Origin of the sequence: Steroidobacter sp. (assembly GCF_016790065.1) — a bacterium.
In the GTDB taxonomy this organism is placed as follows: domain Bacteria; phylum Pseudomonadota; class Gammaproteobacteria; order Steroidobacterales; family Steroidobacteraceae; genus Steroidobacter.
The window spans coordinates 1-45537 of sequence record NZ_JAEUPY010000103.1; the positions used below are offsets into that span (position 1 = coordinate 1).

The 45537-nt window shown below is 61.6% G+C and carries 37 protein-coding genes, 1 tRNA gene and 1 pseudogene; 11 read left to right on the forward strand and 28 right to left on the reverse strand.

What is annotated here, in order from left to right:
* On the forward strand, nt 1-1421 hold a 1421-nt coding region (gene glpD / locus JNL55_RS04240), incomplete at its 5' end, for a glycerol-3-phosphate dehydrogenase (RefSeq protein WP_293849762.1).
* A gap of 51 nt (nt 1422-1472) precedes the next feature.
* Entirely contained in the window at nt 1473-3284 is a 1812-nt protein-coding gene (locus JNL55_RS04245; protein ID WP_293849765.1) for a DUF885 domain-containing protein, read from the forward strand.
* A 41-nt stretch (nt 3285-3325) separates the two neighbouring features.
* On the opposite strand, the gene JNL55_RS04250 is transcribed toward JNL55_RS04245, so the two are convergent.
* On the reverse strand, nt 3326-5962 hold the full coding sequence (locus tag JNL55_RS04250) for a TonB-dependent receptor (RefSeq protein ID WP_293849768.1): 2637 nt from the start codon (nt 5960-5962) through the stop codon (nt 3326-3328).
* 284 nt (nt 5963-6246) lie between these two features.
* Here JNL55_RS04250 and JNL55_RS04255 point away from each other — a divergent pair, with 284 nt between their 5' ends.
* Nucleotides 6247-7437, forward strand: coding sequence for a glycine C-acetyltransferase (locus tag JNL55_RS04255; RefSeq protein WP_293849771.1), 1191 nt, complete (start codon nt 6247-6249; stop codon nt 7435-7437).
* A 30-nt stretch (nt 7438-7467) separates the two neighbouring features.
* Nucleotides 7468-8499 carry an L-threonine 3-dehydrogenase gene (tdh, locus tag JNL55_RS04260; protein WP_293849774.1) on the forward strand — a complete coding sequence of 344 codons (1032 nt, stop codon included), beginning with the start codon at nt 7468-7470 and terminating at the stop codon, nt 8497-8499.
* Between the two features lie 60 nt (nt 8500-8559).
* On the opposite strand, the gene sppA is transcribed toward tdh, so the two are convergent.
* The 7 genes from sppA to ffh all read right to left on the reverse strand — a co-directional run bounded on the left by sppA (nt 8560) and on the right by ffh (nt 15116).
* A complete protein-coding gene (gene sppA / locus JNL55_RS04265; protein WP_293849778.1) occupies nt 8560-10401 on the reverse strand; it encodes a signal peptide peptidase SppA in 1842 nt (613 codons plus the stop codon).
* A 7-nt stretch (nt 10402-10408) separates the two neighbouring features.
* Nucleotides 10409-11533 (reverse strand): PQQ-dependent sugar dehydrogenase, encoded by a 1125-nt coding sequence (locus JNL55_RS04270; protein ID WP_293849781.1) that lies wholly within the window; start codon nt 11531-11533, stop codon nt 10409-10411.
* Between the two features lie 139 nt (nt 11534-11672).
* A complete protein-coding gene (gene rplS, locus JNL55_RS04275) occupies nt 11673-12014 on the reverse strand; it encodes a 50S ribosomal protein L19 (protein ID WP_116808567.1) in 342 nt (113 codons plus the stop codon).
* A 17-nt stretch (nt 12015-12031) separates the two neighbouring features.
* Nucleotides 12032-12796, reverse strand: a complete 765-nt coding sequence (gene trmD / locus JNL55_RS04280) for a tRNA (guanosine(37)-N1)-methyltransferase TrmD (protein WP_293849787.1) — start codon at nt 12794-12796, stop codon at nt 12032-12034.
* Between the two features lie 11 nt (nt 12797-12807).
* Complete coding sequence (gene rimM, locus JNL55_RS04285) at nt 12808-13335, reverse strand: ribosome maturation factor RimM (RefSeq protein ID WP_293849790.1); 528 nt, start codon at nt 13333-13335, stop codon at nt 12808-12810.
* A gap of 55 nt (nt 13336-13390) precedes the next feature.
* A complete protein-coding gene (gene rpsP / locus JNL55_RS04290) occupies nt 13391-13648 on the reverse strand; it encodes a 30S ribosomal protein S16 (protein WP_293849793.1) in 258 nt (85 codons plus the stop codon).
* Between the two features lie 106 nt (nt 13649-13754).
* A complete protein-coding gene (ffh, locus tag JNL55_RS04295; RefSeq protein WP_293849796.1) occupies nt 13755-15116 on the reverse strand; it encodes a signal recognition particle protein in 1362 nt (453 codons plus the stop codon).
* A gap of 96 nt (nt 15117-15212) precedes the next feature.
* Here ffh and JNL55_RS04300 point away from each other — a divergent pair, with 96 nt between their 5' ends.
* Both JNL55_RS04300 and JNL55_RS04305 read left to right on the forward strand, forming a co-directional pair.
* A complete protein-coding gene (locus tag JNL55_RS04300; protein ID WP_293849799.1) occupies nt 15213-16022 on the forward strand; it encodes an inner membrane protein YpjD in 810 nt (269 codons plus the stop codon).
* Nucleotides 16023-16031: 9 nt separating this feature from the next.
* The gene (locus JNL55_RS04305; RefSeq protein ID WP_293849801.1) at nt 16032-16916 is read left to right on the forward strand and encodes a transporter associated domain-containing protein; all 885 of its coding nucleotides are present in this window, start codon (nt 16032-16034) and stop codon (nt 16914-16916) included.
* Here JNL55_RS04305 and radA read toward each other — a convergent pair.
* Nucleotides 16899-18260, reverse strand: a complete 1362-nt coding sequence (radA, locus tag JNL55_RS04310) for a DNA repair protein RadA (protein ID WP_293849804.1) — start codon at nt 18258-18260, stop codon at nt 16899-16901. The two genes, JNL55_RS04305 and radA, sit on opposite strands and share 18 nt — an antisense overlap.
* A gap of 238 nt (nt 18261-18498) precedes the next feature.
* On the opposite strand from radA, the gene JNL55_RS04315 reads away from it, so the two are divergent.
* The 3 genes from JNL55_RS04315 to JNL55_RS04325 are packed head-to-tail and all read left to right on the forward strand — an operon-like array spanning nt 18499 to nt 22825.
* Nucleotides 18499-21135 carry a CHASE2 domain-containing serine/threonine-protein kinase gene (locus tag JNL55_RS04315; RefSeq protein ID WP_293849807.1) on the forward strand — a complete coding sequence of 879 codons (2637 nt, stop codon included), beginning with the start codon at nt 18499-18501 and terminating at the stop codon, nt 21133-21135.
* Nucleotides 21136-21170: 35 nt separating this feature from the next.
* Nucleotides 21171-21989, forward strand: coding sequence for a Stp1/IreP family PP2C-type Ser/Thr phosphatase (locus JNL55_RS04320; protein WP_293849810.1), 819 nt, complete (start codon nt 21171-21173; stop codon nt 21987-21989).
* Nucleotides 21990-22027: 38 nt separating this feature from the next.
* Nucleotides 22028-22825 (forward strand): FHA domain-containing protein, encoded by a 798-nt coding sequence (locus tag JNL55_RS04325; protein ID WP_293849813.1) that lies wholly within the window; start codon nt 22028-22030, stop codon nt 22823-22825.
* 16 nt (nt 22826-22841) lie between these two features.
* On the opposite strand, the gene JNL55_RS04330 is transcribed toward JNL55_RS04325, so the two are convergent.
* The 9 genes from JNL55_RS04330 to rpsF form a co-directional block, all read right to left on the reverse strand.
* A complete protein-coding gene (locus tag JNL55_RS04330) occupies nt 22842-25295 on the reverse strand; it encodes a hypothetical protein (protein ID WP_293849816.1) in 2454 nt (817 codons plus the stop codon).
* A complete protein-coding gene (locus JNL55_RS04335) occupies nt 25285-26361 on the reverse strand; it encodes a hypothetical protein (protein ID WP_293849818.1) in 1077 nt (358 codons plus the stop codon). The genes JNL55_RS04330 and JNL55_RS04335 overlap by 11 nt, the downstream gene beginning before the upstream one ends.
* Entirely contained in the window at nt 26361-27233 is an 873-nt protein-coding gene (locus tag JNL55_RS04340; protein WP_293849820.1) for a hypothetical protein, read from the reverse strand. Before JNL55_RS04340 ends, JNL55_RS04335 begins: the two co-directional genes overlap by 1 nt.
* Before the next feature lie 127 nt (nt 27234-27360).
* Nucleotides 27361-28437, reverse strand: a complete 1077-nt coding sequence (gene alr / locus JNL55_RS04345) for an alanine racemase (RefSeq protein ID WP_293849822.1) — start codon at nt 28435-28437, stop codon at nt 27361-27363.
* Nucleotides 28438-28464: 27 nt separating this feature from the next.
* Complete coding sequence (dnaB, locus tag JNL55_RS04350) at nt 28465-29895, reverse strand: replicative DNA helicase (RefSeq protein WP_293849824.1); 1431 nt, start codon at nt 29893-29895, stop codon at nt 28465-28467.
* 16 nt (nt 29896-29911) lie between these two features.
* Nucleotides 29912-30361 (reverse strand): 50S ribosomal protein L9, encoded by a 450-nt coding sequence (gene rplI, locus JNL55_RS04355; RefSeq protein ID WP_293849827.1) that lies wholly within the window; start codon nt 30359-30361, stop codon nt 29912-29914.
* Nucleotides 30362-30375: 14 nt separating this feature from the next.
* On the reverse strand, nt 30376-31275 hold the full coding sequence (locus JNL55_RS04360; RefSeq protein ID WP_293849830.1) for a hypothetical protein: 900 nt from the start codon (nt 31273-31275) through the stop codon (nt 30376-30378).
* 49 nt (nt 31276-31324) lie between these two features.
* On the reverse strand, nt 31325-31549 hold the full coding sequence (rpsR, locus tag JNL55_RS04365) for a 30S ribosomal protein S18 (protein ID WP_293849833.1): 225 nt from the start codon (nt 31547-31549) through the stop codon (nt 31325-31327).
* A gap of 43 nt (nt 31550-31592) precedes the next feature.
* Nucleotides 31593-31973, reverse strand: coding sequence for a 30S ribosomal protein S6 (gene rpsF, locus JNL55_RS04370; protein WP_293849836.1), 381 nt, complete (start codon nt 31971-31973; stop codon nt 31593-31595).
* A 288-nt stretch (nt 31974-32261) separates the two neighbouring features.
* Here rpsF and JNL55_RS04375 point away from each other — a divergent pair, with 288 nt between their 5' ends.
* Entirely contained in the window at nt 32262-34403 is a 2142-nt protein-coding gene (locus JNL55_RS04375) for an EAL domain-containing protein (RefSeq protein ID WP_415923006.1), read from the forward strand.
* Nucleotides 34404-34406: 3 nt separating this feature from the next.
* On the opposite strand, the gene rlmB is transcribed toward JNL55_RS04375, so the two are convergent.
* On the reverse strand, nt 34407-35147 hold the full coding sequence (rlmB, locus tag JNL55_RS04380; protein WP_293849840.1) for a 23S rRNA (guanosine(2251)-2'-O)-methyltransferase RlmB: 741 nt from the start codon (nt 35145-35147) through the stop codon (nt 34407-34409).
* The gene (gene rnr, locus JNL55_RS04385; protein WP_293849843.1) at nt 35147-37399 is read right to left on the reverse strand and encodes a ribonuclease R; all 2253 of its coding nucleotides are present in this window, start codon (nt 37397-37399) and stop codon (nt 35147-35149) included. Before rnr ends, rlmB begins: the two co-directional genes overlap by 1 nt.
* Before the next feature lie 112 nt (nt 37400-37511).
* On the opposite strand from rnr, the gene JNL55_RS04390 reads away from it, so the two are divergent.
* Nucleotides 37512-37596, forward strand: a tRNA-Leu gene (locus tag JNL55_RS04390).
* Between the two features lie 96 nt (nt 37597-37692).
* Here JNL55_RS04390 and JNL55_RS04395 read toward each other — a convergent pair.
* The 8 genes and pseudogenes from JNL55_RS04395 to JNL55_RS37345 all read right to left on the reverse strand — a co-directional run.
* Nucleotides 37693-39546, reverse strand: a complete 1854-nt coding sequence (locus JNL55_RS04395) for an ABC transporter ATP-binding protein (RefSeq protein ID WP_293849846.1) — start codon at nt 39544-39546, stop codon at nt 37693-37695.
* Nucleotides 39547-39688: 142 nt separating this feature from the next.
* On the reverse strand, nt 39689-40987 hold the full coding sequence (locus JNL55_RS04400) for an adenylosuccinate synthase (protein WP_293849849.1): 1299 nt from the start codon (nt 40985-40987) through the stop codon (nt 39689-39691).
* 28 nt (nt 40988-41015) lie between these two features.
* Entirely contained in the window at nt 41016-41207 is a 192-nt protein-coding gene (locus tag JNL55_RS04405) for a DUF2065 domain-containing protein (protein WP_293849852.1), read from the reverse strand.
* 7 nt (nt 41208-41214) lie between these two features.
* On the reverse strand, nt 41215-42087 hold the full coding sequence (hflC, locus tag JNL55_RS04410; RefSeq protein WP_293849855.1) for a protease modulator HflC: 873 nt from the start codon (nt 42085-42087) through the stop codon (nt 41215-41217).
* Nucleotides 42087-43247: an FtsH protease activity modulator HflK gene (hflK, locus tag JNL55_RS04415; RefSeq protein WP_293849857.1), complete on the reverse strand. Its 1161-nt coding sequence runs from the start codon at nt 43245-43247 to the stop codon at nt 42087-42089. The genes hflC and hflK overlap by 1 nt, the downstream gene beginning before the upstream one ends.
* Nucleotides 43248-43372: 125 nt before the next feature.
* Complete coding sequence (gene hflX / locus JNL55_RS04420; RefSeq protein ID WP_293849859.1) at nt 43373-44665, reverse strand: ribosome rescue GTPase HflX; 1293 nt, start codon at nt 44663-44665, stop codon at nt 43373-43375.
* 33 nt (nt 44666-44698) lie between these two features.
* Nucleotides 44699-44959, reverse strand: coding sequence for an RNA chaperone Hfq (hfq, locus tag JNL55_RS04425; RefSeq protein ID WP_293849862.1), 261 nt, complete (start codon nt 44957-44959; stop codon nt 44699-44701).
* 218 nt (nt 44960-45177) lie between these two features.
* Nucleotides 45178-45537, reverse strand: a pseudogene (locus JNL55_RS37345) (tRNA (adenosine(37)-N6)-dimethylallyltransferase MiaA); the annotation flags it as partial.

Consider the following 45537-nt stretch of genomic DNA (forward strand, 5'->3'; position numbering starts at 1 on the left):
GTCTCAAAGTCATGCTGGTGGAACAGGCCGACCTTGCTTCGGCAACCTCCTCGGCCAGCACCAAATTGATTCACGGCGGGCTGCGTTATCTGGAGTTTTTCGAGTTCCGGCTGGTCCGTGAAGCGCTGATCGAGCGCGAACGCCTGCTGCGCATCGCGCCCCACATCATCCAGCCCATGCAATTCATTCTGCCGCACGTGCCTGAATTACGGCCGCGGTGGCTGATGCGCCTGGGATTGTTTTTTTACGATCATATCGGCGGTCGAAAGATCCTGCCCGCGTCCCGTAGCGTGCGGTTAGCGCACGGTGACTATGGGGCGCTCCGGCCTGGCTTGGATCATGGCTTCGCCTATTCCGATTGCTGGGTGGATGACAGCCGGCTCGTGGTTCTGAACGCGCTCGATGCAGCCGCGCGCGGCGCGTCGATTCGCACCCGGACCCGCTTTGTCTCGGCCGAGGTGGAAGGCTCGCAATGGCTGGCGAAGATACTGGATCTTAAAACCAACGAAACCAGTCAGGTGCGGGCGCGCGCCATCGTCAACGCCGCCGGGCCATGGGTCAAAAATGTACTCAGCGGCTTTCCCGAAATGGAGGTCGGCGCGCAGGTGCGACTCGTCAAGGGCAGTCACATCGTGGTGCCGCGACTCTACACCGGCGAACACGCGTTCATGCTACAGAACCCTGACAGCCGCATCGTGTTCACCATTCCCTATCAAGATCAGTTCACGCTGGTCGGCACCACCGATGTGCCCTTCACCGGCGATGCCTCCAAGGTCGGCATCTCGCCCGATGAAGTTTTGTATCTATGCGCCACCGTCAATAATTACTTTCGTAAACACATCGCGCCGGCCGATGTGAAGTGGAGTTATGCCGGCGTGCGGCCGCTGTCAGATGACGAAGCTTCTAACGCATCCAAAGTCACGCGCGACTATCGACTCGAACTGACCGAGACGACGCGCGACGCGCCGCCGCTGCTCTCGGTGTTCGGCGGTAAGATCACCACCTATCGACGGCTCGCCGAAAGCGCTCTGGAAAAGTTGCAGCCACACTTGAACAGTAGCGAGCGCGACTGGACCGACAAAGCTGCACTGCCGGGCGGCGATTTGCCACGCGCCGACTTCGCCTCGTTCGCGGCGGGCGTACAGAAGCGTTGGTCATTCTTACCGCCTGCGCTGGCACAGCGACTCTCGCATGCGTATGGCACTCGAGTGGAAAAAATTCTCGGCAAGGCACGGGCCATGCTGGATCTCGGCGAACACTACGGCGGCGGACTGACACAAGCCGAGATCGACTATCTGGTCGCCTACGAATGGGCGCGTAGCGGCGACGACGTGCTTTGGCGCCGAACCAAGATCGGCTTGCACTTGAACGCCCAGGAACGGCGTCGCGTCGCGCGGTTGTTCGATTCGCAACAAACTTGAGCAGACCACGCATGGCCAGCGTTACCGTAACTCCGGTAAGCTGGCGCGCGCATGAACCGCCGCACGCTCATCCGCACCGCTGTCGGAGCCGGCCTAGCAGCCTTTAGCGGGCTGCCGGCATTCGCTGCCGATGCCCCTGCCACTGCACTCGCCGCGCTATTGCAACGACTAGCAGAAGACTATCTGCGTCGTAGCCCGGAAGAAGCCACCGGCAATGAATTCGATGTCGGCAAGCATGCGAACTTACGTTCGCAACTCGACGATCGCTCGCTGAGTGCATCGGCCAAAGACCGCGAGTCATCAGCGCGAGCATTGAGCGAGCTGAGCCGCATCGACCGAACCACACTCGATGCAGCCGCCAAGCTCGACTACGACACTGCGGTGTTCGTGTACTCGACGCTGAAGGAATTGACGGCGCGTTACGGCATGGTCGACATCAACCTGCGACCCAGCCCGTATCCGGTCAGCCAGATGAACGGCACCTATTATTGGTTGCCGGAGTTTCTAGGATCGCGTCATCCGCTCGAGTCGGCGCAGGATGTTGACGCGTACTACTCGCGGTTGACGGCGCTGGGTCGCGCGTTGGATCAGGAGACCGAACGCATTCGGCACGACGCCGGCATCGGCGTGATTCCGCCGAGTTTCGTCATCACTCGCACCATCGCGCAGATTCAAACGCTGCGACAGGCCAAACCAACACAGACGGCCATGATCGCGCCGGCCATGGAACGCGCCAAAGCCAAGAAGCTTGGCGACGTTGGTACGCGAGCCGAACAGATATTCCGAGCCAACATTGCGCCAGCCCTTGATCGTCAGATTCAAGCGCTGCAGTCGTTATCGCCAAAGGCTAAGACTGCCGCTGGCGTCTGGGCGCTGCCCGACGGTGACGCCTACTACGCAAGCTCCGTTCGCTCGAACACCACGACCAGCATCGCCCCTGGTGAACTGCATCAGCGCGGTCTGCAACTGGTCGCCGATATCACAGCGCAACTAGACCGCGGCTTGCAGCAGCAAGGACTGAAAACCGGATCAGTCGCTGAGCGCGTCAAAGCACTAGATGCCGATGCTCGCTTCCTGGTGCCGGAGAACGATGCCGGTCGCGAGCAACTGTTGGCCGCGGCGAGCGACATGATCGCTGCGATTCGCGCGCTGCTGCCGAAAGGGTTCCAGACCATCCCCAAGGATGAGTTACTGGTGAAGCGCATTCCGGTGGCCATCGAGAATGGCGCGCCCGGCGCGTTCTACAGCGATGGCGTCGGCGGCCAGCCCGGCACGTTCTCATTGAATCTGAAGTCGCCGGCCGAGCTGCCGTTATGGCGCTTGCCGACGCTGGCACATCACGAAGGCATTCCCGGACATCACTTCCAATTCAGCGTGCTACGCGCGGCTGGAGAGTTGTCGCTGTTCCGCCGGCTGGTGCGTTTCTCTGCGTACACCGAAGGCTGGGCGCTTTATGCCGAGCGTGTGGCTGACGAGCTCGGCATCTATGACAGCAATCCAGCTGGGCGCATCGGACTGCTGCAATCGGAGCTGTTCCGTGCCGCGCGCATCGTCGTCGACACTGGCATTCATCATCATCGCTGGACGCGCGAGCAAGCCGTCAAATGGATGGTTGAGAACGCGGGCGAGCGACAGATGGCCGCCGAACGCGAGATCGATCGTTACTGCGTGTATCCCGGCCAGGCTTGCAGCTTCATGGTAGGCGCAACTGAGATTCGTGCCGCTCGTGAGCGGGCTCGTCAACGGATGGGCTCGCGCTTCGATGTGCGCGCATTTCACGACCTGGTGCTGCGATCCGGCCCCGTGCCCATCGATGTGCTGCACTCAGCGGTGGATCAGTGGAGCCAGACCGCGTCCGCTTGAGCACGGACGCAGCCTGTCTGCCTAGTTCATCTGAATGGGCGCTAGAACCGATACTGCAACTCCATTCCATAGGTTCGCGGATACGTCAGCGACACTGAGCGCCGCGACCCGATGGGCGTCGGCGAACTGCCCGTGGAACTGCCATAACCGATTTCGTCGAGCGCGTTCTTGACGAAACCGATGACGGTGTAGCGATTCTCCGCGTCATTCCATAACAAACGAAAGTCTGCGATCTCGAACGATGGCGCCGTATAGATTGGATTGTTCCAAATGGTCGATTGCTGATCGCCCGTGTCGGTGTACATGCCGCTGACCGTGAACGAGCCCGGCGTGAATCTCCACGTGTAGTTCGCACCTACCGTCCACTTGTTCTTGGGCGACAACGGCAGGCGATTGCCGACCAAGGTCTGCGCCACGTCACCGTTGGGCAACGTGCTAGTGCGACGAGCGCCCGCCGTCAGGCCGGTGGGATCGGCGTTGTCGACGAAACAGCAGCCGTCGGTGATCTTGGCGTCCAGATACGAGTAGCTGGCCATCAGCTGCAATCGATTTATAGGCGACCAACTCGCCTCCACTTCCACGCCTTGCACGCGAGCCTGCAAGTTGAGAAAGCGTGCGGCCGTAATCGTACCGAGCGACACCGTCAGCGGCGTTTGGAACCCGTCGTAGTCGCTATAGAACACCGCGGTATTCACTTGCAGCTGATCCGCGAGCACGGTCTTGATGCCTAGTTCGTATGAGTCGACGTACTCAGGGTCGGCATACGGATTGGGCGTGAGACCGTTGGAGCCCAACCAGCCGCCCGACTTGTAGCCGCGGCTGTAACGCAGATACACATTCGTATCGTCGTTGGGCTCCCACTGCAGACCCGTGGTACCAGTCACCGCATCCCAATTGCCAGCGAGGCTACGCCGCAAGCCGCCACCGGGATTCGCCGTCAGATCCGGCGAACAGGCAGTGGCACCGCAGACCTGGCTCTGTGTTACATCCAACGCCAGCGCCTGCGTTTGCGCCAGCACTGCTGGAGCAATCAGCGGCGCGATGATTGGCACTTGCGTTTGTATGTACGCGAGCGGCGTACCGACAGGAAACAAGCCGATGATGATGCTCTCGAGCGTGCCTTGCGCGTCGGCCGCGGCAATCGCAGTCCCAGGCGTGCGAGCCACGTAACGAGCACTGTCGATGCCAGTCTTTTTATCTTCGGTGTAACGCAAGCCCATGGTTAATGTCCAGGCCTTGGCAAACGACCAATCGACCTGGCCGAAACCAGCGTACGAATCGGTTTCCAAATGGCCGTCGACTGCTAGAAACGCGCCGCTCGGATTCGCCGCCGCGCCCAGCGGATTCATGATGGCGTTGTCGCCGACCACCGCGATGCCCTGCGGCTGGTCCCATTTCTGGCTGTATTGATACAACCCCACGATCCATTGCACAGCGCCGTCGCCGTTCGAGGCAAGATTCAACTCATTCGATTGCCACTGCTGATACTCGCGATAATAAGTCCGTGCATCGGGAGTGACGTTCAATGCGGTGAATGCAGGACGAGCAATGGTCTGGCTAGGCAACGGTCCCGCCGCACCGTCCAGATCGATGGACAACGTTCCGCTCGATGGCACTGGAACGTTGAATGGCGCAGTTCGCGGCGTGTTGTCGCTGTCCGATGACGTGAAATAGGCGTACTGCTGATAACCGGACAACAACTTCAGCGTGGCACCCTCGAAGTCCGCCGTCACATCCAAGTGGACTCGATGCTGATCGTGTAGCGTGCCTTGGGACGGTGAGTTGGTGTTGATGGTGTAGGGATCGGCCACGCTTGGATTCACACCGCCATAGCCAAACACGCTGTTGTAGTACAACGCCGAGCTGCCGGTTCCGGACAACGAAATGTTGTTGAACGCGGAAATGGTGCTGCCGAGCGTGTTGCCCACTCCGTAACTATCCTGCCACTCGAACTTCGAATACCTCAGCCGCGCGACCACTCGCTCACCCAGGTCCGCTTCGAGCTGCGCTTCGACCATCCAGCGATCGCTGTCGGCGGTGTCGCCGCCGGTGCCGATGTTGTTGATGAAGCCTTGCTCGCGTCGATCCTTGGAGCCGCCGATCAAAAAACGTAACGACTCAGTCAACGGGCCGCGCAACAGTGCATCGGTGCGCCAACTGCCGTAGTTGCCGAAAGTACCGCGAACCTCGCCGTTGAATTCCTTGGTCGGTCGTTTGGCAATGACGTTGAGTGTGCCGCCGATGGAATTGCGACCGTACAAAGTGCCCTGCGGGCCGCGCAGGATTTCGGTGCGATCGATGAACAACGACGGCGTCGAAGTGTCCGCCATGGACGTGGAAAAAATGCCATCGGAATACAACGCCACCGAAGGGTCAGTGCCGATGTTATTGGTGAGACGGCCGAAGCCGCGAATCGATAGTCGATCGTTGTTGGTATAGCTCAAGCTGGGCGTGATGCGCGCCACGTCTTCTATTGTGTTGACGCCGATCAGATCTCGGCGGGCGCTGGTGTAGGCGGAAACGGCAACGGGTACTTCCAGTAACGTTTGTTCGCGCTTCTCGGCAGTGACTACGACTTCTTCCAGTGTTCTATTGCTGACTTCCTGTGCGTTCGTCATCCCACTCACGCACAACAGGCCGCCCATGACGGACAGCATCCCTCGCTGTTGCATCTTCATGAGAACCCCCGTCGGACTGCCGCGGCAGCCGATTACTAGTTATATGTGGAACCGATAAATCCCTTTGGGCTGGTCAGTAGCGTGGTCGTCTGTAGCCATACCGAGAATAAAAATTTACCCCTGGCAACGCAATATGTCCGATTAATGCCGCTGCACGGAACTGTACTGGCCCTTCTATGAGCTGTACTCCAAGCTGCGGAACCTAGCTGACCTGCTAGCCGTCATCCGCACAGTGGCACAATCCGCGCCTTCTTCGAGGGGCGCGGCGTAGCGAGGTCTTGATTGTGAAGCGTGATTTTCTGCAACGGCTGACGGCCGAGACTGAACAGCTGCGGACCCAAGGTCTGTTCAAACCAGAACGCATACTTAGCACTCCGCAAAGCGCTTCAGTGCGCGTGGTCGGCGGCAACGAAGTGCTGAATCTTTGCGCCAACAATTATTTAGGCCTGGCGAACCACGCGTCGGTGCGCGAGGCAGCGCGACTGGCGCTGGATCGTTATGGCTATGGCATGGCCTCGGTGCGCTTCATCTGCGGCACCCATCAAATCCATAAGGACCTGGAAGAGCGCCTGAGCCGCTTTCTGGGCACCGACGACACGATTCTGTATTCCTCCTGCTTCGACGCCAACGGCGGCTTGTTCGAAACCTTGCTGGACGAGCAGGACGCAGTGATCAGCGACTCGCTGAATCACGCCAGCATCATCGACGGTATCCGCCTGTGCAAAGCGCAGCGCTTCCGTTATGCCAACAACGATCTGGATGAACTGGAAACGCGACTCAAAGAAGCCGCCAACGCCCGTGTGCGCTTGATCGCCACGGACGGCGTGTTCTCCATGGACGGCGTGATCGCACGCTTGCAGGAAATTTGCGACTTAGCGGATCGATACGACGCACTTGTCATGGTGGACGATTCGCACTCTGTGGGTTTCATCGGCGACAAGGGTCGCGGCACACACGAGTTGCGTGGCGTAATGGATCGCGTGGACATCATCACCGGCACGCTCGGCAAAGCATTGGGCGGCGCTGCTGGCGGCTACACGTCGGGTCGCAAAGAAATCATCGCCTGGCTGCGGCAACGCTCGCGACCTTATTTGTTCTCCAACAGCATTCCGCCATTCATCGCGGCGGCCAGCTTGCGAGTGATCGACCTGCTCGAGGCTGATGACCAGCTACGCGTGAAACTGCGTGAGAATGCAGCTCACTTCCGCAAAGGCATGACGGACGCCGGCTTCAACCTGGTGCCCGGCGAGCACCCCATCATTCCGGTCATGCTCGGCGATGCCAAGGTCGCGTCCGAGTTTGCCCAGCGCCTGCTCGATCATGGCGTTTATGTCATCGGTTTCTCTTTCCCGGTGGTCCCGCACGGCAAGGCGCGCATTCGCACGCAAATGTCCGCGGCGCATACCACCCAGCAGCTGGACAAGGCCGTCGCTGCATTCACCACAGTAGGCAAGGAACTCGGCGTCATTCGATAATTCATTCAACTTCAGAGCAAACGAATAACCATGCGCGCACTAGTCAAAGCCCATGCTGCTGTCGGTATCGAGTTACAGGAGATTCCCAAACCCACGGTGGGACCCAACGATGTGATGATCCGCATCAAGCGGACTGCCATCTGCGGCACCGACATGCACATCTACAACTGGGATGCGTGGGCCCAGAAAACCATTCCCGTGCCGATGGCGGTCGGTCACGAATACAGCGGCGAGATCGTGGAGATCGGCAGCGAAGTATCCGGGTTTGCGATCGGCGATCGCGTCTCTGGCGAAGGTCACATCACTTGCGGCTACTGCCGTAACTGTCGCGCCGGCCGTCGGCATCTTTGCCGTAACACGCTCGGCGTGGGCGTGAATCGTCAGGGTTCGTTCGCCGATTACGTGGTGATTCCTGCGTTCAACGCGTTCAAGCTGCCCGCCGTCATCGACGACGAAATCGCGTCGATCCTGGATCCGCTGGGCAATGCCGTGCACACCGCACTCGCGTTCGACCTGGTCGGCGAAGACGTGCTGATCACCGGTGCCGGTCCGATTGGCATCATGGCCGCAGCCATCGCGCGCTTCGTCGGTGCTCGCAACGTCGTGATTACCGACGTGAACGACTATCGCCTGGAACTGGCTCGCAAGATGGGCGCCACGCTGGCGTTGAACGTACAACGCGACTCGCTGGACGACGCGATGAAACAGCTGGGCATGCAGGAAGGCTTCGACGTCGGCCTGGAAATGTCGGGCAACCCTTCAGCCATCCGCAGCATGCTGCGCACCCTGCATCACGGCGGCAGCATTGCCATGCTGGGCATCCCGTCCAGCGAAGTCGCCATCGATTGGAACGAAGTGGTGTTCAAGGGCCTGACCATCAAAGGCATCTACGGCCGTGAGATGTTCGAGACCTGGTACAAGATGGCGGCCATGCTCCAGAGCGGCTTGAACATCCGCCCCATCATCACCCATCGCCTGCCGATCAAGGACTATCAGCGCGGCTTCGAAATCATGGGCGCGGGTCAGTCGGGCAAGGTGGTACTGGATTGGGAAACTGCCTGATCCAGACAGTCACTAGAGCCCCGCCGTCACGGCGGGGCTCTTTTTATTTCAGAGGCCGATTCAGGGCGCCGAACAGGCGCAGTAGTAATAAACCTGTTTCGGATCGTTGAACTGCGCCATGCGCTTCAGCTCGCTTTCCAGCGGTGCGAGGATGCGACGAGCGTTAGCAAACAACTCATGTTCCGGCACCAGGGCGCGAGTGATGCGAGCAGCCAGTGCTTGCGAGCGCATGGCCAGGGCTTGGCGCCAACCGAGCGGCGGCTCGATGTAATGAACTTTATAGTCCTTACCCAAACCGGCGCGCTCCGCGGCTGAGTCCAACGCATCCTTGTAAGAACCGAGCTTGTCGACCAAGCCATTCTGAGCCGCGTCCACGCCGGCCCAGACGCGACCTTGCGCGACCGCGTCGACGTCTTCGAATGTTTTCTCACGCGCGCTGGCGACGTTGTTCACGAACACGCTGTACGCATGATCGATGGAGTTCTGCAGGATTTCTTTGGCGCCGTCGTTCAAGGTGCGATCCAAGCGCAACGAGCCGGCATACGGCGTCGTGCCCACGCCGTCGATAGTGACGCCGAATTTTTCCAGCGTGCGTTCGATGGTCGGGAACACAGCGAACACACCGATCGAACCGGTGAGCGTCGCAGGACTGGCCCAAATCTCATCGGCATCCATGGCGATGTAGTAACCGCCCGAGGCCGCCATGCTGCTCATCGAAGCGATCACCGGTTTACCTGCCTTGCGTAGCGCATCGATTTCGCGACGAATGACTTCCGAGGCCAGCATGCTGCCGCCGGGGCTGTCGATTCGCAGCACCACGGCTTTGACTTCGTCGTCGTACAGCGCATCGCGCAGCAACCGCGACGTCGAGTCCGAGCCGATGGTGCCCGGAGGTTGCGGGCCGTCCAGAATCTCACCGGCAGCGACCACCACGCCGATGTGATCTCCTTCGATCTCCAGCGCCTGGCCGGAGCGAATCGCGGCGTGATAATCCCAATGCATCACGGCCTTGAAGCTGTGCTCGTCTTTGTCTTCGCCGACCAGCGCCTTGATCTGATCTTCGAACTCGCGACGCGACTTCAATTCAGTGACCAGGTTTTTTTCCAACGCCGCCGCGGCCAGATCGCCGCGATGAGCCTTGGCGATTTCCGCGAACTGGCTCGAGTAGGCCGCAATCACTCCGTCTTCGACGAAGCCACGAGCCTTGGACACGCCGGCCTGATATTGGCCCCACAGCGCATTCAACCAAGCCAGGCTCTCTTGTTCTTCCTGCTCGGACATGTCGCTGCGACTGAACTGATCCGTGAACGACTTGAACTTGCCGGCACGGAACACGTTCACATCCACCTCGAGCTTGTCGATCACACCCTTGAGGAAGGTGCGGTAGTAGCCGAAGCCTTCGATGAGCACCAAGCCGTGCGGATCCAGATAAATCTCATCGGCCTGCGCCGCGAGGTAGTACTGCGCCTGGTCGTAGCTCTCGCCGAATGCGAATACCTTTTTGCCCGCGGCACGGAAGCGCTGAATGGCTTGCGCCAGCTCTTCCATCTTGGCGATGCCGCCGCCGGACATGCCGCCCAGATCCAGCACCATCAATTCGATGCGCTTGTCCTTGGCCGCGGCATCGACGCTGTCGACCAAATCGCGCAGCAATGTTTCGGGACGACTCTGTCCATAAGCTTCCGCGACCGCGCGTTCGAACGGATCGCCGGACAGCTGCTCGACCAGTGCCCCTTGCGGAGCGAGCACCAACGCCGCTTTGCTGGGCACGATGGGGATGCTGGGCGACAAGGCCGCGCCGATCACCATGAACAGGATCAGCAACACGATGAGGTGCAGCACTTTGCGTAACCCATCGAGGCCGCGCCAGATGAAACCGAGAATGCCAGCGATCGCTTTCATGGAAGAATCAAGTCGCAGTGTAGGTCAGACGGTAAATGGCGCCGGCGGTATCGTCGGAGATCAGCATCGAGCCGTCCTCCAGCACCAGCAAGTCGACGGGACGGCCGAACACTTCGTCGCCGCGGTTGAAGCCGGTGGCGAACTGTTCGTAGCTCAAAGCCTTGTGTCCGTTGTTCTGAGTATCCAGACGCACCAGGGTGATGCGATAACCGTTCTTCTGGCTGCGATTCCACGAGCCATGTTCGGCGATCAACACCTGGTTACGATATTTTTCCGGGAACACGCTGCCGGTGTAGAACTTCACGCCCAGCGGCGCCACGTGCGCCCCCAATGTTTGTACCGGCGGCGTCATCTTCGAGCAGTCGCCCAACTTGCCGAACTCGGGATCCTTGGTGTCCTTGCCATGGCAGTAAGGAAAGCCGAAGTCGAGGCCGGCGCGCGGCGCCACGTTCAGTTCGCACGGCGGCGAATCGTCACCGAGATAATCGCGACCGTTATCGGTGAACCACAACTCTTTGCTGGTGGGATGCCAGGTGAAGCCCACCGTGTTACGAATTCCGCGAGCAAACACTTCGTAGCCCGAGCCATCCGCATTCATGCGCGTGATGCTGGCGTACTTCGGTTCGTTACAAACATTGCAGGGCGCGCCGATGGGCACATACAACTTGCCGTCGGGACCGAAGGCGATGTACTTCCACCCGTGATGCCGATCTTTCGGCAAATCGTCGCGCACTACTTTCGGTGCCGGCACATTGGCCAGCGACGACTCGATGCCGTCGTAGCGCAGGATCCGATTGACCTCGGCGACATACAGCGCACCGTCGCGAAAGGCGACGCCGTTCGGCATGTTCAACTTATCGGCCAGCACGCGCACCGTAGGCTTGAGCCCGGTGCCGGGCGTGCCACTGATGGAATAAACGGTGGTGCCGCGCGTACCGACGAACAAGGTGCCTTGAGCGCCCAGCGCCATGGAGCGCGCAGCCGGCACGTTGTCGGCATAGACAGAGAGCTCAAAGCCGCCGGGCAAGCGAACGTTCTGGAGGACCTTGTCGGTCGCGGGGCTCGCGAGCGCAGCCGTCGCGCAACAGGTCGCGAGCAAGCTGAACAGCAGGCGGCGGAGAGGGATGAGCATGGCGTCTCCTCTAGGGAGACACAGTTTAACCAGGCGAGAGACTAAGCCGTTAGCCGCGCGTGATACGCGCAGCCAACTCGGACGGGATCGAAGGCCGGCGTGTAGTTTTGCACCACGCCGGCCGTGCAATCCGGGTCTATTAGACCTTCTCTTCGATGCGCGCTGCCTTACCGGTCAGGTCGCGCAGGTAGTACAGCTTGGCACGACGCACGTTACCGCGACGCTTCACGGTGATGGCGCCGATCGACGGGCTGTAGGTCTGGAACACGCGCTCGACGCCTTCGCCGTGCGAAATCTTGCGCACGGTGAAAGACGAGTTGAAGCCGCGGTTGCGACGGGCAATCACGACGCCTTCATAGGCCTGCGTGCGCTCGCGGTCGCCTTCCTTGACCTTCACTTCCACGACGACAGTGTCGCCGGGGGAGAAGTCAGGAATCTCTTTGCCGATGGCTTCGCTCTCGAGCTTTTCGATGATGTTCATGTCGTACCCATCCGTAATCAAAGCGGCGGCGAAGTCCCCTCGCTAACGAGTCGCTCCGCCAAAAATTCTTTCAATAAGCGCTGCTGCTCAGCCGTCAGCGCCAGTTTCTCGATCAAGTCAGGCCGTCGCAGCCAGGTGCGCCCGAGCGCCTGTTGCTCTCGCCAGCGCCGAATCGCGGCATGATTGCCACCGACCAGCACCGCAGGCACCGCCTGCCCTTCGAACACTTCCGGCCGCGTGTAGTGCGGCCAGTCGAGCAGCCCGGCGACGAACGAGTCTTCCACCGCCGAGGCTTCGTCACCCAGCACGCCCGGTAGCAACCGGACCACTGCGTCGATCAACACCAGCGCCGGCAACTCGCCGCCCGACAACACGTAGTCGCCGATGGACACGCATTCGTCGATCTCCGACTGAATCAGTCGCTCATCGACGCCTTCGTAGCGTCCCGCCAGCAACAGCAGGCCCGGCAACTGCGCCAGCTCCTGCGCCTTCGCGTGACTCAGCGGCGCCCCATCGGCGGCGAGATACACGCTACGGCTGCCAGCCGGCAGTCGCGCCTTCGCGGCTCGAATCGAGGTACGCGTCGGCTCGATCTTCAACACCATCCCCGGCCCGCCCCCGTAAGGACGGTCGTCGACGGTCTTATGCACATCCATCGCAAACTCGCGCGGGGTCGTGGCGTTCACTGCCACCGTGCCGCGCTCGATGGCGCGACCCAAGACACCCACTCGAACTGCCTCGGCCACGAACTCCGGAAACAGCGTCACCACTTCGATGCGCATGATCCGCGGCCTCAGTCGTCCAGCCAGTCCACACCCCAGTCGAACACGATGCGCTTGGCCTCGAGGTCAACTTTGACGATCCGATCCTTCACGAACGGGATCCAGTGCTCCTTGGTGCCCCGGACCACCGCGATATCGCCACCCGGCGTACTGCGGAAGTGATCCACGCGCCCCAGCAATTCACCGCTCGGGGTCAGCGCTTCCAGGCCTTCCAAATCGCTCCAGTAAAACTCTCCGGGCGCCGTCGGCGGCAGCTCACTGCGCAGTACGGCGATCTCCACGCCGACCTGCAACCGAGCCTCTTCCGGAGAGTCGATACCGGCGAGCTTCGCCTGCACGCCTTTGGCGGTCATCCGCCCGTCTTCGACTTCGACCGCTGCCCACTGCCCGGCTTGGCGCAGGTGCCAGCGTTCGTATTCCAAAATATTGTCGGGCGGGTCGGTGTACGAAGTGATTCGCACCCAACCCTGCACGCCGAAGGCGCCGCCGATTTTACCCAGCACCACCCAACGGTCTTCCGTCGCTTGCGCGTCGCCCATAGTCAACTACTAACCCAGTCAACTAAATCGAGAGCGGCGCCCCGCCGAGCCTGAATCAGGCCGCGACAGCCTGCTTGCGATGGTTCTTGACCAGCTCGGCCACGCGCTCGGACGGCTTGGCGCCCTTGCTGACCCAGTAGTCGACGCGATCCAGCTTCAGCTCCAGCCGGCGCTGCTTGCCGGTCGGGATCGGGTTGAAAAACCCGAGCTGTTCCAGGGTAGTACCGCCCTGACGCATACGGCTGTCCGTGACGACGATGTGATAGAAGGGCGTCTTTTTCGCCCCGCGACGGGTGAGCCGGATCGTGACCATGCTGCTAAAGCCTCGAAAACAATACGTATAGCCGGGCATCCGGGCGCAGGGGCCCCGGAAAAGGGCGCGAACTATACTGAAAACAGGTGATTAGTGGAAGGGCTGCCTATTGGGGACGCGGGAAGCCGCCACCGCCGCCGAAGGCACTCATCAGACGCCGCAAGCCGCCCCCCTTGGAGAACGTCTTCATCATCTTCTGCATCTGCAGGTGGTTCTTCAGCAGCTTATTGATCTCCGACACATGCACCCCGGAGCCGCCGGCGATGCGCCGCTTGCGGGACGCGTCGATGGTCTTGGGGTAGCGCCGTTCACCCGGGGTCATGGAGCGGATCATGGCCAGCTGGCGCTTGATCTCCTTCTCGTTGCCCTGGGGCATCTGCGCCGCTTTGCCGGCCAATTGCGCCGGCAGCTTGTCCATGAGCGCGCTCAGGCCGCCCATCTTCTCGACCTGCTGCAGCTGATCGTGCAAGTCCTCCAGGTCGAAGTCCTTGCCCTTCTTCAGCTTGCGGGCCAGCTTCTCGGCCTGCTCGCGATCGACGTTCTGGGTGACTTTCTCGACCAGCGACAACACGTCGCCCATGCCGAGAATGCGCGAGGCGACTCGTTCGGCGTGGAAAGGCTCCAGCGCATCGGTCTTCTCGCCGGTACCCATGAACAGAATGGGGGCACCGGTGATCTGCCGTACCGACAGCGCGGCACCACCGCGCGCGTCGCCGTCAGTCTTGGTGAGCACGACGCCAGTCAGCGTCAGTGCCGCGCCGAACGCCTTGGCCGCGTTTACCGCGTCTTGGCCGGCCATGCTGTCGACGACGAACAGCGTTTCCGTGGGCGAAACGGCGCCGGCGATCTCGCGGATCTCGACCATCATTTCGTCGTCGACATGCAACCGACCGGCGGTGTCGACGATCAGCACGTCATACAGCGACTGCTTGGCCTCGGCGAAGGCTTCTTTCGCCAGAGTGACCGCCGGCTTCTTGGGATCCGACGGATAAAACGCGACCTCCAGCTGCGCGGCCAGCCGCTCCAGCTGCAGGATGGCAGCGGGGCGATAAACGTCGGTACTGGCCAGCAGCACCTTCTTGCGCTCGTTTTCCTTCAACCACTTGGCCAGCTTGCCGGCTGAGGTGGTTTTACCCGCACCTTGCAGGCCCGCGAGCAGGATGACGACCGGCGGCTGCGCGCGCAGGTTCAGTGGCCGTACGCCCGCGCCCATCAGCGCGATCAGCTCATCGTGGATGAGCTTCACCAGCATCTGACCCGGCGTCAGGCTTTTATCGAACTCCTGACCCACCACCTTGCCGCGGATGGCGTCCACGAAGGTTTTCACCACCGGCAAGGCGACGTCCGCCTCCAGCAGCGCCATGCGCACCTGGCGCAGGGTGTCGGCGATGTTCTCCTCGGTGAGGCGCCCGCGACCGCGCAGGCTTTCCATGACGCCTTGCAGGCGTTCAGTCAGTTTGTCGAACATGGTCTCGAGGTCTACCGGTAAATGGGAGTTGTTACGCTCTAGTTTAGGCGATCCGTTATCCTAGGGGCGTCATCCTTATCTGAGCCCCCCACCTCAGTGCTGTCCATCGTCGTTCTCGCTTGCTATTTGGCTTGCGCCGCATGGCTTGCCTCGAGCGTCTACCGTGCCGATGAAAATGCCGCGCGCGGTCGTCGTATCGCCGGGCTGGCACTCGGGGCCATCGCCGTGGCGCTGCATGCATCGCTGCTCTGGAGCAGCGTGTTCGCCAAGCCCGAGCTGGCATTCACGGTGGCCGAGACCGCCTCGCTGATCGGCTGGCCCACGGGCCTGATCGCACTGATCCTGACCTGGGTGCGGCCGCGCTTCGCCGGCATCAGCTCCGTGCTCATGGCCATTGCCGGCGTGGTCGCCGCTACCACGGTCGAAGGCAACTCCAGTTATGCGGTCGAACAGCAGACCTGGGAAATCGCCGCGCACATCGTGCTCTCGACCTTGGCTTATGCATTGCTGACCATCGCCGTGGCATTGGCCATCGCGCTGGCCTTGCTCGACCGCCGGCTGCGCAGTCGCCAGCCGCTCGGCATGCTGACCATCCTGCCGTCGATGGAAGCGCTCGAAGCGGCGACCTTCCAAGCGCTCGGCGCCGGCTTCGCCATCCTGACGCTGGCCCTCTTCAGTGGCTTCATTTTCGTGCGCGACCTGTTCGCGCAGCACTTGATCCACAAGACCGTGCTGTCCTGCCTGGCCTGGATCGTGTTCGCCGTGCTGCTGTTCGGCCGCTGGCGTTTCGGTTGGCGCGGTCGCGTCGCCAGGAACTGGACGCTGAGCGGCTTCGCGCTGCTCGGCTTGGCGTATTTCGGCTCGAAAATCGTGCTCGAGACCATTCTGGGTCGGCACTGGGGTTAGGAACCGGATTTGAATCCGCATGCCGTTGCATGGGTGACCGTCATGGTGCTCGCGGTGTTAGCCGCCGCACTGGTCGGATTCTTCGTGGGTCGCACTTTGGTGCGTGCGCCCGCCAAACCGCGGCGCTCTGATTCCACGCAGTGGACACCCGATAACCCGCGCCGCCGCCTGACCGACAAGTTGCTCGACCTGGACACCATGAAGGTCGACGACATCATGATCCCGCGCAGTGAGATCGCGAGCATCGACATCGCCGATGACTGGGACACAATCAGCGACACCCTGCGCTCCACGCCACACACACGACTGCCGGTGTGCGAGAACAATCTCGACAACATCATCGGCATTCTGCACATGAAAAAGGTCGCGCATGCCTTGGCACGCAGCGACCTGACGCGCGAACGATTGTTACAACTGGCGCGCGAGCGCGAAGGTTATTTCGTTCCGGAAGGCACCACGCTCAGCGTGCAGTTGCTGAACTTTCAACGCGATCGCCGGCGCATCGCGCTGGTCGTCGATGAGTACGGCGACATCCGCGGCCTGGTGACGTTGGAGGATATTCTCGAAGAAGTGGTCGGCGACTTCACCAGCGCGCCGGGTGCACTCCATCAAGACATTCATCGCGAAGCCGACGGCAGTTTCGTCATCAACGGCGCCATCAGTATCCGAGTGTTGAATCGCACCCTGGGCTGGGACTTGCCCACCGATGGCCCGCGCACTTTGAACGGCTTGATCCTGGAATATCTGGAAACCATTCCGCATCCGGGCACCGGCCTGAAGCTGGGCCCGCTGTCGGTCGAAATTCTGTCGACGGCCGAGAACAGCGTGAAGACCGCGCGCGTGCGGCCTATCGGCTTGCAGCTGGAGCAAGCCGCGTCAAAAGGCGCTGCGTAACGCCTCGTCCAGACGCTCGACGCCGATCACCCGCAGCCCCTCGATCTCACGACGGGGTTTGTTTGCTTCCGGCACGACGGCGAGTTCGAAGCCATGCTTCGCAGCTTCGCGTAGCCGCTCCTCGCCATAGGGCACCGGACGTACTTCGCCTGCCAACCCCAGTTCGCCGAAGCACACCAGCCGAGGTGCGAGCGGCTTGTCTCGCACGCTCGAAACAGAGGCCAGCACCGCCGGCAAATCCGCAGCCGTCTCGGTGATGCGTACACCGCCGACGACATTGAGAAACACATCGCGCCCGGCGGTCGACACGCCACCGTGTCGATGTAACACCGCCAACAGCAACGCCAGTCGATTCGCTTCCAGCCCCACAGCGACGCGACGCGGATTCATGCCCTGCGCTTCATCGGTGAGCGATTGCACTTCGATCAACATCGGGCGGCTGCCTTCGCGCGCCACCATCACCGCGCTACCCGCGACCGGCTGCGGATGTTGCGACAAGAAAATCGCCGACGGATTTTTCACTTCGCGCAGACCCTGCTCGGTCATGGCGAACACACCGACTTCGTTGGCCGCACCAAATCGATTCTTCACCGCGCGCACCAAACGGAAGCGACTGCCGGCGTCGCTCTCGAAATACAGCACCGTGTCCACCATGTGCTCGAGGATGCGCGGACCGGCGATCACGCCTTCTTTAGTGACGTGGCCGATGATCAGCACCGACACGCCCGATGACTTAGCAAAGCGCACCAGCGCCGCGGCGGACTCGCGCACCTGGGTCGCCGAACCAGGCGACGAATCCACGTCGGTGGCGAACATGGTTTGAATCGAGTCGATGACCAGCACGCGCGCACCGCTTTGTTGCGCGTGATCGATGATGGTCTCGACGTTGGTCTCGGCCAGCAGCTGCAAGGTGTCGCTCACCACTTCGAGCCGGCGCGCGCGCAAGCTCACTTGGCGCAGCGACTCTTCGCCGGTCACGTACAGCGTCGGCGTAGCACGGCTCAGCGCATCGCCCGCTTGCAACAGCACCGTCGACTTGCCGATACCGGGATCGCCGCCCAACAAGGTCACCGAGCCCAACACCAGTCCGCCGCCCAGCACTCGATCCAGTTCCGACAATCCAGTAGCGATGCGCGGCTCATTGGCCTCGGTGACATCGACCAGCCGCTTCGGTCGGTCAGTGCCTGCCGCCAAGGGCCGCCGCTCGGAGCCGTTGCGCGAGCTACGGCTAATACTCATACGCTTGAGCGTGTCGGCAGCACCGCACGACGGGCACATGCCCTGCCATTGCAGGCTCTCGTTGCCACACTGCTCGCAGACGAAGATTTCCTTGGTTTTGGCCATGCTGTTGGAGGGACCGGAAAGGGGACGACTTGGTATGGATGTGAACCGTTCGGCAGCGCCGAGCCCGAGACTTTGCTTCAGGCCATGCAATGGCCGCTACGGGCGCGCCGCGGGTGTGACGCCGCCGGCAATTTAACCTATCGTCCTTCGCTATACTCGCGCCGCACTTTTCGTCCCGCACCAACAGGATAGTGGCTCGGCTTGGCTTGGGTTCTGAGGCTTTAGGCGGTAAACCTTCGTGGCGGCAAAACTGGCGCGATTCTCGTGGCTTCCCGGCGGGCTGGCAGCAGCTCTGGCGGTAGCCGTGGGTCAGTGGGTCTCCTCCCCCACCGAGTTGCCCCTGGAGCGCACCGTCTACGACCGCATGATGGCCTCGGTCGAGGTCGCACCATCCCGCGAAGTGGCCATCGTCGCCATCGACGACGCCAGCCTGGCGCAGCTGGGCGAGTGGCCCTGGCCGCGCGATGTGCATGCCAGCCTCATCGATAAGCTGAAAGCGGAAGGCGCGCGCGTCGTCGCTTTCACCGTCCCCTTCGACACTGCACGACGCACCAGCGAACGCGAAAAGGTACGCGCTGCGCTGGCGCTGCTCGAGTCCAGCAATCTGGGTAACTCCGATCAGGCCCGACAGCTGCGCAAACTGCTGGGCGAATCGGCCAGCGGCCGCGATCCGGATGCTCACCTGGCCCGGGCCATGGCCTCGCACGGCAATGTAGTGTTGCCGGTCCATATCCGTCTCAATGACAAGGCCTCGACCGACGAGCAAATTCCAGCGCGCTTCGCCCCTGGTGCCGATCCTTCGGTGTTGCGCCGTGCCGCTGGCGCCGAAATTTCCATGTTGCCCGCGCCCGTGTTTCTCGCCGAGGCCAGCGGCATCGGCCACACGCAGATACAACCGGATAGCGATGGCGTGGTGCGTACCGACCTGGCCGCCGTGCGCGTCGGTACCGGTCTCGTACCGTCACTCGCTGCTGTCATTGCAGGTCGCGCCCTTGGCGTCGCGCCAAACGAAATGGCATTCCATTCCAGCAATGCGCTGACCCTGGGAACTCGACGCACGCCGTTGGATTCCACTGAGCACAGTCGGCCACGATATTTCCCCGCGAGCGGCGTGCAGGCATTTCAGCAATATCCCTACTGGCAAGTGTTATCGGGTGGTGTGCCGAAGGGCCAGCTGCGCGACAAAGTGGTGCTGATCGGCTTGATGAACAGCGACACCGTGGACGATGCCCTCGCGACGCCGACGAGCAAAGCCACGCCGCCGGTCATCGCCATGGCCAGCGCCGTGTCCAGTTCGCTCGCCAGCCAGATGTATGCTCGCCCCTCGTATGCACCGGCGATCGAATGGAGTGTGGTCGCGCTGGTGGTGCTGTACGCAGCCTTCATGCTGCCGGCGATGGGTGCCGCGATCGGCGGCATGACCACAGTATTGTTCATGGTGCTGTTGGCAGGCACCGAAGTCATGTTGTTGCGTTCGTCGCAAACCTGGCTGCATTTATTACTGCCGTGCCTGGCGCTGGCTGCCGGCTACGGTTTGTATCTGGTCGGCGAGTTGATCCGCCGCGCCAACATCCGAGCGCAAGGCGTGCTCGATCCCGGCGCGAATTTGCGTTCGCTCGGCCAGACCTTTCATAAGCAGGGCCAATTGGATCTGGCCTTCGAGACCTATCAACGCTGCGCGCTGGATGCGCCGACGATGGAGCTGCTCTACAACCTCGGCATGGATTTCGAACGTCGCGCGCAGCTGTCGCGAGCATCAGCGGTGTACACCTACATCGCGACGCGCGATCCGAATTACCGCGAACTGAAGATGCGTCGCGCACGCGTGCGTGAAGAGCCTTCGACTCACGACATAGCCCGCGACCTGCCGCCGCCGGTTGCGCAACCTCAGGTGAAACGCGAACCGCCGCGACCGATCCGGCCGCAGCGGCCGGCACTCGATTTGAAAGACCACGAACAAACTGTGCCCGATCTGCCCGACTATCCGCCGCCGGCACGCGCCTCCTCCAAGCGCACCCTCGGCCGCTATGAAATCGAACGCGAGCTCGGCAAAGGTGCCATGGGCATCGTGTATCTAGGCCGCGACCCGAAGATCAATCGCGTGGTGGCCATCAAGGCCATTCCGCTCGCCGAGGAGTTCGAAGAGGACGACCTGGTCGAAGCCAAGGCGCGTTTCTTCCGCGAGGCCGAGATGGCCGGCCGGCTGAATCATCCGGCCATCGTCACGGTCTACGATGCGGGCGAAGACAATGGCCTTGCGTACATCGCAATGGAGTATCTGCGCGGTCATCATCTGAGCACCCACACCGACTCGAAGCAGTTGCTGCCGCCGAAAAACGTGATGCTGCTCGTCGCCCGGGTGGCGGACGCTCTGCACTATGCGCACCGGCAGAACGTCGTTCATCGCGATATCAAACCAGCTAATATAATGTTCAATCCCGAGACGGATGAATTGAAGATCACCGACTTCGGAATTGCACGCCTGACCGATACAAGCCGAACCAAAACCGGAATCGTCCTGGGCACACCGTCATTCATGTCACCGGAACAGCTGGAAGGGCGCACGCTCGACGGTCGCTCCGATCAATTCGCCCTCGGCGTGAGCCTGTACCAACTGCTGTGCGGTCAACTGCCGTTCCGCGCCGACTCGATGCCGCGACTGATGCAAAAAATCGCCACCGAGCCGCATGCGCCGATCCGCATGATCCGTCCCGACTTGCCGCCGGAGATCGAAACCATCATCGACCGCGCCTTGTCCAAATCGGCAGACGATCGTTACGTGACTTGCGCCGAACTGGCCCTGGCCTTGCGCGCCCTCGCCGGGCCGCCGGAAAAGAGCGCGGCCCAGGCCGAACACGAGTGGTTGCTACCTTGACCACCAACAGCGGCTTGTCAGGGAGGGACTGCTAGGTGCGTGGCAAGATCCGCTCCGTTGGTTTGAGCGACGTGGGTCGCGTGCGTGAGCACAACGAAGACACCATCGGTGTCGACGCCGACATCGGCTTGTTCGTGCTGGCCGACGGCATGGGCGGCTACAACGCCGGCGAAGTCGCCAGCGGCATCGCCGTGAAGACCGTGATGAGTCTGGTGAAGGAAGCGGTCGAGCGTCAGGACATGACCTCCTCCGATCCGGAAACCGGCATGGCCCGGCCCAGCATCGTGTTGCGCGACTCGATCGCGCGCGCCAACAAGATCATTTATCAGACCGCCAAGACCCAGCCGCAATGCGAAGGCATGGGCACCACCATCGTCGCTTGCCTGTTCTTCGATAACCGCGTGGCCATCGCCCATGTCGGCGACTCGCGGCTGTACCGGTTGCGCGCCAACCGGCTCGAGCAGATGACCATGGACCACTCGCTGCTCCAGGAGCTGGTGGACCGGGGCTTCTATTCGCAAGCCGAAGCCCAGCGGGCCACCAACAAGAACTATGTGACCCGCGCCCTGGGGGTAGAGCCCACGGTGGAGGTCGAGGTCCATGAACAACCTGTCGATAAGGGTGATTTCTTCTGCCTGTGCTCGGACGGCCTGTCCGACATGGTCGAAGACGACGACATTCACTTAACTATGAGCACCTTTAGTGCTAGCCTTGAAACGGTAGCTAAGCAATTGATTCAATTATCGAACGACAACGGCGGTCGCGATAATGTGTCGATCATCCTTGCGCAAGTTGTGGACTCGTTCGCAGCGCGAACGGGGGTTGTTGACAGAATCTTGCGCTGGTTTGGCTAGTCACAGGTCGTAGACTGGCACTACTCGGGGACGAGCAAATGGCACGGTTGATCCTCAGCCTGGACGGTTCGGTCATGGCCGAATACAACATGAACAAGGAGCGGTACACCGTCGGCCGCCTCCCCGATAATGACATTCGGATCGATAATCCAGCCGTGAGCGGTCACCACTCGCTGGTGATCAATATTCTCAACGACTCGTTCCTCGAAGACTTGAACAGCACCAATGGCACTTACGTCAACGGCAAGCTGATCAAGAAACATGCGCTTCAACATGGCGACGTGGTCACCGTCGGCCATCATCAGCTGCGCTTCGTGGACACCCAGAGCTCGGACAGCGAGCCCGACGAATTCGAAAAGACCATGGTGATTACGCCGGGTTCGGCCGTGGCCGCCGTCGCTGCCAAGAAGGCCTCCGCCATGTCGCCTCCGCCGCCGCCTGCTCCGACGCCGAAGGCTGCTCCGACTCCGAACCCTGCTGCGTCGTCCGCGGCGCCGCCGCTGACTCGCCCGATGCCGCCTCCTGGCAGCACCAGCGCCACCGGCGAGCACGCCGGCATCGCTCTGCCCAAGGCCAAGCTGCAGGTGTTGAGCGGCGCCTTCGCCGGCCGCGAACTCGAATTGAACAAGGCATTGACCACGCTCGGCCGTCCCGGCGTGCAAGTCGCTGCGATCACCCGCCGTGCCGATGGTTATTTCATCGTGCACGTCGACAGCGGCAAGCCTGGCGATTATCCGTCCGTGAACGGCACCGCGATTGGCGAGCAGGCTCGCAAGCTGGCCGACAACGATGTGATTCTGCTGGCCGGCGTGAAGATGGGCTTCTTCGAGGGCTGAGACTCAGCCCGGCATTTCAGGCCTGAAGATAGCCCTCAACATAGAGGGGGGCGTTCAGAGCCGCCTCGGCCAGCTTGAGCCACTTTGCCGCGCGCAGTACGTCGTACGGCATGACGGGCGCTTCGACAAATTCCCGCGCCACTTCCTTGAGTTCTTGCCGACGCCGTTCCTGCTCGGCTGCCGTCGCCGCTGGCGGCAGAAACAACGCGCCAGCGCATAGAAACACCAGTCGCACCAGGGTCGGCATCGGGGTCGACATCGGCGTGCACCGGAGCAACTCGATCATCCGCACCGCCAGCTCGGGCATCAGACTCGCAGCATCGTTTCTTAACTTGGCCAGCAGCTGCACCTGTAAAAAACTCATCGCGAGCTGTTGTTTCATCGCGCTCCGGATATCTTCATCCGACTCTGCGTCCACAGTGGACAACACTTGCAAGTGTCGCTCGCAAAGCTCTTTGAGCGGCTGAGCGCGGTAGGCGCTCAAATGTTCACGTAAGTCGGCGGAGCCTGCGGGCTCGCGCGGCATGAACTCCTGAAAATGCAGTCTGGAGATTTTGACGATCAACTCCGCCGCCTCGAAGCGCGGATCTCGATAAGCCAATGGCTCAGCCAACTGCTGCAAACTCAAAGGCCGCGGCTGCGCCAACTGCCGCTCTCTAGCAATGCTCAGGAAGTGCTCGCTCTCATATAGATCTTCGACGCGCGTTGCGCTCAGCAAGCGACAGACAGCACAGAGATAAGCCGCCTCATCGCCTTTCACCGAACTCGTGGGCCACTTCCGCCGATCCAGCGTCTCCGCTACCGAATACGCGGCGCTCGCGACCGTATACGCAGAACGCCATTCGCCGGCCATCGCGAACGCGACTGCGAACACCATGTAGCGCGTGTAGCCGGTACCGTCCTCCAGATCTTCGAGCGCAGTAATCGCGCCGTGATCCAGTTGCGCTTGCGCGTTGTCCAACGACGCCGTTTGCTGTAGCTGGCGCACGAATTGTCGGGTCTTCGGCAGCGCTTCGAATTTGATGACCGGAATGACCCGGCTAGGCCAACGATGCGTAGCGCGATCGATGCTCAAAAAGCCGGCCAGCAATCCGGCCGCCGTGAAGCGGCTCATCGCGGCCTGACTCAAGCCCCGCATCTTCTGTCGCAACTGACTCAGCAGCGTCCGCGTCTGCTCGTTACCCAACCTGACGGCGCTCTTGGTTTGGTCGTCCTGCCGCTGCACGCGCCGATCGAACTCGACCAACCGTTCGATATTGGCGACGTTGCGCAGGTAGGTGGCCCACTCGAGGCGCGCCTGCCTGGCGGCGACGGCAACTTGCTCCTCCCGGGCCAGCGGCGGCTTGTCGGCTTTGGTAAAGGCCATCATCAGCCAATGAGCGAACGAGCGGCCGGCGCCTTGTCCCAGCGTCTCCTCGGGGAATTTGGCCAGAAACTGCGGCGTCTCGACGCCGGCACACTCGAAGAACTCGGGGTCTGCGAGAAAACAGCCTGGGCTACGCAGATAGCGCTGCTCGAAGGTTTCTTCCCTATCGAACCAGCGTCTGCTGGCAACGTACTCGACGGTGTTGTCGCCGGTAACCAGACAAAGGCGCTGAGCCAGCGACTTGTCCTTCACCGCCGACTCGAACTGGGCATTGATCCACTCGACTCTGGCCAGCACGGCCGCATCGATGTCGTTGTTGGTCGGCCAACGATCGCCGGGCGCGGCACCGACCCGGGGCTTGGCGGTGCGCTGTTGGTTCAGATGTTTCAGCCAATGTTTTTCGAAGTTCGCGATGGCGCTCTGGCCGGCTGCATCGGGCACGGGCAACAGCGCGCTGCCATTCATCACGATTCGGTCCGCGGGTAAAATATTCTGCGCTTCCTGGAGCAACGCGATTCGATGCAACTCCACCAGCGGTCCCTCGCGGATGCACTTATCTAATTTTTGTACCAGCTCTTCGATCTGCTTCTGCTGCAGCTGGGTAATGCCGCGCTCCGAGCTGAGCAGTGCGTGAACTTGCTCGTACTCTTGCTCGAGCGAGCTTTGTTCTCGCTTGGCGCTTTGGTAGACCACGTTCCAGATCGAGCCGAGCTCGACCTCGTTGGGCTCGAGCAGTAGGAACGGAGCAAATCGGGACTTGATGCGGCGCCGGCTGAAATATTCGCCCAGAATGTAACCGAACGCTTGCTGAGCGCGCCAATCGTCCCACACCAGATTCTTTAGATAATGCCGAGTGGCCGCCGGGCGCTTACGCCACCCGTTTTCGGGAAGGTCGTTACGATGCACCCTCGAGGGTGCGGTGATGTCGGTGACCACGTCGGAATCGATGACATAGTAGACGGCGCTGTTGGCGCGCACGAGTTCGCGGTCGTGCTGTAGCCTTCCGAACTGTTGTTTCAGTTCGCGCGCTTTGTGGAGTAGATCCGACAGCTCTCCCAGCGCCTTGTCGCTCTCCTCGGCCGACACTGTAGATTCAGGAGGCATATTTATGGCCCACCGCTTGCTCCCGCCAGTTGTGCAGGTCTATTGGGCGCTTCGGATCGGAATACTGCTTCCATAGATCCGGCCAGGCCGCAACCACAGCATCGACCACTCTCCGAGTCTCGGGCGGCAACGCCGCGAAGCGTAAACCTTCACTGTGGAACGTCAGCTCCACCTCGGGATCGGCGTACTGCGCCACACCGATACTCGACTGCGAGTCGTCGCTCCACCAATAGAACAGCGGCCCCTCAGCACCGAACAGCGCATCCAGCAACCATGTATCGCGCGCATCGGCGGCGCCGATCTGCAGCTTATAAAAGTCGCGCGCCAGAGCGTGAAACGCCACGCTGACGATGCGCTCTCCCGTCAGATGAGCAAGCTGCTTCTGCTCCGGCTGGCGTCGATGCATCTCGTTCATATGAGAACTGAGCAGCTCGAGATGTGCGATAACCTCGGTCGGCGCGGTGCCGAGCAAAGCAGCGAGCGTGCGAGGCGCGAAGCTGCTGTCGAAATAGTCGACTTTGCGGACCACTCTCCGTAACGCGCCGGCCAGCTCCAAGCGCAGCGCCTGCTCTTGTTTTCTCTCGATGCCTGCATAGGCGTCACGGGCGAAGGCCAAGCCCAGGGTTTGCAGACACACGCAACAATCCGGGAACACTTCCTCTCTGAACACATCCTCGGGCCAGTGCCTGCTATCGTCGCAAGCAATCTTCGCAAGGGTAGTGGCGGCGCGAATACAAAGAAGGTTGGCGGTCAATCGCAGGAATTGGCTCAACAGCCATCGGCGTTGTTGAGCGTCGAGCTGCGCAAATTCATGCGACTCGTGGCAACAATACCCACCCAACATGACCACGCCAGCGCGCAACGATCGCTGCAACTCCGGCGGTGCCACGGCATACAGCTCTTCAATTCCTTCCGCGGGATGCTGCGCGAGATGTATGAAAGAGTGCGGCGCGAATGGATCCTCGGACGAATCTCTTGCCGTGTCGAAAAAGCCGCGCGCCAACCACGACGCCACTTCGTCGAGCGACTTCTCCGCCAACAACCTCACTGACTCGGGCCGTGGCATCAAGGAACTCCAGGACGAGCGCCGAACCGGCACTGCGGGCAGGGTCGTTCTTTTGCCAGCACATGTTTCATGTGACGCCACAGTCGCAGGCTGGAGCCGAAGTTAGCACGATTTTCTCGCGTGACACCCAATGGCAACAGCTCAACTTCGGGGCACTCGCCTAGCGAGGCCTCTTCCATCAATAGTTCCGGCAAGCCCGCGATGCACTCCCCAGTCTTGGCCGAGTCCAACATCTTCAGGTCTACCGTATAACCGCAGTTCCCCGCCGCTAAGCCCGCATGAGTTTGTAAAAAGCGCGGATTGAGCATGGCCTCGATAGCCGTCGGCAGGAAGGCGCGACGCGCCGGCGGTGGCTGAAATGAAACTGCCACCAACTCGACCGACTTGCCGTATTGAACGATTCCAAGCAAGTCACGCATGCGGTCGGCAATCGTCACTCGTAAATCACCGAGGCACTTGTAGATGGCCCGATCGCAAGACTCGCGGGGCGCCACCCAAAAATAGGGACGTTTGCGGGCCGACCATCGAACCCGCCTGGGCAACCGTTCGAAATCATGACCGGTGCGCGCGCTCGAATGGATGCACTGCTCGCTGTCGGCGGCTGTGACCACCGTCGTCATGCCGCCGGCAAAATCTTCAGGAACACTCGCCACCGGGTGGCGCAGCGTCAACTTGAGCGGCGACCGATGCAATTGTCGTCGCAGATTCCCCAGCAGCGAATCGGTGTCAGTTGGCGCAATGCGCGAGTCCGGTGCGAAGGCCAGAATCGCTCGCAGCTCGTCGCAACTCAGCAGCTGGCGCATGTGCGCCAGCGTGAGATTGCAAACAAACACTTGCCAAAGCAATCGCGGCAGCATTGCTGCGAACGTCATGTTCCTGGCTCCGAGCCGACTGCAGATCCGGGACCGAAGAGGTCGGGAATGGGTTGTTGTTATTTACCCGAGCAAAGCTAGCATCGGGCGCGGCACAGCAGTAACCCGCTATAACCACGTAGTTTGATCAACGTGGAGCTGCGTCTCTCAATGTGACTCGTTGTGCGACTCGGCACACGAGTTCATAACATGTCGTATCAGCATACGGCGCGAGACGTTCCGCAGGCGCGCCATTTCCCCAGACGACAACTTCGTCACCCGATTTAGCTGCAGGCAGATCGGTGATATCGATGGCGATCATGTCCATCGACACTCTGCCGGCGATCGGCGCTTCTTTGCCGCCAACCAGAACCGGTGCACCGCTGCGCGTCGCTCTCGGGAAGCCGTCGCCATAGCCGATTGCAGCGATGCCGATGCGCGATGGACGCTGTGCGCGCCAGATGCCGTTGTAGCCCACAGCTTCGCCGACACCGATGTTTTGAACGGCGATCAGATGAGTCGATAAAGTCATCGCGGGCCGCAAGCCGAAGTCAGCGGCGGTTTTGTTGGGCATGGGTGACATGCCATACAGCATCAAGCCGGGCCGCACCCAGTCCTGATGGGACTCGGGCCAGGAGATCACCGCTGCAGAGTTGGCGACACTGCGCTCCAGACCGAGCGGCGCGACCGACTCATCGAACAAACGCAGTTGCTTCGAGGTGACTTCGCCCCGCTCTTCCGACTCCGCCAGATGAGTCATCACTCGAACCAAGCTCACCGACGAACAGCGATGTAACCGTGCATAGGCCGCGGCGAACTCTTCGATATGGAAACCGAGACGATTCATGCCGCTGTTGAGCTTCAACCAAACGACGAAGCGGTGCGAGCCGGCGAACTGCTCCAACACGTCGATCTGTTCGGGCGAGTGCACGACGATCTCGCAGTGTTCTCTGGCGGCGAGCGCGAACTGCTCCGCCCCGAACACACCTTCGAGCAACAGAATGCGTTGAGTGATGCCGGCCTCGCGGAGCACGATGGCGTCGGACAGACGAGCAACACCTAAGCCATCCGCGTCCGCAAGAGCGCGCGAGACACGGATCATTCCGTGGCCGTAACCATTGGCTTTGACGACAGCGATGATGCGAGAACGAGGCGCCATCTTCCGCGCCACTGCCAGATTACTGCGCAACGCCGCGGCATCGATGGTCGCAACCGGGAAGCTCACGGCAGGATGCCCGATCCCGAGTTCATATCAGAACGGTCCGTCGCCGAAGGCTGCCTCGGGCGCGTAATTTTCGAACTTCGTGAACTTGCCCAGGAAGGTCAGTTCGATATCACCGGTCGGGCCGTTACGCTGCTTGGTGATGATGATGTCGGCGATGCCCTTGCGCGGCGTCTCGGGGTTATAAACTTCTTCGCGGTAAATCATCATGATGATGTCCGCGTCCTGTTCGATAGCGCCCGATTCGCGCAAGTCCGAGCTCACCGGTCGCTTGTCGGTACGCTGTTCGACGGCGCGATTCAGCTGCGACAGTGCAATCACCGGCACCGACAGTTCCTTGGCCAGCGCCTTGAGCGAACGCGAGATCTCGGAAATCTCGGCGGTGCGGTTCTCTTTGTTGCCGGGCACCTGCATGAGCTGCAAGTAGTCGACCACGATCAGGTCGAGCCCATGCTCACGTTTCAAACGCCGCGCACGCGCGCGTACTTCGGTCGGAGACAACGCCGGCGTATCGTCGATGAAAATGTTCGACGACTTCATCATCGAGATGGCCATCTGCACGCGCGACCAATCGTCGTCGTCCAGTTGACCGGTGCGCAGCTTGGTTTGATCGACCCGCCCGAGCGAGGACACCATACGAAACGCCAGCTGCTCGCGACCCATTTCCATACTGAACACGCCGACCTTGGCCTGCTTCGGGCCGAAAGCGGCGTTCTCGGCCATGTTCAGACTGAAGGTGGTCTTACCCATCGACGGCCGGGCGGCGACGATGATCAGGTCGCCCTTCTGCAAGCCGGCGGTCATTTCATCGAGTTTCTTGAAGCCGGTCGACAGGCCGGTGATGGCACCGGGGTTCTGCGACAGCATGTCGATCATGTCGATGATCTTGCCGACTTCGTTACGCAGCGGTACGAAGCCCGAGCCGGTCTTGTTGCGGCTCTCGGCGATCTCGAACACGCGACGCTCGGCTTCATCGAGGATCTCGGCAGCCTCGCGACCTTGCGGGTCGTAGGCACCGTTGGCGATCTCGCCGCCGATCGAAATCAGCTGGCGTAGCGTGGAGCGTTCACGAACGGCATCGGCATAAGCGCGCACGTTGGCAGCGCTGGGCGTGTCACGAACCAGTTGCGCGAGATACGGCAGGCCGCCGACGTCAGCCAGCAGACCTTTGCGTTCCAACCATTCGGACAGGGTAACGGCGTCGGAAGGCTCACCGTTGGCGCCGCGTTCGGCGATGGCCTCGAAAATGATCTGGTGGTCACGACGATAGAAATCGTCGCCGACGATACGGTCCGCGATGTTGTCCCAAACGCGGTTGTCCAGCATCAGGCCGCCGAGCACGGCCTGCTCCGCCTCGATGTTATGAGGCGGGACGCGAATGTCGTCTACCGATTTATCTCGGTCGCGGTCGCGGGCGCGACGCGCACCCGCGAATGAGACCTTGCCGTCGGCGTCGGCCATCGCAGGTCCGCGAAGCTTATTCTTCGCCGACGATCACGACCGGCAGATCGACGTTGACGTCGGTGTGCAGATGCAGTTGCACGACGTGCTCGCCAGCCTGACGGATCGGGCCGTTCGGCAAACGCACTTCGGCACGCTCCAGCGTATGGCCGGCCTTCTTCAGCGCCTCGACGATGTCGCTGTTACCGACCGAGCCGAACAGCTTGCCTTCGCCGCCGGCCTTGGCCGTGAGCGTCAGCTTGAAGCCTTCGAGCTTGGCGGCGCGCGCCTGGGCGCTGGCCAACTCTTCCTTCGCAGCCTTTTCGAATTCGGCGCGGCGCGCTTCGAACTTGGCAACGTTCTCGGCAGTGGCGAGCGTGGCCTTACCCTGCGGCAGCAGGAAGTTACGACCGTAGCCGGCCTTGACCTTGACCTTGTCACCGATGTTGCCGAGGTTGGCAACCTTCTGGATCAAAATGATTTCCATCGAAACGCCCTCAATTAAACAGTATGCGTCCGAGGACGCAGCCAATTATCCGCAAAGCCCCAGATCGCCAGCATGAACACCACGATCGAGGTCACCGGCAGCACGATCAGCAATACATAGATCGCCACCAGCCAACCGCGATCCAGGCGACCGACCGCCTTGCTGCGATGGGCGGCGGCCAGACCCTGAAACGCCAGCGCGGCGAATGCCACCCACGCCAGCGACGCGACCAGGGCCGAGTCGGTCAACAGCGCCACGATGAACAACACCGTGGTCGCAGTCCCCAGCGCGCGCCCGAGGCGCAACTGCCGGTATTCAATTCCGAACGAGCCCGGCGTATCCAGTAACGACTGCCACCAGCGCCCCAACAATACTGAGCCGAACACCGTGCCCAGCGCCAGCGCCGCCAGCGCGCCCCACATGGTGCGGGACCAGGCGGCGATGATCACATCGCGATCGCCTTCGATACGCAGGCCGGCATTGGCCATCGAAGCCCACACCGTCTCGATCTGCCCGCGCCACATACCGACCGGATCGGCCAACGACACGAACACCAGTATCAACAACACCGCCATCGCCAGCATCGCGACCTGGAACACCAGGTTCAGCGAGCCCCTCTGGCGGAGCAACGAGCCCAGCAGCACCGGGCCGAAAAACAGTACGGCCACCGCGGTAGCCATCCACAAGCTGGGCGCCACCGCCGACAGCATGATGCCGACCACCACCGCCGCCGAGGCGACTGCCATGGTAATGGCGTGCCGGGTACCGAAGCGTAGCGCCACCAGTACCGCAATGGCGCCGGCGACGATCAGAAACGGCAGCGGCATCTGTAACGAAAGCGCACCGCTGATGGCGCTCGCGAAGATGGCGCGCCACGGATGCCCTGTTAACCAGACAGCAATTGCACGGTGCATGAATCTGCCCCGCCCCGTTGTTCAGGGGCGGGGCTCAAGAACGCGAATCTCAGTGCTGATCGGTGTACGGCAGCAGCGCCAGGAAGCGAGCACGCTTCACCGCGACCGCCAGCTGACGCTGGTAGTGCGACTTGGTGCCGGTGATCCGGCTCGGCACGACCTTACCGGTCTCGGTGATGTAGCTCTTCAGGATACCGAGATCCTTGTAGTCGATCTGCTCGATACCTTCGGCGGTGAAGCGGCAGAACTTACGACGGCGGAAAAAGCGGGACATGGTTCAACCCTCAAAAGTGAACGGATGGATCAGCCGAGGACTATCAAGTCGCCGCGGAGGCGCCTTCTTCCTCGTCGTCACGCGCGAAGCGCTCGTCGCGCTCCTCGTCGCCCTTCGCCATCGGCGAGGGTTCAGTGACGGCCTTGTCCATCTTGATGACCAGGTGGCGGAGCACGGCATCGCTGAAGCGGAACGCACCGGTGAGCTCGGCCAACGTCTTACCGTCGACTTCGATGTTCAGCAGCACGTAATGGGCTTTGTGGACCTTGGCGATCGGGAACGTCAGTTGCCGACGGCCCCAGTCTTCGAGGCGATGCACGGTGCCGTTACCGGCCGCGATCATGCTCTTGTAGCGTTCCAGCATGGCCGGAACCTGTTCACTCTGGTCAGGGTGCACCAGAAAAACGATCTCGTAGTGTCGCATTGCTGCTCCTTATGGATATGCCGCCCGGGTCGAGAATCCGCGGTGTGGCAAGGAGTTGAAGAAAACTGCCGGCCCTGGCTTAGAGCCACAGGCGCAACAGGGCCGCGGATACTAGCGGAGCGCCCCGGTCGAAGCAAATCCCGAAGCGGATCGCCGCAGCCGGTTAGGGTTTTCCCCGAACACCGGGCCCCTCCGGCGCTGATTTATTGTCCGTGCGCATCAAGACAATTCGGCACCGGTCGTTACAGCCAGTGGCAGAGGCATCCCCGCCCCAGCTCAGGATTTTACATAGTGAACGGTTCATACAATCCGTGGTTGGTGGCGCTATCGGTCTTGGTAGCGGTGTGCGTTTCCTACACGGCCCTCAACCTGGCCTCGCGCGTAGCTACGGCTCAGCGCCGCTACGTGCGCATGTGGCTGGCCGGCGGCGCCTTCGCGATGGGCGTGGGCATCTGGTCCATGCATTTCATCGGCATGCTGGCGTTGTCGCTGCCGATCGCGCTCTCTTACAGCATTCCCAAAACGCTGGTGTCCCTGCTGGTCGCCATTCTGGTGTCCGGCTTTGCGCTGGCCATCGCCAGCCAACGGCATAGCAGCCTGGTCCGCCTGGCTGGCGGCGCCGTCATCATGGGTCTGGGCATCGCAGCCATGCACTACTCGGGCATGGGCGCGATCCGCATCCTGCCGGTCATCACTTACGAACCGGTGCTGCTGGTGACGTCGGTGATCATCGCCATCGTGGCTTCGTTTGCCGCGCTGTGGCTGTTCTTCAGACTGCGCGGCGGCGCTTCCTGGCGCATCCTGCTACAGCGCATGCTGGCCTCGCTGGTAATGGGCGCGGCCATCTCGGGCATGCACTACACCGGCATGTTCGCGTCGCGCTTCGCTCCCGACTCTTATTGCATCGGTGCCACGGCCACCAGCAGCGGCTGGCTGGCGTTGCTGATCGGCGGCTTTGCGCTCGGCGTGTTGTTGATCACCATGATTTTACTGATGTACGACGCGCACCTCGACTCGCGCTCGCGTCAGCACGCGGTGGCTTTGGAAGACGCCAATGCCCGGCTGCGTCATCTGGCCACGCACGACTCGCTCACCGAATTGCCGAATCGCTTGTTGCTCGACGACCGGTTGTCGCAAGCCATCGCCTATGCCGAGCGCCGGCAAGGCAAGGTTGCGGTGCTGGTGATCGATCTGGACCGCTTCAAGATGATCAACGATTCGCTCGGCCATCACGGCGGCGACGAACTGCTGAAAGAAGTTGCCTCTCGCTTGCGCACCACGCTGCGCAAGAGCGACACGCTGGCGCGCACCGGCGGCGATGAGTTCGTGCTGATCGCCGACGAAGTGGCCGGCCAGGCCGATGTGGAATTGCTGGCACAGCGCGTGGTCGCCTGCTTCGTCAAGCCGTTCCATATTCTGTCGGTGGACATCCACACCGCGCCCAGCATCGGCATCAGCATGTATCCCAACGACGGCAGCAAGGCCGAAGAGCTGGTGGTGCATGCCGACGCAGCCATGTATCACTCCAAGAAAGTCGGTGGCGGCACCTTCACGTTCTTCACGCCGTCGATGAATGCATTCGCGCAGCAGCGCCTGGAGCTAGAAAACGGCTTGCGTCGCGCGCTGGTGAACGGCGAACTGGAATTGCACTATCAACCGAAAGTGGATGTGACCACCGGCCGCATCAGCAGCACCGAAGCGCTGATTCGCTGGCGCCATCCGGAGCGCGGCCTGGTGCCGCCGGGCGATTTCATTCCGCTGGCGGAAGAAACTGGTCTCATTCTGCAAATCGGCGAGTGGGTGCTGCGCGAGGCTTGCCGGCAAGCGCGCCAGTGGCAGGTCAACGGCATGGCGCCGATGCGCGTCGCCATCAACATGTCGGCGCAGCAGTTCAAACAAAAGAACCTGGTCACCGTGGTGCGCTCGGCGTTGGATAACGCCGGCTTGGAACCGGGCTACCTGGAAATCGAGCTGACCGAAAGCGCAGTCATGCACAACGCCGCTGCGTCAGCCGCGATTCTGGAAGAGCTCAGCCGCATCGGCGTGCACATCTCCATCGACGACTTCGGTACCGGCTACTCCAGCCTCAACTATCTGCGTCGCTTCCCGCTCGACAAGCTCAAGATCGATCGCGCCTTCATCAAGGACGTGGTGGCCAATCCGGAAGACGCCGCCATCGTGCATGCCATCATCGCGATGGCGCACAGCCTGCGCTTGAAGGTGATCGCCGAAGGTGTCGAGACCGAGCAGCAGCTGGAGTTTCTGCGCTCGCTGGGTTGCGATCAGTATCAGGGCTTCTTCTGTAGCCCGGCCGTCACTCCGGAGAACTTCGCCGAGATGATGCGTGAAAAGCAGGTCGGCAAGTTCGATCCGCTGGCGACCATGAGCCGGCTGTACGTGCCGCTCAAGGCGCCCAAAACGGCCACCTGATTGCTACTGGCGCTGACGCAGGGCCTCGTACAGCAGCACTCCGGTCGCGACGGAGACATTCAAGCTCTCCACGACGCCACGCATGGGGATGCTCACCAGAGCATCGCAATTCTCGCGCGTGAGTCGTCGCAGGCCCGTGCCTTCCGCTCCCAACACCACGGCGAGCGGACCGGTGAGCTTGCTCGCATACAGCGAGTGCGGTGCTTGATCGTCGGTGCCGACGATCCAAATCTCTCGTTCCTTCAACCAGCGCAAGGTCCGCGCCAGATTGGTCACTTGAATCAACGGCACGGTTTCCGCCGCGCCTGACGCAACCTTACGCACCACCGCCGACAACCCTGCCGCGCGATCCTTCGGCACGATCACCGCTGTCACGCCAGCCGCATCGGCCGTGCGCAAGCAAGCGCCAAGGTTGTGGGGATCCTGCACGCCGTCGAGCACCAATAACAATGGCGCCGAACTGGCGGAGTCGAGCAGATCGTCGAGTGCGCCCTCGCCCAACACACCGACACTACGAATCTGTAAGCAAGCGCCTTGATGACGCTCACTGCCGGCGAGGCGATCCAGCTCTCGGCCATCGCGCAGCTCGGTTTTGATGCCCTTGGCCTGGGCCAGCTTCGCTATCTCGGTGACGCGCGCGTCGTCCCTGCCCTTTTGCAGGATCAGCAACGCGGCGCGCTCAGGCCGCTGCTGTAGCAGGGTGCGTACTGCATGCAGCCCGAAAATTACGCTGTCTTCACTCATCATCGGCCTCGCTGCTGGTTGCGTCGACGCTGCCACGGTCCACGCACCATGCGTTGACCGCCGCCCGCCTCGGCCAGCTCGAAGTCGATTTTACGTTCATCGATGACCACATTGATCAGTCGCACGCGCAAATGATCGCCCAAGCGGAACACGCGGCCGCTGCGCTGACCGACCATGCGATAGCCGGACTTGTCGCGCGAGAAGTAATCGGCGCCCAGCGCACTGACGTGCACCAGTCCGTCGATCTGAATGCCCTTGACCTGGACGAACAGGCCAAAGTCGACCACGCCGGTCACCAGCGTGTCGAACTCTTCGCCGATCTTGTCACGCATGTATTCGCACTTGAGCCACGACATCGCGTCTCTGGTCGCCTCGTCCGCACGCCGTTCGGTGTGCGAGCACGACTGCCCCAAGGTCGACACCATGTTGGCCGTCCAGGGGAACGTCTCGACGGTGCCGCCGCGCAGGATGTGACGAATGCCACGGTGGACCATCAAGTCCGGATAGCGACGAATCGGCGAGGTGAAGTGCGCGTACTCGGTCAACGCCAGACCAAAGTGACCGATGTTCTCCGGCTGATACACCGCCTGCGGCATGGAGCGGATCACCACGGTTTGAATCAAGTGGGCTTCCTGGTGGCCCACGGCCCGTTGCAGCACCTCGCTCAAATCCTTCGGCTCCAGTTCACGATCCGTGGGCAGCTGAATGTTGAAGCCTTGCAGGAACTGGCGCAGCGAATCGAGCCGGTCGGCTTCGGGCTGACCATGCACGCGGAACAGCGTGGGAATACGATGTTTCTTCAGGAAACGCGCGGCCTGCACGTTGGCCGCGATCATGCACTCTTCGATCAAGCGATGCGCATCGTTGCGGGTGGACTCGACGAACGAGGCGATCTTGCCTTGCACGTCGAAATGCACCTTCAGCTCGGGCGCATCGAAATCCAACGCACCGCGCCCCAAGCGGGCCCGGTGCAACGCCTTGAACACGCCATACAAGCTATTGAGCTGCGGTCCCAGCGCGGTGACTTCGGGATCGTGCACGGCCGCTGGGTTGGCCAGATAGGCGGCAACTTTCGTGTAAGTGAAGCGCGCCGCCGAGCGCATCAGGCCTTCGAAGAAGGTGGCACGCGTGATTTTGCCTTCCGGATTCACGCGCATCTCACACACCATGCACAGCCGATCCACGTGCGGATTCAGCGAGCACAGTCCGTTGGACAACGCCTCGGGCAACATCGGCAGCACCCGATTCGGAAAGTAAACGGACGTGCCGCGCAACTGCGCTTCACGATCCAGCGGTGAGTTCGGCTCGACGTAGCTGGCGACGTCCGCAATGGCGACCAACAGTCGCCAGCTGCCGCCTCGCAACGGTTCGCAATACACCGCGTCGTCGAAGTCGCGAGCGTCTTCGCCGTCGATGGTGACCAACGGCAGTTCGCGCAGATCTTCCCGGCCGCGCTTCGCGTTAGCAGGCACAGCACTGCCAAAGGCTTCGGCTTGCGCAACCACTTCGGTCGGGAACTCGAACGGCAAACCATGCGAGTGAATCGCGATGTCCGTTTCCATGCCGGGCGCGGCATGCTCGCCGAGTACGCGAGTGATGTGGCCGAGCGGCTGCGCCGTCTTGGACGGCTGCTCCACCAACTTCACCAGCACCACCTGGCCGGCGCGGGCGCCGTTCAAATGCTGGCGGGGTACCAGTACGCGATGACCGATGCGCGGATTGTCCGGCACCACAAAGCAGATGCTGGATTCGTCATAGAGCCGGCCGACGATTTCCTTGGTATTGCGCTCGATCACTTCGACGATGACGCCTTCGGGCCGGCCGCGATGATCGGTGCCGCTGACGCGCACAGCGACGCGATCGCCGTGCATGGCCTCCTGCATCTGGCGTGGCGCCAGGAAGATGGGCGCCGAACGGTCCTCGGGCAGCAGCAAGCCGTGCCCGTCCTTGTGCGCACTGACGGTACCGACGGTCAGCGACAAACGCTCGCGTAGACAGTACTCGTCGCGCCGGTTGCGGATGATCACGCCAGCTTGCAGCAGCTCTTCGAGCTCCTTGGTCAGGCGCTTACGGGCCGAGGCGCCACTGCGCTGGGCGCGGGCTGCCAGTTCGTCGAATTCCAGCGGTCGTCCCGCGGTCTCCAGGACCTGGGGAATTGCGGGTTGGTCGCGCTGTGCGCGGGGTCGAGCGGGGGCTTGCGCCCGGTTAGCGGTCGGCTTTTTGGGTTTACCGGTTTTTTTTCTTGGTTTCATGAGATTCAAAGGGGATTCAAAAGGGGTTTATCGTGGGCTCGTCATTGACAGCCCGAAACGTCATCGGTAGATTGCGCGCCTCTTGCGGGGCAAGCCCCGCGTTCCCTTCCTTGCCCAGGTGGCGGAACTGGTAGACGCGCTGGTTTCAGGTATCAGTGGAGCAATCCGTGGAGGTTCGAGTCCTCTCCTGGGCACCATCTCCCCGCCATTACTCTAATAATTACAAGTAATCGTGGGAGCTATCGCGATAAGGCCGCCATCATAGCGCATCGGCGCTGGCGGCTGCGATTCAATCAAGCCGCCACTATCGCTGCTGGCGTGTCCTGACCGCGATCCTGCTGACGATACATGGCCAGTAACTGGCGGAAGTCAGGCGACGTCGCGGCCAACAACGCTGCGGGCCCCTGCGCCACCACCCGTCCCTCATGCATCACGATCACTTCATCGAAGCGCTCCAGCAGGTGCAGCCGATGCAGCGACGAGACGATGCACGCGTTCGGCAGGGCGGCGAAAATGTTGTCATAGACGCGCGCCTCGGTCCTGGAGTCCAGGCTCGCGGTCGGCTCGTCGAACAACACTAGCTTGCTGTCCGCGGCGGCCAGCATGCCTCGGGCCAATGCGATCCTGGCGCGTTGGCCGCCGGACCAATTGGCACCGCGCTCGACCACTGCCGTGCTCAAGCCAGCCGCATCGGCCGAGACGAATTCACTCACGCAGGCAACATCCATCGCTGCGGAATATTGAGTTTCCGTCGGCGCACCGGCATGCGTAGCACACAGCGCCAGATTCTCCGCCAACGTGCCTTCGAGCACCTCAGCGTCCTGGGGCACCAATGTGACATTGGCCTTCAGGATCTGAGCAGCCGCCGACGGCCTCACGATGGCCGCGCCGTTGCTACGATCGATGGCGATACGATCCGCTTCATACAAACCGGCGAGGACTCGCAACAGCGTGCTCTTACCCGAACCGCTGCCGCCGATCAGTGCATAACGACGGCCCTGCTGTAACGACAGCGACACGCCATTCAACGTCGGTCGTTCCGAGCGTCCGCCCGGATGACTGAACACCAGATCGCGCACCGTGTAGCTCTCCGCACTCGGCGACGTAATCTGCAGCTCTTCGTCTTGCAGCGCTTCCGGCTCCTTGACCTGCGCATCGCGAATCGGATCGGCGCTAGCGAAGTCGGCGTGCTGGCGGGCGAACGTTTGGAAGTTGGACGCGAAAGCGGCAATCACACCGCTTGCTTGCGATGCGTACTCCCACACCATATACAGGCTGCCGAGCATGAGGGTCTTCTGACCGACACCGCCGCCGGACTGACGCACGGCGAGCCATGCAAACAACGCGACCAGCGTGCAGCTCAATACCTTGCTACAAACATCGACCGTGCACCACTTCGCCTCGTTCAACACGATGGAACGACGCAAGGGCGCGAAGATCGCTTCCATCCGGCGTTGTAACAAGTCAGTGATGGGCCGTGCCTGGCGAAGTGCGAATACGCTAGTGATGTTGCCGAGCGCATCGAGCAGCGCCGCGGAGTAACGACGCTCAGCATCGTTCTCACGGTGTGCCAAACGAATCATCGCTCGGTCGAAACTCAGCACCGACACACAGATCACCACGAAGCCGACGATGGCGCTCATGCCCACCACCGGCTGCAACAACCACAAGGCGACAATGGGACCGACCAGGCGTACCGCGCTGCTGAGATAAATGAACTGACTCTGGGTAAATGCCGACAGCGCCGAGCTGCTCTGCTGCACCCGATGCGCCGTCATGCCGGAATGATTGGCTTCATGCCACGACAGCGGCAGCGACAACAGTCGTTGAAACAAACCGCCGGACAGCCGACGGCGAATTTCCAACGCGACGTTGCGTTCGAGCAGGCGTCCAGGACCGTGAAACACCCAACTGATCGCGGTCGCGCCGACCACCAGCGCCAACCAAACGCCCGCCTCAGAAAGGCCGGCAGCCCCTTCAGCTTGTAAAACATTGATGGCGCGGCCAGCGAAATACGGCACGCTCAGCAGCACACATTGCGCTGTCAGTAATAGTGCGACAGCGCCGAGAAATTGGCCGCGATGGCCCTGCGACTGGGCCCAAAGATGTTTGTATAGATAGAAAACGCCGCTGGACGAAGCGTTCATGCTTGCTGACATAACCTCGTGTGCCTCGGGCGGCACTGTAGGCTGCGGCAAGTGACCAATACGTGAACGAATCGACGCTTCGTGGCTAAGGTATTTGCTGAGTTTTCGGCGCCGACCGAGCGGTCGGCGCCGAACCGGAGCATCAGTCGAAGGGATGCTTGAGTACGATGGTCTCGAGCCGATCCGGGCCGGTGGAGATGATGGCGATGGGCGCGCCGACCAGCACTTCCAAACGACGCAAATACGCTTGCGCGTTTTTGGGCAGCTCGTCGAAGGTCTTCACGCCCGCCGTGGTTTCTTTCCAACCCGGGTGTTCTTCATAAATCGGCGCGCAGATCGATAACGCATCGGCGCCGACCGGCAGCAAATCGCGGCGCTCGCCACGAACTTTGTAACCCACCGCAACGCGCACGGTATCCAAACCGTCCAGCACGTCGAGTTTGGTGATGCACAGACCGGAGATGCCGTTGATCTCCACCGCACGACGCAGGCTCGCCGCGTCGAACCAGCCGCAACGACGCGGACGGCCGGTGACCGAACCGTACTCGTTGCCCTTCACGCGCAAATGTTCGCCAACCTCGTCGTCCAGCTCGGTCGGGAACGGGCCGCTGCCGACGCGAGTCGCGTAGGCCTTGGCGACCCCGAGCACGTAATGCAGCTGTTGCGGGCCGACGCCTACGCCAGCGCAGGCCTGACCGGCGATGCAGTTGCTCGAAGTAACGAACGGATATGTGCCGTGGTCGATGTCGAGCAACGCGGCCTGCGCGCCTTCGAACAACAACCGCTTGCCGCCACGGATCAGCGCATTCACTTCACCGGAAACATCCGCAACCATCGGCTGCAGCCGTTCGCCCAATGCCAGCGCTTCATCCAGCGTCTGCTGGAAGTCGATGACCGGCGCCTTGAAGTAATTGCGCAATACAAAGTTGTGATAATCCAGCACCTCGCCGAGCTTGGCGGCGAAGCGCTCACGAGCAAACAAGTCCTGCACGCGGATCGCGCGGCGCGCAACCTTGTCTTCGTAAGCGGGGCCGATGCCGCGACCGGTGGTGCCGATCTTCGCTGCGCCCGCCGCTTCCTCACGCGCCTTATCGAGCGCGATGTGATGCGGCAGGATCAACGGACACGCCTCCGAAATACGCAGGCGCTTCGGCACCTCGATGCCGGCGGCTTCCAGCTCCGCCATTTCATCGAACAGCGCCTTGGGCGACAGCACCACGCCGTTGCCGATGAAGCAGGTGACGTGTTCGTGCAGGATGCCCGAGGGAATCAAACGCAGAATGGTCTTGCGACCGTTGATCACCAAGGTGTGGCCGGCGTTGTGACCGCCTTGGAAACGCACCACACCGGCGACGCGATTGGTGAGCAGATCGACGATCTTGCCCTTGCCCTCATCGCCCCACTGGGCCCCGATGACGACAACATTGCGATGGCTACTCATGGGAGTTTAAGACTCGAAAGAAAGAATTCTAGGATCGCACCAGGTACAGCAGGACCAGGCCGGCGCTCATGCTGGCGAGACCGAACGCGCGCAGCGCTCGGTCCTGCATGCCAGCCAGTGCCAACAGCATGCGCTTCACCCCTTGCGGGTTGAGGAACGGCATGATGCCCTCCAGCACCAAATACAGCGCCAGCGCTGCGAACAGGTCCGACCAGTTCACGGCCGGATCAGCGACGGGTGGCGCGATTCAAATACTTGAAGAACTCGCTGTCGGGCGAAATCACCAGCACGTCGTTGTCGGTGCCGATGGCTTCGCGATAGGCCTGCAGGCTGCGAAAGAACGAGTAGAACTCGGCGTTGCGACTGTAGGCGCGCGCGTAAGTGTCCGCTGACTTGGCATCGCCTTCGCCGCGGATGATTTCCGACTCGCGGTACGCTTCGGCGATGATTTCGGTGCGCTGACGATCGGCTTCCGAGCGCAGCTTTTCCGCATTCTCTTCACCCTCGGCGCGCAACCGCTTGGCCTGGCGATCGAAGTCCTGACGCATGCGGCTGAACACCGACTCGCTGACTTCCTCGGGCAGGTCGATCTTTTTCACGCGCACGTCCACCAACTGCAGGCCCAGCCCCTTGGTGCTGTCTTCGGCCAGCTTCAAGATCTCGCCGGTGAACTCAGCACGTTCGGCTGCAACCACTTGTTGAATGGTGCGACGAGCGATCACGCCCTTGATGCCGTCCTTGACGATACTGCCCAAGCGGCCCGCAGCGATTTCTTTGTCGCCGCCGGACGTGGCCTGGTAGTAGGTCGAGACATCGGAGATGCGCCACTTGATGTAGAAGTCGATGCGCAGGATCTTGCCTTCGCTGGTCAGGAACTGTTCCGACGGATAGTTGCGAGTGTCGATACGACGCTCGAACTTGCGGATGTTGTTGACCATGGGAAGCATGAAGTGCAGACCGGGCGCGTAATCGGCGCGCACGATCTCACCGAAGCGGAACTTGATCGCCAGATCGGTCTCACGCACGGTGAAAGTGGACATGGCGAGCGTGAAGGCCACCACCGCCGCCAGGATCAGAACCAAAAATCCACGGCTGGCCATTAGCGGCTCCCTCGAGTGCGGCGATCGCCGGTGACGGTAGTCACATCCGCTGCATCGGCGCTCTCAACCGTCAGCGCTGGCTCGCTGGTCGATACGCGCGGCGTACGCCGGCTTTGTTCGATCAGCTTATCGATGGGCAGGTACAGCACGTTGCCAGCGCCACCATTGGTATCGAGCACGACTTTCTTGCTGGACGCGAGCACGCGCTCGATCGTCTCCAAATACAAACGTTCGCGCGTCACGGCCGGAGCACGCTCATATTCGCCGAGCAACGCCGTGAAGCGCTGCGCTTCACCCTCGGCGTTCGCGATCTTACGAGCGCGATAGGCTTGCGCTTCCTGCACCTGACGAACCGCAGCACCGCGCGCACGCGGAATCAAATCGTTCGAGTAGGCCTGTGCGGCCAGCGACAGACGATCACGGTCTTCACGCGCTTTGATCGCGTCCTGCTGAGCGGGCGCCACTTCGTTCGGCACCTTCACGTCCTGCAGATTGACCGCGGTCACTTCCAGGCCGACCTTGTAAGCATCCAGCGTGCGCTGGATCAGCTCCTTGGTCTTGGCCACGATTTCCTGACGACCGCTTTCGAGCACGCCGTCCAGCTTGCTGCGACCGATGATTTCGCGAATCGCGCTTTCGCTGACTTCCTTCAGTGTCTCCTCGGGGCGCGACACGTTGAAGGCGTAGTCCAGCGGGCTGGCGCGGCGGAACTGCACTTCCATGTTGATATCGACCATGTTCTCGTCCGAGGTCAGCATGCGCGTCTGCTCGCTGAAGCTCTCGATGGTCTGGATGTTGACGATCTGCTTGGTCTCGATGGGCCAAGGCAGGTGCCAGCGCAGACCCGGCATGGTGGTGGCGACATGCTTGCCGAAGCGGAGGATGACCCCGCGCTCGGCGGCGTCCACCGTGTACAGGCCGCTGAACGCCCAGATCGCAGCCAGGACCAGCACGATGGTACTGATGCCGAAGCCACGGGCCGCCCCGCCGCCGCCGACGCTGCGGTTACCGCCGCTGCCGCCGCCAAATAAGCCGGCCAGCCGCCGCTGCAGGTTGCGCAGCACTTCGTCCAGATCGGGCGGTCCCTGCTCGGGCTTGTTACCGCCCCCCCAGGGGTTGCGTTTGCCGCCGGAATTACCGCCGGGTTCGTTCCACGCCATGTTGGATGACTTTTGTGTCTTGAAGCTAAGAGGTTGAGGAAGCCGCCGGTCCGGGCCACTGTCGATCGCGGCCTGCCGAACTCCAAACGGTCGATTTTAGGAATGGCGTCCGGTGCGCACAAGCTTTAACCATTGCAGCGCTCTTCGGCGAGCGCTTCGGCCAGCCCTTCGGACCGGCATAAGTGCTCGAAAGCGCGCCGGGGCATGGACACTTCCAGGTCCACAGCACCGCTGGGCAGGGGTTGCTCGGCCAGCACCGCGCCGGCGGCGAAGAACCGGGCCCGCGCCCGACCCGCCTCGGGTTGTAACACCACATGGCGATGGACCAGTTCCGGCCCCAGGAATTCCCCGATGGCATCGCTGAGCAGCTGGGTACCGTCACCGGTTTGCGCGGACAGCCACACCCGCCGGGTCGAGCCATCTTCACCCCGTTCGAGGTGCGGAGTCTCGCCAATCAGGTCGGCCTTGTTGAAAACTTCGATTTGCGGCAGGTCGCCTGCACCAACTTCGCTCAGTACCGCATTGACCTGGGCGATGCGCTCGTTGCGATTCGGGTCGGCCGCATCGATAACATGGAGCAAGAGCGCCGACTCGCGCGCCTCCTGCAAGGTCGAACGGAACGCCGCCACCAGCTCGTGCGGCAAATCGCGCACGAAACCCACCGTGTCGGCCAGCAGGGCGAAGCGCGCGTCGGGTAGCTCCAAACGGCGCACCGTCGGATCGAGCGTCGCGAATAGCTGATCGGCAGCGTACGCGCCGGCACCGGTCAGCCTATTAAATAGTGTGGACTTGCCCGCGTTGGTGTAGCCCACCAAAGCCACGGTGGGAATCTCAGCGCGCTTGCGCTCGCGGCGAGTGGTCGCACGTTGAGTGAGCACCTTGTCCAGCCGCGCGTTGAGCGTTTTGATACGCGTCGCGAGTAAGCGACGATCGGTTTCCAGCTGAGTTTCGCCGGGACCGCGCAGACCGATACCGCCCTTTTGGCGCTCGAGGTGAGTCCAGCCTCGCACCAGTCGCGTGGCCAGATGTTTGAGCTGTGCCAGCTCCACCTGCAATTGACCTTCGAAGCTGCGAGCCCGCTGCGCGAAGATATCTAGAATCAGTCCAGTGCGATCCAGCACTCGACATTGCAGCAGCGCTTCGAGATTACGTTCCTGACTGGGCGACAGCGGGTGGTCGAACACCACCAGATCCGCGCCAAGCTCTTTGACCTTGGCGTGAATTTCTTCGGCTTTGCCGCTGCCGATATACAGGCGGGGATCCGGCACTTTACGAGTGCCGGTAATGATCGCGAGTACTTCCGCGCCGGCCGATCGCGCCAGCGCCTCGAACTCACTCAGCTCATCTTCACCGGGAGCGCTGCCCAGACCGATGCGGACCAGGAGCGCGCGTTCGCCGCTGCGGGGTCTTTCAAACAACAACGAACTCCCCAGCGACACACAAGAACGCTATCACTCGCTGGGAGCAGCCACAGACTCCGCGCCTTCTTCTTCGCTCGTCGGCAGGCGAATGGCCCGCGCTGGAACGACTGTGGAAATCGCGTGTTTGTAAACCATCTGGCTGACGCTGTTCTTCAGCAAGACGACGAACTGATCGAACGAGTCGATCTGCCCTTGTAGTTTGATGCCGTTCACCAGGTAAATGGAGACCGGAACGCGCTCCTTGCGCAATGTGTTCAGGAACGGATCCTGTAATGATTGCCCTCTGGCCATCATTTATCTCCTTGTTATGCCTTCGAATTCTTTAGTTGAGCTTTGCCGACTATGCCGCTTCCCTGCAGCTGCAAAACAGCCGACGGGCACCATCCGGTAACCGCTGCGATGCCGCAGTTTAGCACAGCGATGTTCCCGTCGAAGCTGCCTTTGATTCAATACGCAGCTGCATCAGTGTCACGAGTGAGCCACTGCGCCCGCCTGCAATGAAACGCTCGTTAGACACGATGTCCCGAACAAAATGTCGCGACGGTTTGCTCAATTTGGTCCGCTGCGGAGGAATCAAGGGCGTCACACCATTGCACGTCATGTTCGGCCCGCAGCCAAATCAATTGTCGTCGCGCCAACTGTCGGGTCGCGAAAATCGCTCTGCTTACCGAAGAGCTTAAAGACGCTCCACCGCATAAATGTTCCCATAGTTGTCGATAACCGACGGAACGGATCGCCGGCAACTCGGCATGCAGATCGCCGCGCTGCTGCAATCGTCGCACTTCATCCAGCAATCCTGCCTGCATCATCAGCTCGAAACGTCGCTCGATGGCTGCGTACAGGCGTTCGCGATCCGAGGGTGCCCAGGC

What these genes read in the sequence shown, in the direction of transcription:
- rlmB (WP_293849840.1), bottom strand. Translation starts at nt 35,147, where the DNA reads ATGAGTGAAGACAGCGTAATTTTCGGGCTGCATGCAGTACGCACCCTG.
- JNL55_RS04340 (WP_293849820.1), bottom strand. Translation starts at nt 27,233, where the DNA reads ATGACGTTCGCAGCAATGCTGCCGCGATTGCTTTGGCAAGTGTTTGTT.
- ffh (WP_293849796.1), bottom strand. Translation starts at nt 15,116, where the DNA reads ATGTTCGACAAACTGACTGAACGCCTGCAAGGCGTCATGGAAAGCCTG.
- rpsP (WP_293849793.1), bottom strand. Translation starts at nt 13,648, where the DNA reads ATGGTCACGATCCGGCTCACCCGTCGCGGGGCGAAAAAGACGCCCTTC.
- tdh (WP_293849774.1), top strand. Translation starts at nt 7,468, where the DNA reads ATGCGCGCACTAGTCAAAGCCCATGCTGCTGTCGGTATCGAGTTACAG.
- rimM (WP_293849790.1), bottom strand. Translation starts at nt 13,335, where the DNA reads ATGGGCGACGCGCAAGCGACGGAAGACCGTTGGGTGGTGCTGGGTAAA.
- JNL55_RS04400 (WP_293849849.1), bottom strand. Translation starts at nt 40,987, where the DNA reads ATGAGTAGCCATCGCAATGTTGTCGTCATCGGGGCCCAGTGGGGCGAT.
- sppA (WP_293849778.1), bottom strand. Translation starts at nt 10,401, where the DNA reads ATGAAAGCGATCGCTGGCATTCTCGGTTTCATCTGGCGCGGCCTCGAT.
- hflC (WP_293849855.1), bottom strand. Translation starts at nt 42,087, where the DNA reads ATGGCCAGCCGTGGATTTTTGGTTCTGATCCTGGCGGCGGTGGTGGCC.
- rpsF (WP_293849836.1), bottom strand. Translation starts at nt 31,973, where the DNA reads ATGCGACACTACGAGATCGTTTTTCTGGTGCACCCTGACCAGAGTGAA.
- hflK (WP_293849857.1), bottom strand. Translation starts at nt 43,247, where the DNA reads ATGGCGTGGAACGAACCCGGCGGTAATTCCGGCGGCAAACGCAACCCC.
- JNL55_RS04325 (WP_293849813.1), top strand. Translation starts at nt 22,028, where the DNA reads ATGGCACGGTTGATCCTCAGCCTGGACGGTTCGGTCATGGCCGAATAC.
- JNL55_RS04335 (WP_293849818.1), bottom strand. Translation starts at nt 26,361, where the DNA reads ATGCCACGGCCCGAGTCAGTGAGGTTGTTGGCGGAGAAGTCGCTCGAC.
- JNL55_RS04330 (WP_293849816.1), bottom strand. Translation starts at nt 25,295, where the DNA reads ATGCCTCCTGAATCTACAGTGTCGGCCGAGGAGAGCGACAAGGCGCTG.
- rplS (WP_116808567.1), bottom strand. Translation starts at nt 12,014, where the DNA reads ATGAACATCATCGAAAAGCTCGAGAGCGAAGCCATCGGCAAAGAGATT.
- rnr (WP_293849843.1), bottom strand. Translation starts at nt 37,399, where the DNA reads ATGAAACCAAGAAAAAAAACCGGTAAACCCAAAAAGCCGACCGCTAAC.
- JNL55_RS04245 (WP_293849765.1), top strand. Translation starts at nt 1,473, where the DNA reads ATGAACCGCCGCACGCTCATCCGCACCGCTGTCGGAGCCGGCCTAGCA.
- rplI (WP_293849827.1), bottom strand. Translation starts at nt 30,361, where the DNA reads ATGGAAATCATTTTGATCCAGAAGGTTGCCAACCTCGGCAACATCGGT.
- JNL55_RS04395 (WP_293849846.1), bottom strand. Translation starts at nt 39,546, where the DNA reads ATGAACGCTTCGTCCAGCGGCGTTTTCTATCTATACAAACATCTTTGG.
- radA (WP_293849804.1), bottom strand. Translation starts at nt 18,260, where the DNA reads ATGGCCAAAACCAAGGAAATCTTCGTCTGCGAGCAGTGTGGCAACGAG.
- JNL55_RS04270 (WP_293849781.1), bottom strand. Translation starts at nt 11,533, where the DNA reads ATGCTCATCCCTCTCCGCCGCCTGCTGTTCAGCTTGCTCGCGACCTGT.
- rpsR (WP_293849833.1), bottom strand. Translation starts at nt 31,549, where the DNA reads ATGTCCCGCTTTTTCCGCCGTCGTAAGTTCTGCCGCTTCACCGCCGAA.
- JNL55_RS04360 (WP_293849830.1), bottom strand. Translation starts at nt 31,275, where the DNA reads ATGCACCGTGCAATTGCTGTCTGGTTAACAGGGCATCCGTGGCGCGCC.
- hfq (WP_293849862.1), bottom strand. Translation starts at nt 44,959, where the DNA reads ATGGCCAGAGGGCAATCATTACAGGATCCGTTCCTGAACACATTGCGC.
- dnaB (WP_293849824.1), bottom strand. Translation starts at nt 29,895, where the DNA reads ATGGCCGACGCCGACGGCAAGGTCTCATTCGCGGGTGCGCGTCGCGCC.
- JNL55_RS04250 (WP_293849768.1), bottom strand. Translation starts at nt 5,962, where the DNA reads ATGAAGATGCAACAGCGAGGGATGCTGTCCGTCATGGGCGGCCTGTTG.
- trmD (WP_293849787.1), bottom strand. Translation starts at nt 12,796, where the DNA reads ATGCGCATCGAAGTGGTGACGCTGTTTCCGGAGTTCGTGGCCGAGGCA.